The 45,853-nt window shown below is 72.2% G+C and carries 43 protein-coding genes and 1 pseudogene (1 of these 44 only partly in view); 20 read left to right on the top strand and 24 right to left on the bottom strand.

Features of this window, described 5'->3' with window-relative positions; translation table 11 throughout:
* Positions 1–344, bottom strand: a pseudogene (locus DEJ01_RS12285) (hypothetical protein); the annotation flags it as partial.
* A 141-nt stretch (positions 345–485) separates the two neighbouring features.
* On the opposite strand from DEJ01_RS12285, the gene DEJ01_RS12280 reads away from it, so the two are divergent.
* The 3 genes from DEJ01_RS12280 (at position 486) to DEJ01_RS12270 (ending at position 5,378) form a co-directional block, all read left to right on the top strand.
* Positions 486–1,559 (top strand): 3-oxoacyl-ACP synthase III, encoded by a 1,074-nt coding sequence (locus tag DEJ01_RS12280; RefSeq protein WP_042537701.1) that lies wholly within the window; start codon positions 486–488, stop codon positions 1,557–1,559.
* Positions 1,556–4,273 carry an alpha/beta fold hydrolase gene (locus DEJ01_RS12275; RefSeq protein ID WP_258375708.1) on the top strand — a complete coding sequence of 906 codons (2,718 nt, stop codon included), beginning with the start codon at positions 1,556–1,558 and terminating at the stop codon, positions 4,271–4,273. Before DEJ01_RS12280 ends, DEJ01_RS12275 begins: the two co-directional genes overlap by 4 nt.
* 115 nt (positions 4,274–4,388) lie before the next feature.
* Entirely contained in the window at positions 4,389–5,378 is a 990-nt protein-coding gene (locus tag DEJ01_RS12270) for an NAD(P)-dependent oxidoreductase (protein ID WP_111093118.1), read from the top strand.
* Here DEJ01_RS12270 and DEJ01_RS18440 read toward each other — a convergent pair.
* The 10 genes from DEJ01_RS18440 to DEJ01_RS12220 all read right to left on the bottom strand — a co-directional run bounded on the left by DEJ01_RS18440 (position 5,354) and on the right by DEJ01_RS12220 (position 11,244).
* Positions 5,354–6,004, bottom strand: a complete 651-nt coding sequence (locus tag DEJ01_RS18440; protein WP_258375707.1) for a gamma-glutamylcyclotransferase family protein — start codon at positions 6,002–6,004, stop codon at positions 5,354–5,356. The genes DEJ01_RS12270 and DEJ01_RS18440 overlap by 25 nt on opposite strands.
* 100 nt (positions 6,005–6,104) lie before the next feature.
* Positions 6,105–6,521, bottom strand: coding sequence for an MFS transporter permease (locus DEJ01_RS12260; protein WP_111093117.1), 417 nt, complete (start codon positions 6,519–6,521; stop codon positions 6,105–6,107).
* Positions 6,518–7,417 carry an Asp23/Gls24 family envelope stress response protein gene (locus DEJ01_RS12255; protein WP_181438437.1) on the bottom strand — a complete coding sequence of 300 codons (900 nt, stop codon included), beginning with the start codon at positions 7,415–7,417 and terminating at the stop codon, positions 6,518–6,520. Before DEJ01_RS12255 ends, DEJ01_RS12260 begins: the two co-directional genes overlap by 4 nt.
* 78 nt (positions 7,418–7,495) lie before the next feature.
* Positions 7,496–7,669 (bottom strand): CsbD family protein, encoded by a 174-nt coding sequence (locus DEJ01_RS12250; RefSeq protein WP_071246087.1) that lies wholly within the window; start codon positions 7,667–7,669, stop codon positions 7,496–7,498.
* An 82-nt stretch (positions 7,670–7,751) separates the two neighbouring features.
* A complete protein-coding gene (locus tag DEJ01_RS12245; RefSeq protein ID WP_110864128.1) occupies positions 7,752–8,315 on the bottom strand; it encodes a hypothetical protein in 564 nt (187 codons plus the stop codon).
* Positions 8,312–8,887: a DUF6286 domain-containing protein gene (locus DEJ01_RS12240; RefSeq protein ID WP_110864127.1), complete on the bottom strand. Its 576-nt coding sequence runs from the start codon at positions 8,885–8,887 to the stop codon at positions 8,312–8,314. Before DEJ01_RS12240 ends, DEJ01_RS12245 begins: the two co-directional genes overlap by 4 nt.
* A 9-nt stretch (positions 8,888–8,896) precedes the next feature.
* The gene (locus DEJ01_RS12235; protein ID WP_017885411.1) at positions 8,897–9,211 is read right to left on the bottom strand and encodes a hypothetical protein; all 315 of its coding nucleotides are present in this window, start codon (positions 9,209–9,211) and stop codon (positions 8,897–8,899) included.
* The gene (locus DEJ01_RS12230; protein ID WP_017885412.1) at positions 9,208–9,399 is read right to left on the bottom strand and encodes a DUF2273 domain-containing protein; all 192 of its coding nucleotides are present in this window, start codon (positions 9,397–9,399) and stop codon (positions 9,208–9,210) included. Before DEJ01_RS12230 ends, DEJ01_RS12235 begins: the two co-directional genes overlap by 4 nt.
* On the bottom strand, positions 9,396–9,854 hold the full coding sequence (locus DEJ01_RS12225) for an Asp23/Gls24 family envelope stress response protein (protein ID WP_071405961.1): 459 nt from the start codon (positions 9,852–9,854) through the stop codon (positions 9,396–9,398). Before DEJ01_RS12225 ends, DEJ01_RS12230 begins: the two co-directional genes overlap by 4 nt.
* Before the next feature lie 169 nt (positions 9,855–10,023).
* Positions 10,024–11,244, bottom strand: coding sequence for an AraC family transcriptional regulator (locus tag DEJ01_RS12220; protein WP_111093115.1), 1,221 nt, complete (start codon positions 11,242–11,244; stop codon positions 10,024–10,026).
* A gap of 82 nt (positions 11,245–11,326) precedes the next feature.
* Between DEJ01_RS12220 and DEJ01_RS12215 the strand changes: the two genes are divergently transcribed.
* The 4 genes from DEJ01_RS12215 (at position 11,327) to pgi (ending at position 16,011) form a co-directional block, all read left to right on the top strand.
* Complete coding sequence (locus DEJ01_RS12215) at positions 11,327–11,617, top strand: metal-sensitive transcriptional regulator (RefSeq protein ID WP_027466001.1); 291 nt, start codon at positions 11,327–11,329, stop codon at positions 11,615–11,617.
* Between the two features lie 32 nt (positions 11,618–11,649).
* Entirely contained in the window at positions 11,650–11,868 is a 219-nt protein-coding gene (locus tag DEJ01_RS12210) for a heavy-metal-associated domain-containing protein (protein WP_111024449.1), read from the top strand.
* Positions 11,865–14,096: a cation-translocating P-type ATPase gene (locus DEJ01_RS12205; protein ID WP_111093114.1), complete on the top strand. Its 2,232-nt coding sequence runs from the start codon at positions 11,865–11,867 to the stop codon at positions 14,094–14,096. The genes DEJ01_RS12210 and DEJ01_RS12205 overlap by 4 nt, the downstream gene beginning before the upstream one ends.
* Positions 14,097–14,289: 193 nt before the next feature.
* Positions 14,290–16,011, top strand: a complete 1,722-nt coding sequence (gene pgi, locus DEJ01_RS12200) for a glucose-6-phosphate isomerase (RefSeq protein WP_071246100.1) — start codon at positions 14,290–14,292, stop codon at positions 16,009–16,011.
* Positions 16,012–16,223: 212 nt separating this feature from the next.
* Here pgi and DEJ01_RS12195 read toward each other — a convergent pair whose 3' ends face one another.
* On the bottom strand, positions 16,224–17,129 hold the full coding sequence (locus DEJ01_RS12195; RefSeq protein WP_258375706.1) for a LysM domain-containing protein: 906 nt from the start codon (positions 17,127–17,129) through the stop codon (positions 16,224–16,226).
* Positions 17,130–17,261: 132 nt separating this feature from the next.
* Between DEJ01_RS12195 and DEJ01_RS12190 the strand changes: the two genes are divergently transcribed.
* The 3 genes from DEJ01_RS12190 (at position 17,262) to DEJ01_RS12180 (ending at position 20,225) form a co-directional block, all read left to right on the top strand.
* Positions 17,262–17,798, top strand: a complete 537-nt coding sequence (locus tag DEJ01_RS12190) for a hypothetical protein (RefSeq protein WP_071405966.1) — start codon at positions 17,262–17,264, stop codon at positions 17,796–17,798.
* 155 nt (positions 17,799–17,953) lie between these two features.
* The gene (locus tag DEJ01_RS12185; RefSeq protein ID WP_111093113.1) at positions 17,954–19,411 is read left to right on the top strand and encodes a sugar porter family MFS transporter; all 1,458 of its coding nucleotides are present in this window, start codon (positions 17,954–17,956) and stop codon (positions 19,409–19,411) included.
* A gap of 109 nt (positions 19,412–19,520) precedes the next feature.
* The gene (locus DEJ01_RS12180) at positions 19,521–20,225 is read left to right on the top strand and encodes a DUF4396 domain-containing protein (RefSeq protein ID WP_220038686.1); all 705 of its coding nucleotides are present in this window, start codon (positions 19,521–19,523) and stop codon (positions 20,223–20,225) included.
* Between the two features lie 130 nt (positions 20,226–20,355).
* Here DEJ01_RS12180 and DEJ01_RS12175 read toward each other — a convergent pair whose 3' ends face one another.
* The 3 genes from DEJ01_RS12175 to DEJ01_RS12165 all read right to left on the bottom strand — a co-directional run bounded on the left by DEJ01_RS12175 (position 20,356) and on the right by DEJ01_RS12165 (position 22,358).
* On the bottom strand, positions 20,356–21,330 hold the full coding sequence (locus DEJ01_RS12175; RefSeq protein WP_111093126.1) for a zinc-binding dehydrogenase: 975 nt from the start codon (positions 21,328–21,330) through the stop codon (positions 20,356–20,358).
* Positions 21,331–21,357: 27 nt separating this feature from the next.
* Positions 21,358–21,780 (bottom strand): organic hydroperoxide resistance protein, encoded by a 423-nt coding sequence (locus tag DEJ01_RS12170; RefSeq protein WP_071406102.1) that lies wholly within the window; start codon positions 21,778–21,780, stop codon positions 21,358–21,360.
* Positions 21,781–21,881: 101 nt separating this feature from the next.
* Positions 21,882–22,358 carry a MarR family winged helix-turn-helix transcriptional regulator gene (locus tag DEJ01_RS12165; protein WP_181438436.1) on the bottom strand — a complete coding sequence of 159 codons (477 nt, stop codon included), beginning with the start codon at positions 22,356–22,358 and terminating at the stop codon, positions 21,882–21,884.
* A 104-nt stretch (positions 22,359–22,462) separates the two neighbouring features.
* Between DEJ01_RS12165 and mvk the strand changes: the two genes are divergently transcribed.
* From mvk to DEJ01_RS12140, 5 genes are read left to right on the top strand one after another with little or no spacing between them, the layout of a single operon-like run.
* Positions 22,463–23,446 carry a mevalonate kinase gene (gene mvk / locus DEJ01_RS12160; protein WP_111093112.1) on the top strand — a complete coding sequence of 328 codons (984 nt, stop codon included), beginning with the start codon at positions 22,463–22,465 and terminating at the stop codon, positions 23,444–23,446.
* Entirely contained in the window at positions 23,440–24,441 is a 1,002-nt protein-coding gene (gene mvaD, locus DEJ01_RS12155) for a diphosphomevalonate decarboxylase (protein ID WP_111047298.1), read from the top strand. Before mvk ends, mvaD begins: the two co-directional genes overlap by 7 nt.
* Complete coding sequence (locus tag DEJ01_RS12150; RefSeq protein ID WP_111093111.1) at positions 24,438–25,520, top strand: phosphomevalonate kinase; 1,083 nt, start codon at positions 24,438–24,440, stop codon at positions 25,518–25,520. Before mvaD ends, DEJ01_RS12150 begins: the two co-directional genes overlap by 4 nt.
* The gene (locus tag DEJ01_RS12145) at positions 25,513–26,577 is read left to right on the top strand and encodes a hydroxymethylglutaryl-CoA reductase (RefSeq protein ID WP_071406099.1); all 1,065 of its coding nucleotides are present in this window, start codon (positions 25,513–25,515) and stop codon (positions 26,575–26,577) included. Before DEJ01_RS12150 ends, DEJ01_RS12145 begins: the two co-directional genes overlap by 8 nt.
* Entirely contained in the window at positions 26,574–27,737 is a 1,164-nt protein-coding gene (locus DEJ01_RS12140; protein WP_111093110.1) for a hydroxymethylglutaryl-CoA synthase, read from the top strand. Before DEJ01_RS12145 ends, DEJ01_RS12140 begins: the two co-directional genes overlap by 4 nt.
* 172 nt (positions 27,738–27,909) lie before the next feature.
* Here the strand turns inward: DEJ01_RS12140 and DEJ01_RS12135 are convergent, their stop codons facing one another.
* Positions 27,910–28,893 carry an SRPBCC family protein gene (locus DEJ01_RS12135; RefSeq protein ID WP_111093124.1) on the bottom strand — a complete coding sequence of 328 codons (984 nt, stop codon included), beginning with the start codon at positions 28,891–28,893 and terminating at the stop codon, positions 27,910–27,912.
* Complete coding sequence (locus DEJ01_RS12130; protein ID WP_071406097.1) at positions 28,893–29,276, bottom strand: helix-turn-helix transcriptional regulator; 384 nt, start codon at positions 29,274–29,276, stop codon at positions 28,893–28,895. Before DEJ01_RS12130 ends, DEJ01_RS12135 begins: the two co-directional genes overlap by 1 nt.
* A gap of 79 nt (positions 29,277–29,355) precedes the next feature.
* On the opposite strand from DEJ01_RS12130, the gene DEJ01_RS12125 reads away from it, so the two are divergent.
* Genes DEJ01_RS12125 through DEJ01_RS12110 form a run of 4 tightly spaced genes read left to right on the top strand, consistent with a single transcriptional unit; the run spans position 29,356 to position 32,360 of the window.
* Positions 29,356–29,823: a hypothetical protein gene (locus DEJ01_RS12125; RefSeq protein WP_111055098.1), complete on the top strand. Its 468-nt coding sequence runs from the start codon at positions 29,356–29,358 to the stop codon at positions 29,821–29,823.
* The gene (locus DEJ01_RS12120) at positions 29,823–30,728 is read left to right on the top strand and encodes a hypothetical protein (protein WP_110864111.1); all 906 of its coding nucleotides are present in this window, start codon (positions 29,823–29,825) and stop codon (positions 30,726–30,728) included. Before DEJ01_RS12125 ends, DEJ01_RS12120 begins: the two co-directional genes overlap by 1 nt.
* Positions 30,729–30,732: 4 nt before the next feature.
* Positions 30,733–31,956, top strand: a complete 1,224-nt coding sequence (locus DEJ01_RS12115) for a S9 family peptidase (protein WP_111093109.1) — start codon at positions 30,733–30,735, stop codon at positions 31,954–31,956.
* A gap of 8 nt (positions 31,957–31,964) precedes the next feature.
* A complete protein-coding gene (locus tag DEJ01_RS12110; protein WP_071247046.1) occupies positions 31,965–32,360 on the top strand; it encodes an ATP-dependent DNA ligase in 396 nt (131 codons plus the stop codon).
* Between the two features lie 425 nt (positions 32,361–32,785).
* Here the strand turns inward: DEJ01_RS12110 and DEJ01_RS12105 are convergent, their stop codons facing one another.
* The 3 genes from DEJ01_RS12105 to DEJ01_RS12095 all read right to left on the bottom strand — a co-directional run bounded on the left by DEJ01_RS12105 (position 32,786) and on the right by DEJ01_RS12095 (position 41,775).
* Positions 32,786–34,576, bottom strand: coding sequence for a sulfite reductase subunit alpha (locus tag DEJ01_RS12105; RefSeq protein WP_111093108.1), 1,791 nt, complete (start codon positions 34,574–34,576; stop codon positions 32,786–32,788).
* Complete coding sequence (locus DEJ01_RS12100; protein WP_111093107.1) at positions 34,573–40,143, bottom strand: glutamate synthase-related protein; 5,571 nt, start codon at positions 40,141–40,143, stop codon at positions 34,573–34,575. Before DEJ01_RS12100 ends, DEJ01_RS12105 begins: the two co-directional genes overlap by 4 nt.
* A 339-nt stretch (positions 40,144–40,482) precedes the next feature.
* Positions 40,483–41,775: a bifunctional glycosyltransferase family 2/GtrA family protein gene (locus DEJ01_RS12095; RefSeq protein WP_111093106.1), complete on the bottom strand. Its 1,293-nt coding sequence runs from the start codon at positions 41,773–41,775 to the stop codon at positions 40,483–40,485.
* A 113-nt stretch (positions 41,776–41,888) separates the two neighbouring features.
* On the opposite strand from DEJ01_RS12095, the gene DEJ01_RS12090 reads away from it, so the two are divergent.
* Positions 41,889–42,707 (top strand): helix-turn-helix transcriptional regulator, encoded by an 819-nt coding sequence (locus tag DEJ01_RS12090; protein ID WP_111093105.1) that lies wholly within the window; start codon positions 41,889–41,891, stop codon positions 42,705–42,707.
* Positions 42,708–42,746: 39 nt separating this feature from the next.
* Here the strand turns inward: DEJ01_RS12090 and DEJ01_RS12085 are convergent, their stop codons facing one another.
* The 4 genes from DEJ01_RS12085 to DEJ01_RS12070 form a co-directional block, all read right to left on the bottom strand.
* The gene (locus DEJ01_RS12085) at positions 42,747–43,253 is read right to left on the bottom strand and encodes a hypothetical protein (protein WP_245165815.1); all 507 of its coding nucleotides are present in this window, start codon (positions 43,251–43,253) and stop codon (positions 42,747–42,749) included.
* A gap of 259 nt (positions 43,254–43,512) precedes the next feature.
* On the bottom strand, positions 43,513–44,055 hold the full coding sequence (locus DEJ01_RS12080) for a hypothetical protein (RefSeq protein ID WP_146247606.1): 543 nt from the start codon (positions 44,053–44,055) through the stop codon (positions 43,513–43,515).
* A gap of 48 nt (positions 44,056–44,103) precedes the next feature.
* Positions 44,104–44,373, bottom strand: coding sequence for a hypothetical protein (locus DEJ01_RS12075; protein ID WP_071406090.1), 270 nt, complete (start codon positions 44,371–44,373; stop codon positions 44,104–44,106).
* 100 nt (positions 44,374–44,473) lie between these two features.
* Positions 44,474–45,853, bottom strand: partial view of a cell wall metabolism sensor histidine kinase WalK gene (locus tag DEJ01_RS12070; RefSeq protein ID WP_111093103.1) — the 3' portion only. 243 nt of this gene lie beyond the right edge of the window; only the last 1,380 of its 1,623 coding nucleotides appear in the window; its start codon lies beyond the right edge, outside the window; its stop codon occupies positions 44,474–44,476.

The following is a 45,853-nucleotide window of genomic DNA, read 5'->3' as shown; positions in this document are numbered from 1 at the left end:
TCGTTGGGCTTGCCTTCGTGGGTCTTTGCCGGCGCCTCGGGGGTGGGGGTCGGGGGCGGCGCGGTGCTCGGCGCCGGGGCCGGCTCCGGCTCCGTGGCGGGGTCGGCGTCGACCGGGGCCGCGGTGTCCGCGGGCGCGTCGGGCTCGACAGGTGCGCCACTGTCGACAGGTGACTCCTCCTCGCCCTCGCCCGGCGCCTCCGGCTCCACGGACGCGTCGGCTCGCTCCTCGGTCGGCGCGGGTGCCGTCGTGACGGTCGTCGCGGCGGCCATGTCCGGCACCGCCAACGGCGCGAACGCCAGCAGGAGGGCTGCGGCAGAGGTGGACTTGCTGAGCGGGGGCATTCGGGGCTCCGATCGAAGGGGTCGGTAGCCATCGTATGCAATATGTATTTCACATGCAATGCATTGCACGGATTCAGGGCCGTCCAGCGCATCCGGATCGCGCACACAGGCCAGATGCGGAAGTATGTGTCGGTGACGATCATGACGGAACGGCCGGTCGACCAGGCATCGAGCAGTGAACCGGAGCAGCCCGGCAACGCCACGGCGAAGCACCGGAACGTCTCACTGCTCTCCGTGGCGACCACCACGGCGGAGCGTGTGACGACCTCGGCCGACATCGAGGCCAAGCTCCGCGGGGTCCTCCGTCGACTCCGTCTGCCGATGGGACTGCTCGAGCGCGTCGCCGGGGTCATCGAGCGTCGCAACTGGGGCGAGGGGCAGACCTTCCAGGACGCCGCGATCGACGCCGGCCGCCGTGCCATGGCCGAAGCTGGTGTCCGTCCGGACGAGATCGGGCTGCTCATCAACACCTCGGTGACCCGTCCGCACCTCGAGCCGTCGGTGGCCGTCCGCCTGCACCACGGTCTCGGGCTGCCGTCGTCCGCCATCAACTTCGACATCGCGAACGCCTGCCTGGGGTTCGTCAACGCCATGAGCGTCGCCGCGGGCATGATCGACTCCGGGCAGATCAAGTACGCGCTCGTCGTCGACGGCGAGGACGCCGACCAGGTGCAGCTCAACACCATCGACCGCCTGAACCAGGGCGGTCGGAACCGCAAGGACTTCATGAGCGAGTTCGCCAGCCTGACCCTCGGGTCCGGTGCCGCGGCGGCCGTGCTCGGCCCGGCGGACCTGCACCCCGAAGGACACCGGATCGTCGGCGGCGTCACCCGCGCGGCGACCCAGTGGTACGACCTGTGCGTCGGCAGCGTCGACGGCATGTTCACGGACGCGAAGATGCTGCTCAAGGGCGGCATGGAGCTCGTCGTCGCCGCCTGGACCGAGGCCCGCGCCCACTTCGACTGGGCCGACATGGACCGCTACGTGCTGCACCAGGTCTCCGACGTGCACACCAACGCCTTCGTCGAGGCGATCGGCATCCCGCGCGACAAGGTCCCCACCACCTACCAGCGGTTCGGCAACGTCGGCCCCGCGTCGATCCCGATCACGCTCGCCGACGAGGTCGCCTCCGGCGGCATCCGTCGCGGTGACCGCGTGTTCCTGGGTGGCGTCGGTTCCGGCATCAACACGGCGATGATGGAACTCCACTGGTGAGGTCCCGGCTGCCCCGCGTCGCCGCGAGCACGGCTCCGGCGACGCAGCCGCCCTCCCTGCCCGGCCTCGACCCCGCGTGGTCGCGTCTGGTCACGGTCCCCGCGTGGTCTGCAGAGCGGACGGGAGGAACGGATCGCGCCGCGCGCACCTGGCACCTCCTCGACACGGCCGGGTCCCTGGCCGCGCTCGGCGTGGAACCGGTCGGCACGATCCTCTGCGTGCACGGCAACCCGACGTGGTCGTACCTGTGGCGGTCGGTGCTCCGCACCTCGCTCGAGGTCGCGCAGGCCGGCGGCCCGGCCTGGCGTGTGGTCGCCGTTGACCAGCTCGACATGGGCTTCTCGGAGCGCACCGGCGTCGAGCGGGGACTGGCGCAGCGCGTCGCGGACCTCGGTGCCCTGACCGACGAACTCGGGCTGACCGGACCGGTCGTCACCCTCGGCCACGACTGGGGCGGGGTGGTGTCGCTCGGTTGGGCGGTCGACCACCCGGACGTGCTGGCCGCCGCGATGACGTGCAACACCGCCGTGCACCAGCCCGACGACGCCCCGATCCCCGTACCGCTGCGGCTCGCCCTCGGTCCGGGGATGCTCGGCCGCGCGACGGTCGTGACCCCCGCGTTCCTCGAGACCACCCTGGCCATCGCGCACCCGAAGCTCGACCGTGCCACAGCCGACGGCTACCGGGCGCCCTACCGCGGTGCCGCCCGTCGCGGTGGCATCGGCGGGTTCGTCGCGGACATCCCCGTCGACGCCCGGCACCGGAGCGCACCCGAACTCGACCGCATCGCCGCCGGGGTCGCCGCGCTCGACGTGCCGGTGCTCCTGCTCTGGGGTCCGCGCGACCCGGTGTTCCTCGAGCGGTACCTGGACGACCTGACCGAACGCGTGCCGCACGCCGACGTCCACCGCTTCGAGGGCGCCGGGCACCTGCTGCCGGACGACGCCGACGTGGCGGGCGCGGCGTTCGACTGGCTCGGCGACCGTCTGCCGGACGGTGGCCGTCCTGCCCAGGCTGCCACGGGCCTCCAGGCCGACGCCGCGGACCCGGGCCAGCCCGCACCGGCGACCCCGCCGCTCTGGGCGCGGCTCGACGAACTGCGTGCCAGTGACGAACCCGCGCTGGTCGAGATGGCCGCAGCCGGTGGCCCCCGCACGATCACGTGGCGGCTGCTCGCCCGACGGGTCGACGAGATCGCCGCAGGACTCGACGACCTGGGCGTCCGGAGCGGCGACCGTGTCTCGCTCCTGGTGACCCCCGGTGCCGACCTGACCGCTGTCCTGTACGCCTGCGTGCGGATCGGGGCGGTCGTCGTCGTCGCGGACGCCGGACTCGGACTCGGCGGCCTGACCCGCGCGGTCCGCGGAGCCCGACCGGACTGGATCATCGGCGCGCTGCCCGGACTCGGTGCCGCGCGTGCCCTCGGCTGGCCGGGGCGACGCATCGCGACGCTCTCGCTGCCCGCGCCGGCCCGGAAGGCGCTGCGGGTAGAGCACACGCTCGTCGACGTCGCCCGACGTGGTGCGCGTCGTCTCGCGCACGGCGCCGCGCTGCCGGCGGCACCGTCGCCGGACGCACCCGCGGCCGTGCTCTTCACCTCGGGGTCGACCGGGCCGGCGAAGGGCGTCGTGTACACGCACGGGCAGCTCAGCGCCGTCCGGGACGCCCTTGCCACCCAGTACGACGTCGGGGTCGGCACCGGGCTCGTCGCCGGGTTCGCACCGTTCGCGCTGCTCGGCCCGGCCCTCGGGGCACGGTCGGTCGCGCCCGACATGGACGTCACCGCGCCACGCACCCTGACGGCGAAGGCGGTCGCGGCCTCGGTCGCCGCGGCCGACGCCACCGTGGTGTTCCTGTCCCCGGCGGCACTGGCGAACGTCGTCGCGACCGCGTCGGAGCTCACCGACGCCGACCGCCAGGCACTGAAGGGCGTGCGGCTGTTCCTGTCGGCCGGGGCTCCCGTCTCGGCTGCGCTGCTGACCGCGGCGACCGAGCTGATGCCGAACGCCAGTGCCCACACCCCCTACGGCATGACCGAGGGGCTGCTCATGACGGACGTCGACCTCGACGGGGTCCGTGCCGCCGGCCGGTCCGACGACGAGGGGATCTGCGTCGGGGTGCCGGCAGCGAACGTCCGCGTCCGCATCGCACCGCTCGACGGTTCGGGTCGCTCGACCGGAGCGCTGACGGACGAGCCCGGGGTCACCGGCGAGATCGTCGTCGCGGCACCGCACGTGCGCGACCACTACGACCGGCTCTGGCGCACCGACCGGGTCTCGCGCCTCGGCGTCGACGACCCGCGCGGGCACCGCACCGGGGACGTCGGACACCTGGACGCCGCGGGACGGATCTGGGTCGAGGGCCGGCTGCAGCACGTGCTGGTGACTCCGGACGGCGTCGTCACGCCGGTGGGGCCGGAGCAGCGGATCGAGGGCGTCGACGGTGTCGGACGCGCCGGCGTCGCGGGCATCGGGCCGGTCGGCACCCAGCAGGTGGTGGCCGTCGTCGAGACCGACCCTGCCGTGCGCCGGCCGGGTCTGGCGTCGCCGTCGCTCGCCACAGCGGTCCGTGCCGCCGCCCGGGTTCCCCTCGCCGCGGTGCTCGTCGTGCCCGTGCTGCCGACCGACATCCGGCACAACTCGAAGGTGGACCGCACCCGGTTGTCCCGCTGGGCCGGTTCGGTGCTGTCCGGCGGACGGATGGTCCGCCCGTGATCGGCGCGTTCTCACGCGCTCACCGACACCTCACGAGCCGTCGGGGGCGTGAGGTGTCGGTGAGCACGAATCGCCGACCCGTCGCGGTTCGAGACGGCGGACGGATGGTCCTCCCGTGAAGGTCCTGGTCACCGGGGCCAGCGGGTTCCTCGGGCAGGCCACCGCCGCAGCTGTTCGGGACGCCGGGCACGAGGTCCGGACGTTCCAGCGCCGTCCGTCCGGTGTGCCCGGGGTGCAGGACGTCGCCGGCACGATGACCGACGACGCCGCGATCGCCCGCGCGGTCGACGGGGTCGAGGCCGTCGTGCACCTGGCCGCCAAGGTCTCGCTCGCCGGGGACCCGGCCGACTTCGCCCGGGTCAACATCGAGGGAACCCGCTCACTGCTGGCGGCCGCCCGTGCAGCCGGCGTCGGGCGCTTCGTCTTCGTGTCGTCGCCGTCGGTCGCGCACACCGGGTCGTCGCTCGTCGGGGCCGACGCCGGTCCGGCCGAGCCGTCCCGTGCCCGAGGCGACTACGCCCGCACCAAGGCCGCGGCGGAGCTGCTGGCACTCGACGCCGACGCCCCGGACTTCGCCGTCGTGGCGGTCCGGCCGCACCTGGTGTGGGGTCCGGGCGACACGCAGCTCGTCGGACGGATCGTCGAGCGTGCCCGCGCCGGACGGCTCCCGCTGCTCGACTCCGGCGCCGCGCTCATCGACACGCTCTACGTCGACAACGCCGCGACGGCCATGGTCGCGGCACTCGAACGCGTCACGGACGACGGCGTCCACGGCAACGCCTACGTCGTCACGAACGGTGAGCCCCGACCGGTCGCCGACCTGCTCGCCGGCATCTGCACGGCGTCGGGCGTCCGACCGCCGCAGTGGCACGTGCCGGCCGCGGTCGCGCGGGCCGCGGGCTCCGTGGTGGAGGCCGTCTGGCGCGTCAGACCGGGCGAGGACGAGCCGCCGATGACCCGGTTCCTGGCCGAACAGCTCTCGACGGCGCACTGGTTCGACCAGCGACGGACCCGGAGCGACCTGCGGTGGACCCCGTCGGTGTCGATCGACCAGGGGCTCGAACGGCTGCGCGCCGCGGCTCAGGCCTCGTCGGCCGCCACGTAGACCCAGGCCGTCGAGCCCGAGGCCAGCGTGACCCGGATGCGCTGGTAGTCGGCGACCTCGTAGCCGTCGACCGCGCGGAGCTGCCACTCGTACCCGAGCGTCAGGGCCACACCCTCGACGACGTCGCCGGCGGAGCCGCGGCGGAGGATCGGGTGCCGGTCAGAGCCGCTCGTCCGGATGACGTCCGGGTCGGTGATCGTCACCCAGTCGAGCCGCCAGCCGGGCAGGGAGTCCGGGGTGGTGGGGACGTGGTCCCCGAACAGCGACTCCTGCACGAGCGGCTGCTGGAGCGTGCCGTACGAGAAGACCCGGTGCGTCTCGCCGGGGCGCGGCGTCGGACGCTTGACGGGGCGCGGAGCGACCGCCGGGGTCGAGGTCCAGACGAGTGCACCGGCCAGGCCGGTCAGGCCGAGGTGCAGCAGCCCGATGATGCCGAGGGCGCTGCCCCAGTAGATCCCGGAGTCGTCGCCGAGGCAGCGGGACTGCGGCCAGATCTCGGAATCGGAGAGGCACCCGTACCGGTTCGTGATCCCGACCACCAGCCCGATGACGCCGACGACGAGACAGACGAGCGCGAACGCGCCGAGACCGATGACCCAGCGCTGGCCGGAGGAGAGACGCTTCACGTCGCGAGGCTAGCGGACGGGCAGTGGACTCCGGGACCACCCGGGTGGGCCGACCTGGTCGGGTGGGGCGGGCCTCCAGGCCGGGACCGTGTGCACGACGTCAGCCGGTGAAGCGGGTCCAGAGCTCGGTGACGATCGGCCAGACGTCGCCGGCGCGGTCGGCGGAGCCGACGGCGACCAGGAAGACGGGGACCAGGGTGACCGCCAGGCTCACCAGGACGGCGAGCACCACGGCGGTCGTCGCGGTGGCGGTGTGCCGGCGGGTCAGGGCGAGCAGGAGCAGGGCGAGCACCACGACCGCGCCGAGCAGGGCGATCAGGGTGACGCGGACGAACGGGAACGGCACGAGACCGGTGGTGGTGGCGGTGACCCCGCCGAGGAACCCGACCAGCGGCAGGAAGCCGCCGACCGCGACGGCGAGGACGAGGAACACCCCGATGCCGCCGGCGATCCAGACGCCGCGGGGTCGGGGACGCCGGTCGCGGGACCGGCGCCCTCCGGACCAGGCGGTGGTCACGGCTGGTCCCGGTGACGGGGAGCCACTGCGGCATCCGCTGCCGCGTCGGCGGCGACGGCTGCGTCGTCGGCCGCGTCCGCCGCGGCATCGGCAGCGTCGGCGGCCCGGTCGCGGGTCGTGCCGGCTGTGTCGACGACGACGTCGCGGGCCTGCTCGGCGGCGTCCTTCGCAGACGATGCCGCGTCGGCGGCCTGCTCGGATGCCCGGGCGAGCGACTCCGAGGCGGCGTCACGCAGACGCTCGCTCGTCTCGGCGGCGGTGTCGACGGCACGCTTCGTGGTGTCGGCGGTGGCGTCGGCAGCGCGCTTGGTGGCGTCGGCGGTGGCGGACGCAGCCTGCTTCGTCGCATCGGCCGTGGCCGTCGCGGCACGCTTGGTCGCGTCGGCGGTGGTCTCGGCGGCCCGCTTGACCGCGTCGCCGGTCGACTCAGCCGCCTGCTCGACCGCATCGGTCGCCTGCTCGGCGGCCCGGCCGAGCGGGGACTGCTCGTCGTCGAACGGACCGTGCACATCGAGGACGCGCACGTCGACCGAGGTGCGGAGGTCGGACAGCTGCCGCGTCGCTGCGGTGACCTGCTGCCGGACCTCGGCGGCGACGGCCAGCACCGGGTGCGGGTAGCTGACGACGACGGCGACCTGCACGGTGAGCACGCCGTCCTGTTCGTCGACCTGCACGCCGGTGGTGCCCGCCGAACGGCCGAGCTGCTTCCGCAGCTGGTCGGCGGCACGGGCGGCGATCCCGCCGAGGTGGTGCACGCCGGGCACGCCGAGCGCGGTCTCCGCCGCGGTGCGCGCGACGATCGTCGCGGTGCTCGCGTCGTCGGGCAGCGGCTCCGTCAGTGCTGCGGGCAGGGCCACCTCGGTGACCTGCGTGTTCGCATGGGGGTCGTGCTGCATGGTTCCTCCTCGTTCGGGATCTGCGCGGGGACGCATCGGGGCACCCGTTCGACGGGTGCCCCGATGCGGTCGTGCGACCTACTTCTTGAAGACGTCCTTGACGTCCTCGCCGGTCTGCTTCGCGCTCGCAGCGGCCTGGTCCTTCTTGCCTTCGGCGACCTTCGAGTCGTCGTTGGTCAGGTTGCCGACGGCTTCCTTCGCCTTGCCGGCGAGGTCCTGAGCGGCGTTCTTGATCTTGTCGTCGAGTCCCATGACGGGTCCTTTCGTGGGTGGGCGTACGCCCGGTGGTGTGGTGGTGGGCCGGGAGGCCCGGGGTGCGTCCGGCTGACGGGTGTCAGTGGACGCGGGTCGACTTCGCGAGCGCGGAGCGGGTACCGCCGGTCAGGTGCACGAGCACCGGGACCGGACGGCCGAGGGTGCGGTCGAGGACCGCGACGGCTCGGTCGACGGCGTCGAGCACGCTGACGGCGTCCCCGCCGCGGCGGACCGCGACACGGATCCGGGCGGCGCGCTGCCGGCGGACGAGGTAGGTGTCGACCCGGGAGCCGACCACGTCGCGGACACCCGCGAGTTCGTGCTCGAGGACGTCCCGGACGAGTGCGACGTTGACGGTGACGGCATCGTCGCCCGAGTGCTCCCGGACGGCGACGGACGTGCCGCCACCACCGCGGGTGAACACCCACACGAGCGACAGGACGATCACGAGGGCCGCGGCCCCGGCGACGATCCACAGCGCGGACGCGGGGACGTCGAGGCTGCGGGGGAGGTCGACGTACGGCTTGACGGCGTCCTGGACGGCGGGCAGCACGCCCGCGCCCATCGCGATCCCGACGACCACGGCGACGAGGCCGAGGACGAACAGGATGATCCGGTTGAGGGTCCGGTTGCTCTTGGTCATGCGAGGGTTCCCTTCTCCTCGACCCGGACGCGGACGCGTCGGCCGAAGCGCTCGTCGAGACCGCTCAGGCGCTCCACGACGGCGGCGCGGACGCTCGCCTCGTCGACCGGCACACCGGTGACGGGGACGATGCGGACCTCGGTGGAACGGCCACGGGCGGTGGCGGAGGCGTTCCCCTCGGGGACACCGGCCGCCATACCGGCGGCGTTCGCCGCGGTGGAGGCGACGATGCGGGCGTCGATGACGACCGCACCACGCTCGTGTTCGACGACCGATCGGTGCTGGCGGCCGGGCTTGAGCGCCAGGACGACCAGCACGACGCCGAGGACGACGAGCACACCCGCGATGACCTCGACGACGGTGACGAACGCGGCGTCCGGACGGAGCGCCGTGTCGACCACGGTCTGGGGGTCGGCGACCAGCGGCGGGCGTCCGATGGCGCTGAGCACCGCCTCGGTGCCGATCCAGGCGGCCACCAGAGCGAGCACCACGAGTGCCACCGCCACTGCTGTGGAGCGGGAGCGGTGCACGCTCCGACGACGGATGCGTCGTTCGACGGAACCGTTGCTCATGATGGCCTCCTAGCGGGCACGGGACTCGTGCTCACGCACGATCCCGGTGAGTTCGATGTGGGCACTGCCGACGCGACGCCCGGTCAGGTCGCTCACGCGGCCCTTGACCTGGTCCGCGATCCGGATCGACCCGGAGACGATGTCGTCGCTCGCGGCGATCGGCCCGGTGATGTCGAGCGACAGTGCTCCCGACGCGTCGCCGAGTCCGACGCGCACCCGCTTGGCGGGGGCGCCGAGCCCTTCGGCTGCGACGGCCCGCGCCAGCGAGGTGAGCGCGCGTGCGGTGATCTCGACGCGGCCCGGGACGTCCGGGCCGGCGTTCACCGGGAGCTCCGGCGTCCGGTCAGCACGTCGGTCAGGGCACCGCGGTCGATGCGCCCGGTGGCGAGTGCGGCCACGAGGGCCCCGATCGCACCGAAGACGATGACGAGCACGAAGCCCCAGAACCCGAACTGCAGTGCCACGACGGCGAGGACTGCGCCGATGAGGGCGCCGATCAGCGTGTTGCTCATGCGACTCGGGCTTCCTTCTTCTCGTCCTCGTTGTCGTCGTCGTCGCCCGGGATGTAGACGTCCTGGACGGTCACGTTGACCTCGGCGACCTCCATGCCGACGATCTGCTCGAGGGCACGGGCGACACCGGCACGGACGCCGTCGGCGACCTGCTGGAGCGACACCGGGTACTCGGCGACGATCACGATGTCCGCGGCGACCTGCTTCTCGCCGACCTCGACCTTGACGCCCTGACCGAAGTCGCGCTGGCCGATGGCGTCGCGGATCGCGCCGATGGCACGGGCTGCGCCGTTGCCGAGGGAGTGCACGCCGTTGACCTCGCGGGCGGCGATGCCGGCGACCTTCGACACGACGGTGTCGTCGATGACGGTCTTGCCGGTGACGCCGCTGGTGCCAGCGTGCGAGGTGGCACGGGTCGCCGTGGTGGCCGGGGTGGGGGTGGTGGTGTCAGCCATGTTCGTTCCTTCCGTTGACCCGCCGGGCGTTCCCAGCGGTTGCTGTTCACGGATGAGACGGGCTGTGGAAGAGATTCGTCACACACGACTTCTCGGATTCGGCTGCTTTCCAGGGAACCCCAGAAATCCGGGGAAGTGCGTGTACCCCCGGGGTGTTCCGTCCGGCCGTTCAGCCGTTTCCGGCCGCGCCGTTGCGCTCGGCAGCGGCCCGCATGGCACGGACACAGGCCATCGGGGACTCGCCGCGCTCCTCGCGGAAGAGCTGTTGCAGCCGTCGGGGGAGCACCCCTGCGGCGGCCGCGATGTCGTCGAGCGTGAGCGGGTCGTCGAGGTGCTGCTCGATGTACGACACCGCACGACGGACACGCCACGACGCCTTGCCGACCTGCGGCTGCGCGGCCAGCGACGCGCGTTTCGTCACGGCGGGGTCCTCACCGAACCGGTCGCGGTAGGTCTCGGCGAACCGGCCCGGGTTGGTGAAGCCCCAGCGGCGGGCGATCGCGGCGATGCCGGAGGACACGAGCGGACCGTCCGCCGGGGCGACCGGGCCGCCCCGGTCCGCGCGGAGCAGCTCCTCGCGCACCCGGTCGAGGCGGTGGTCGCGGAGGAACCGGTGCGGGGTGGTGTCGAGCGTCCGGGCGAAGACGTCCTGCAGCCCGCGCTGGCTCAGTCCGCAGGCCGCGGCGATGGTGGGGATCGAGGGGCGTTCGGCGGCGTGCAGCTCGATGAAGCGGATCGCGTCGCGGAGCCGGTTCGCCACGGGGACGTCGTCGCCGCGGTTCCGGATCGGGAACGTGTCGAGGATGACGACGGCCAGCCGGCGGTTCAGCGCGGTCCGCATCGGCCCGAGCACGCGCTCGTCGACCAGGGCCGGCCCGAGTTCTCGGATCAGGTGCCGCAGGGGTTCGCGCCGGGCGACGACCTCGTCCTGCTGGTCGAACAGCAGTGGGCCGTCGGGCAGGCGGTAGCCGAGGTCGCGGCCGACGCTCCGCAGGAACCGGTCGGACACGTGCACGCCGTTGTAGACCGTGCCGTCGGACTCGAATCGGTAGGCCTCGGACGCCGACGCGATGTACGGGCTGCCCGGCTCGACGACGCGGGTGCGGTCGGCGAAGTGCATCTCGAGCCGGCCCTTGGTCAGCCAGAACACCACGTGGTCGTCCCGCACGCCGATGACCCCGCCCCGCCGACCGCCCTCGGCCCGCATGGTGCGCAGCGACAGGTCGTCGTCGCCCACGACCGTGTACTCGTACCGGGTGTCGTCGGTGGCGAACGTCTCGGAGGCGAAGTCCGAGCCGCCGTACTCGGCCGCGAAGATCTCGGAGTAGTCGGAACCCTCGCCGTCGGAGAACCGCAGCCGGCGGAATCCGTTCGTCGTCGAGGGGTCCATGCGCTGATCATGCCACCGGTTGCGCGCGGACGAGATCGGAATACCCTAGGGGGGTACCGTATTGAGAACGGTGGAGGCGGACATGCACGAACACGTCGGGTACATCGGCGACAAGGACGACCTGCTCAAGCGACTCCGTCGCGCCGAGGGGCAGGTGCGCGGCATCGCGCGGATGGTCGAGGACGAGACGTACTGCATCGACGTCCTGACCCAGATCTCGGCGGCGAACCGGGCGCTCGAACGCGTCGCGCTGTCGCTGCTCGAGGACCACCTGGCGCACTGCGTCGCCGAGGCCGTCGCCGAGGGCGGGGACGCCGCCGACGAGAAGGTGCGCGAGGCCAGCCAGGCGATCGCCCGGCTCGTCCGCTCCTGACCCCGACGACCCACCATCGAGAAGGAGACACCATGACCACCGAAACGCTGCTCGTCGAGGGCATGACCTGTGACCACTGCGTGATGAGCGTCACCGAGGAACTCACCGAGGTCGACGGGGTGTCGGGCGTCGACGTCCGACTCGTCCCCGGCGGATCGTCCGAGGTCACCGTCAGCTCGGCGGCACCCGTCGACGCGGACGCCCTCCGCGCCGCCGTCACCGAGGCGGGGTACGAGGTCGTGCGCTCGTGACCGACCGCACCGTCGAACTCGACATCACCGGGATGACCTGCGCCTCGTGCGCGAACCGCATCGAGCGGAAGCTCGGCAAGCTGCCCGGGGTCACCGCCACCGTCAACTACGCCACCGAGAAGGCGCAGGTGCAGGTCGCCGCTGAGGGCACCGCTGACCCCGAGTCGCTGATCGCCGCGGTGGAGTCGGCCGGCTACGGTGCTACGGTGCCGGCCCCGCCCGCCGCTGCTGACGCCGACCCCGCGGTCGACGAGGACCCGACCGGCCCGCTGCGCCGACGCCTGGTCGTGTCCGCCGTGCTCGCGGTGCCCGTCGTGGTGCTCTCGATGGTGCCGGCGCTGCAGTTCCCGAACTGGCAGTGGCTCGCCCTGACGCTCGCGGCGCCCGTCGCCGTCTGGGGTGCGCTCCCGTTCCACCGTGCCGCGTGGGTCAACGCCCGGCACGGTGCCGCCACCATGGACACCCTGGTGAGCGTCGGTGTCCTCGCTGCCTTCGGGTGGTCGCTGTACGCCCTGTTCTTCGGCGACGCCGGCACGACCGGCATGCACATGACGTTCTCGTGGTTCGCCACGGACCCCGAGGCCACCGACCTGTACCTCGAGGTCGCGACCGCCGTGACGGTGTTCATCCTCGCCGGCCGGTACATGGAGGCCCGCGCGAAGACACAGTCCGGTGCCGCACTCCGGGCACTGCTCGAACTCGGTGCGAAGGACGCCACCGTCCTGCGCGACGGTGCCGAACACCTCGTGCCGGCCTCGTCCCTGGTCGTCGGCGACGTCGTCGTGGTGCGACCCGGCGAGCGGATCCCGAGCGACGGCCTGGTGCAGGACGGCTCCTCGGCCGTCGACCTCAGCATGCTCACCGGCGAGTCCGTGCCGGTCGAGGTCGGCCCGGGCGACCGGGTCACCGGTGCCACGATCAACGTCGGCGGGCGGCTCGTCGTCGCGATCACGCGTGTCGGCGCCGACACCGAGCTCGCCCGGATGGGTCGCCTGGTCGAGGACGCCCAGACCGGCAAGGCCGAGGTGCAGCGCCTGGCCGACCGCGTGTCCGGGGTCTTCGTGCCGATCGTCATCGCGCTCGCCGTGCTGGCCTTCATCGGCTGGCTCGTGCTCGGCGGCTCGGTCACCGCGGCCTTCACCGCGGCCGTCGCCACCCTGATCATCGCCTGCCCGTGCGCCCTCGGGCTCGCCACGCCCACCGCGCTGCTGGTCGGCACCGGTCGCGGCTCCCAGCTCGGCATCCTGATCGGCGGTCCGCAGGTGCTCGAGCGCACCCGCGGTGTCGACACCGTCGTGCTCGACAAGACCGGCACCGTCACCACGGGGTCGATGACCCTGCGGTCGGTCACCGCCCTCGACGAGACCGAGGACGTCGTCCTGCGCCTCGCCGCGGCGGTCGAGGACGGCTCCGAACACCCCGTCGCCCGCGCCGTGACCACCGCGGCCCGTGCCCGGGGCGTCGACCTGCCCGAGGCCGAGCAGTTCACCGCGACCGCCGGCGCCGGTGTGCAGGCTGTCGTGGACGGCGACGTCGTGCTGGTCGGCACGACCCGCTGGCTCGCCGACTCGTGGTCGATCACCCTGCCACCGGTGCTGTCCGACGCCGTCGACCGTGCCGAGGTCGACGGGGGCACGGCGGTCGTCGTCGCCCGGAACGGCACGGCCCTGGGCGTGGTCGTCGTCGGCGACACAGTGAAGCCCGAGGCTGCCGACGCGATCGCCCGCTTCCGGGCGCTCGGCCTGCACCCGGTCCTGCTCACCGGCGACAACGACGGTGCCGCACGTGCGGTCGCCGCGAGCGTCGGCATCGACGAGGTGCATGCCCGCGCGACCCCGGCGTCGAAGCTCGAGACCGTCCGCCGGCTGCAGTCCGAGGGGCGGAGCGTCGCGATGGTCGGCGACGGCGTGAACGACGCCGCCGCACTGGCCGCGGCCGACCTCGGCATCGCCATGGGTGCCGGCACCGATGCGGCCATCGCGGCGAGCGACATCACGGTGGTGAGCGGTCGACTCACGGTGGTCGCCGACGCCATCCGGCTGTCGCGCGCGACGCTCGGCGTCATCAAGGGCAACCTGTTCTGGGCGTTCGCGTACAACGTCGCGGCGATCCCGCTCGCGATGGCGGGGCTGCTGAACCCGGTGCTCGCCGGTGCGGCGATGGCGTTCTCGTCGGTCTTCGTCGTGACGAACAGCCTGCGCCTGCGTCGCTTCGCGGCGCAGCCGTGAACCCGGCGAGCCGACCGCGGCCCTGAACGCGACCGGCCGGGAGGCGTGACGCGCGCAGCGAACGCGAGCCGCGCCTCCCGGCCGACTGTGCGCACCACCTGCCGGAGCGCACTACGCTCGAAGACGGTCCGCGACGCAGCGCTGCGTGACCCGCGGGCTGTACGTCTTGAACGTGATCCCCAGGAGGACCGAAGTGACCGAATCCGCTCCCGTCGACCCCACATCGACCGAAGGCTGGAAGAAGCTCGACAGCATCGCTGCCGGCTTCACCCCGGACCTGCGAGGGTGGTTCGACAGCGACCCCGGTCGTGCCGAGCAGTACACCTTCCAGGCGGCCGACCTGACCGTCGACCTCTCCAAGGGCCTGGTGACCGACGAGATCCTCGCCGCGCTGCTGCAGGTCGCGAAGGACACCGGCGTCGCCGAACGCTTCCAGGCGATGCTCGCCGGTGAGCACATCAACGTCACCGAGGACCGCGCCGTGCTGCACACCGCGCTCCGCCGCCCGAAGGCGACCGAGGGCCTCGTGCCGGCGGCGCCCCTGACCGTCGACGGCCAGGACGTCGACGCCGACGTGCACGCCACGCTCGACAAGGTCTACGGCTTCGCCGAGCAGGTCCGCAGCGGCGCCTGGACCGGTGTCACCGGCAAGCGCATCGAGACCGTCGTCAACATCGGCATCGGTGGCTCCGACCTCGGCCCCGTCATGGTCTACGAGGCACTCAAGCCCTACGTCCAGCCCGGCCTCGAGGCCCGCTTCGTGTCGAACATCGACCCGGCGGACATCTACGAGAAGACCGCGGACCTCGACCCCGAGACCACGCTCTTCATCGTCGCGTCGAAGACCTTCGGTACGCTCGAGACCCTGACGAACGCGCGCCTCGCCCGCCAGTGGCTGTGGGAGAAGCTCGGCCTGACCGACGCCGCCGACGACGAGAAGAAGAACGCCGTCGCGAAGCACTTCGTCGCCGTCTCCACCGCGCTCGACAAGGTCGAGGCCTTCGGCATCGACCCCGAGAACGCCTTCGGATTCTGGGACTGGGTGGGCGGCCGCTACTCGGTCGACTCGGCCATCGGCACGAGCGTCGTCATCGCCATCGGCAAGGAGAACTGGGAGCAGTTCCTCGCCGGCTTCCACGCCATCGACGAGCACGTCCGCACCACGCCGCTCGAGCAGAACGTCCCCGTCCTGATGGGCCTGCTCAACGTCTGGTACACGAACTTCCTCGGTGCGCAGAGCCACGCGGTCCTGCCGTACACGCAGTACCTGCACCGCTTCGCCGCGTACCTGCAGCAGCTCACCATGGAGTCGAACGGCAAGCGCGTCCGCTGGGACGGCTCGCCCGTCACCACCGAGACCGGCGAGGTCTTCTGGGGTGAGCCCGGCACGAACGGCCAGCACGCGTTCTACCAGCTCATCCACCAGGGCACCCGCCTGATCCCGGCCGACTTCATCACGGTCGCCAACCCGGCCCGTCCGCTCAAGGACGAGACCGGCGACGGCAAGGGCGTCGCGCCCGGCACCGACGTGCACACGCTGTTCCTGGCGAACTTCTTCGCGCAGACCAAGGCGCTCGCGTTCGGCAAGAGCGCCGACGAGGTCCGAGCCGAGGGCACCACGGACGAGGGCATCGTCGCGGCGCGCACGTTCCCCGGCAACAAGCCGACCACGTCGATCATCGCGCCGGAGCTCACCCCGAGCGTCCTCGGCCAGCTCATCGCCCTGTACGAGCACATCGTGTTCACCGAGGGCACGATCTGGGGCATCGACTCGTTCGACCAGTGGGGTGTGGAGCTCGGCAAGCAGCTGGCGCTGCAGGTCACGCCGGCCGTCGAGGGCGACCAGGCCGCACTCGACGCGCAGGACCCGTCGACCAAGGCGCTCATCGCGAAGTACCTGGAGCTGCGGAAGTAACGCACGCCCCCACCTGACGGACGGGAGGCCCGTGGCGGATCCGCCACGGGCCTCCCGTCCGTCGTGTCGGGCACTGCCAAAGCGACAGTTGCGCCCGACGGGCCGCCGTCAGGCCTGCGAAAGCGACAGATGCGCGCCGATCTTCCGCGGAGAAGTGTCGCTTTCGCGAGGGCCCGCTGCGACGCCGCGGGGCTCGGCGCCGGGCCGCGCGCTCAGCGGGCGAGCGGGTCGAGGTTGAGGGACGTGCCCTTGTACAGGTGCTGGTCCTCGCCGAACACCTGGACGCCCTCGTTGAGCCAGACCAGGTCGCGGACGGTGATGCCGAACCGCGCCGCGACGTCCCCGATCAGGTCGTCCGGTGCCACGCCGTAGGACCTCGGCGCGCCGGCGGCCGTGGTCGCGGTGACGGTCCCGGTCGCGTTCGCCCGTCGTCCCGCGTCCTTCGGGTGCACGTTCGTCTGCCGCGCGGGGACGGACCACCGCACGGTGGACACCGCGAGGACCTTGCCGGCGGAGATCTCGACCGGGACGTCCTGCCCGGCGGCCGCAGCGGAGTAGGTCACGAGGGTGCCGAGGTGTGACGGGTCGACCCCGGATCCGTCCAACGGGACGTCGACCGCGGCCGCCGTGCTGGTCGGACCGCCGAGGGTCCGGTCACCGACACCGGGGTAGGTGAGCCCGTCGCCCACCGCACGGGGCAGGTCGAACAATGCGACGCCGATCGGCACCGGCAGCGTCGAGGTGATCCCGGAGTACTGCGCGGTGAAGGTGTCGTCGCCGTCCGCGACCACCCGGAAGTGGAAGTGCACGCTGCCCTTCGGCGAGGCCACGTCCCCCTGCGCCAGGACGGTCCCGGCGGGGATCGGTGTCAGCGTCGGTGCGGGTGCGGCGGCCTCCGTCGGCACCGGGGTCGGTGTGCGCGGGTTCGCCGAGGCCTCGATCAGGTCCGATGCCGACTCGCCGTCCGGGGTCGCGGTCGGGGTCTCGCTCGCGGTCGGGCTCGACGCGGTTGGGGAGGCGGGAGCGGGCAGGGCACCGTCCGGTCCCCGCAGCAGCGAGCAGCCGGACAGCACCACGCCGGCCGCCAGCACGATGGCGATCCCGCCGGTCCGTTTCATGATGCCCCCTCAGCTCGAGGGTAACGCGATGGCGAACACACGGTCGTCGTCGCCGGCGGACTGTGTCCCGGGACGCAGTCCAGCTGCCGAGGGGGCGAGATGGTGTCGGTCGGAGCGGCTACGGTCGAGGGCATGGAGCGTTCGGAGATCCTCGCCGCGGCTGCCGCCGCGCACGCCGCCCGCATCGCAGCGGCGGGTGGTGACGACGTCGCAGCGCGTGAACGTGCCGACAGCGTCCGGCGCCGGGCCGACGGGCTCACCGACCGGTACGACACGGTCGAGGGCTCGGACACCGAGTCCGACGCACGTGACGCCGCACGCCGTCGGGCGGGAGAGGCAGACCGCGCCGCCTCGCGCACCGAGGGCGTGCTGTCGGACTGGCACCGGATGGGCACCCGTCGTGGCGTCACCCCCGACGCCCAGGTCCGCACGGCGTGGACCGTGACCGGGGTCCCCGAGCGCGGCGACGCCCGCGCGCTCGCGAACGTGCTGCTCTCCACCGCGGGGCACGCCGGACGCGTCGCCGACGCCGCCCGACGCAACCCCGCCCTGTCCGGCGCCGCGAGTGCCGCCGCCCGACGGACCGTGCGCCGCTACACCGATCACGGTGCCGACATGGCCTCGTTGGGGGACGTCCTGGGCGACGGCCCCGTCGACGACGAGCGCTGAGCCCGATCCGCGGATTGGACCGCTCCCGTCCTCATCAGGCCTTCTGTGGACCGATCCAAACGACCTGACGACAGAATGTCCAATTGACAGGACATGGATTCGGGTTACGATCGGTCCACGCACTGACGCGCGATCACCGACGAAGGAGTCACCGAATGGTCGACATCAAACCGACAGCCCCGACTGTCGCACTGCCCCCGTTGGGGACCGGGCCGCACCGCCGACGACTCGGTGTGCTGGCCCTCGTCGCCACGTTCGGCGGGTTGCTCTTCGGGTACGACACCGGGGTCATCAACGGTGCCCTGAACCCGATGAAGGCCGAGCTCGGCCTCACGAACTTCACCGAGGGTGTCGTCACCAGCTCGCTGCTCTTCGGTGCCGCGATCGGCGCCATGCTCGGCGGCCGCATCGCCGACGGCTGGGGCCGCCGCAAGACGATCATCCTGCTCGCCGTCACGTTCTTCGTCGGCACGCTGATCTGCGTGTTCGCGCCGACGTTCGAGGTCATCGTCGTCGGTCGTGTGCTCCTCGGCCTCGCGGTGGGTGGCGCATCCACGGTGGTCCCGGTGTTCCTCGCCGAACTCGCGCCGTACGAGATCCGCGGGTCCCTGTCCGGCCGCAACGAGCTCATGATCGTGATCGGTCAGCTCGCCGCGTTCGTGGTCAACGCCTTCATCGGCAACATCTGGGGTGAGGGCAACGGGGTGTGGCGCGTCATGCTGGCCGTCTGCGCGCTCCCCGCGATCGCGCTGTTCGTCGGCATGCTCCGGGTGCCGGAGTCTCCGCGCTGGCTCGCGTCGAAGGACCGCTACGACGAGGCGCTCTCGGTCCTCGAGCAGGTCCGGACCACCGATCGGGCCCGCGCCGAGCTCGACGACATCAAGCGGAGCAACGACCTCGAAGCGAAGGTCGAGCGCGTCAGTGGCTGGCACACGCTGCGCGGGAACAAGTGGCTCATCCGCATCGTGCTCATCGGTGCCGGGCTCGGCGTCGCGCAGCAGCTGACCGGCATCAACTCGATCATGTACTACGGCCAGACCGTGCTCATCGAGTCCGGGTTCCAGGCGTCGGCCGCCCTCATCGCGAACATCGCCCCCGGCGTGATCGCCGTCGTCGGTGGCGTCATCGCGCTGTACAACATGGAGAAGATCAACCGCCGCACGACGCTGATCCTCGGGTTCACGCTGACGACGATCTGCCACTTCCTCATCGGCATCGCGTCGGTGGCGCTGCCCGAGGGCAACCCGGCCCGCCCGTGGGTCATCCTGTTCCTGGTCGTCGCGTTCGTCGGCTCGATGCAGACCTTCCTCAACATCGCCGTGTGGGTCGTCCTGTCCGAGATCTTCCCGACGCAGATCCGTGCGCTCGGCATGGGCATCTCGGTGTTCTGCCTCTGGATCGCGAACGCGTTCCTCGGGCTGTACTTCCCGACGATCGTCGCTGCGACCGGCATCACCGGGACGTTCTTCGGCTTCGGGGTCGTCGGGCTGCTGGCGCTGCTCTTCATCTGGAAGTTCGTGCCGGAGAGCCGCGGGCGCACCCTCGAAGAGGTCGAAGAGGGCGTCACCACCGGCAACATCTTCACCGTCCCCGTGAAGGCGTCGCGCCGCTAGTCCGCACCACGCCGCACCGAGTGCGCAGAAGACGTCGGGTCGCCCCAGGGCACCCGGCGTCTTCTGCTCACTGGATCCACCGTCGCCGCCCGGTTGGTTGCATGGAGGCGTGACGGAACTGGTGCTGCAGGACTTCCCCACCGCCCTGAACGTGGTGTGCTCGGCGCTGCTCGTGGTCGCCGTGGGCTGCGCCGTGTTCGTGGCGGTCGACGTGGTGCGTCGGCCGCCGCACATGCGCGTCATGGCGTTCGTGTGGCCGCTCACGATGCTCTTCGGCAGCGTCGTGTGGCTCGTCTTCTACCTGCGTCGGGGGCGGGCCTCGGCGCCCGGACACGGACGGTGGGCGGGCACCGCGATCGACACGAGCCACTGCGGGGCCGGCTGCGCCCTCGGCGACCTGATCGGCGAGTTCGGGCTCGCGGCGTTCCCGGCGCTCGGGGTGGTCGTCGGCCTGGGGTCGCTCTACCAGGACCGGATGGTCGCCGGGTGGATCGTCGACTTCGTCATCGCGTTCGTGCTCGGCATCGCGTTCCAGTACTTCGCCATCGCGCCGATGCGGGGCCTCGGCGTCCGGGCCGGGCTCGTCGCCGCGCTCAAGGCCGACACGCTGTCGATCATCGCGTGGCAGGTGGGCATGTACGGCCTGATGGCGGTGTGGCAGCTGGTCGTGTTCCCGGCATTCGTCGGCGGGCGCGCGAGCGTCTTCTCGCCGGAGTTCTGGGTGGCGATGCAGCTGGCGATGGTGGCCGGCTTCGTCTGCTCCTACCCCGTGAACGCGTGGCTGGTGCGTCGGGGCATCAAGGAGGCCATGTGACGGACCAGCGGACGGACGGGAGGCCCGGTGCCAGCTGGCACCGTCCTCCCTCGCAGGCTCGGTCGGCGCGCCCCGCGCAACGCTTCGCGTTGCCGCTGAGCGGGGCGCGCCCGTCCGTTCTGTGGTCGCGCTACGGGCGCAGGAGCACCTTGCCGACTCGGCCGGCGGTGTCGCTGGCGCGCACGGCGTCGCGGACCTGCTCGAAGGCGAAGGTCTCGGCGACGGGGAGCGTCAGCGAGCCGTCGAGCACGCGGGTGATGAGCTCACCGAAGAGCTGCCCCTTCGTCTCGGCCGGCATCGTCTTGCTGACGACGGAGCCCCAGAAGCCCTTCACGGTGAGCTGGCCGAAGATGACCTTGCCCGACGGGATCTCGAGCGTCGGCGACGCCATCGCGCCGAAGACGACGAGGGTGGCGTTCTCGCCCAGCACGGACGCGATGTCGCCGGCGGCCTTGCCACCGACCGACTCGACGCCCGCGATGATCGGGGCGCCACCGGTGATCGCGGCGACCTGGTCCTGCCAGTCGTCGGCGTCCGTGGCGACGATGCGGTCGATGCCCTGCTCGCGGAGCTCGTCGACACCGGCGGCGCGACGGACGAGTCCGATCACGTTGATGCCACGGGCGGCGCCGAGCTGGGCGACCATGCGTCCGACCGCACCGTTGGCGGCGTTCTGGATGATCCAGTCGCCCTCGTGCAGGTCGAGCGAGTGCAGCAGGCTGATGGCGCTGAACGGCATCGAGACGAGCTGGGCGGCGGCCTCGTCGGTCATCGCGTCCGGCACCGGGACGAGCCCGGCGGCGTTGGCGGTGTAGTACTCGGCCCAGACGCCGAAGGCACCGCCGGCGACGCGCTGGCCGACCTGCAGGTTCGTGACGCCCTCGCCGAGGGCCTCGACGACGCCGAGGGCCTCGGTGCCCGAGGCGGCGGGGAGCTCCGGCTTGAAGCCGTAGGTGCCGCGGACGGTCCACAGGTCGTGGTTGTGGATGGGGGAGAGGACCGTGCGGACGAGGACCTCGCCGGCGCCGGGCGTCGGGACGGGGCGCTCCTGCACCTCGAGGACGTCGGCGGGCTCGGCGAACGTCTCGTGGACGACGGCGCGCATGGTGGTGGGGGTGGTGGTGCTCATGGGTCAGTCCTCCGAGACGACGATGGTGACGTCGATGTTGCCGCGGGTCGCGTTCGAGTACGGGCAGACCTGGTGGGCCGCGTCGGCGAGGGCCTGGGCCTGGTCGTGCTCCAGGCCGGGGATGACGACCTCGAGCATGACGGCGAGCTGGTAGCCACCGTTGCCGTTCGGGCCGATCGACACGCGACCGCCGACGGACGAGTCGGTGATCTTCACCTTCTGGCTGCGGGCGACGCCCTGCAGTGCGGAGTGGAAGCAGGCGGCGTAGCCGGCGGCGAAGAGCTGCTCGGGGTTGGCGCCGTTGCCGGAGCCACCCATCTCCTTCGGGATGGCGAGGTCGAACTCGACCGTGCCGTCGCTCGTGGCGACGTGGCCGTTGCGGCCTTCGCCGGTGGCCAGGGCCTCGGCGGTGTAGAGGGTTTCCATGGGGTTCCTTCCTTGTGGGGCGGATCGTGAAGTTCGGGGGTGTGCGGCGTGCTCTCGCGCTCAGCGACAGTTCACGGGCGCACGTGGCCGCGGGGTGTCGCTCAGCGCGAAACGGCGCCAGCGCCGGCGCCCGCGGCGTCGTGCTCGGGGTCGGCAGCCGCGTGCATCGTCTCGGTCAGCCGGTGCAGCGTCGCGATGAGCTCGGCGGCGGCACGTTCGTCGGCCAGGCCCATCCCGGCGGCGATGCGCGCGGGGATGCCGCTCAGCTCGGACCGCAGTTCGCGGCCTCGGTCACCGACAGTGACCGTGACGACGCGCTCATCGGTGCTGCGGCGCTCGCGGCGGACCAGGTCGCTCTGCTCCATGCGGCGGAGCAGTGGCGAGAGGGTGCCGGAGTCGAGCTGCAGGTGTTCCCCGAGGCTCGAGACGGTCTGGTCGCCCTCGACCCACAGGGTCACGAGCACCAGGTACTGCGGGTACGTCAGACCCCAGGGTTCGAGCATCGAGCGGTACGCCTGCGTGGTGGCGCGGGACGCCGCGTAGAGGGAGAAGCACACCATCTCGTCGGTCACGGGCATGCGTCCACACTGTCACGCAACCAAGTTGTGCACAACTCGATGCAGCGGATGCCCAGCTGACGAACACGTCGACGACCCGGACGGTTAGGCTGACGTGACCCAAGATGAGCAGCAGCGACCTCGACACCACCACGACCCCCGGCAACGGATCGGCGTCGTCCCACGGCAAGACGATCCTGATCGGTGAGCACGCCGTGGTCTACGGCGCACCCGCTCTCGTCCTGCCGGTGCTCGACGCGCGGGTCGTGGCGACGGTCACCCCGGTCGCCGCCGACGCCGAGCAGCCCGGTCACAGCCTGCAGTCGACCGTGCACACCGGCCCCCTCGACCTCGCACCCGCGGCCGTGATGCCGACCGTCACCGCCGTCACCGCGACCCTGCGCCACTTCGGGGTCACCGACCGCCACTTCCACGTCCGGGTCGACAGCGAGGTCCCGACCGCCCGCGGCATGGGCTCGAGCGCCGCGGTCGCCGCCGCCGTGACCGCGGCCGTCGCCGACGCCCTGGGTGAAGCCCTCGACGTCGAGACCCACCACGAGCTCATCCAGGAGTGCGAGCGCGTCGCCCACGGCCGACCGTCCGGCCTCGACGCCCGGGGCGTCGTCGCGTCCGCGCCGGTCTGGTTCGAGGGCGGCCAGATCGAACCCGTCACGCTCGGCGCCCGGTTCACCTTCGTCGTCGCGGACACCGGCGTCCCCGGGCACACCCGCGAGGCCGTCTCGGCCGTCCGCGCCCGCCACGACCAGGACCCAGTCGGTGTCGGCACCGTGATCGACCGGATCGGTGCGCTCGCCCGTCGGGCACGGGGGACACTCGAGGACGGCGATGCCCAGGCTCTGGGTGCCACCATGGACGCCGCGCACGACCTGCTCAGCACACTCGACGTGTCGAGTGACGACCTGGACCGGCTCGTGGACGCCGCACGTGCTGCGGACGCCCTCGGCGCGAAGCTCACCGGCGGCGGGCGGGGCGGGTGCGTCCTCGCGCTCGCCGCGGACGACGACCACGCGGACCGCATCGCGGCCGCACTCCGCGGCGCAGGGGCCGCAGCCACCTGGACCACCACGATCGGAGCCCGCGCTTGCTGACAGCCACCGCCGTCGCGCACCCCAACATCGCCCTCGTCAAGTACTGGGGGAAGGCGGACGCGCAGCTCGCGCTGCCCGCCACGGGCAGCGTCTCGATGGGGCTCGACGTGTTCCCGACGACGACCACCGTCACGGTGGACGGCGGACGGGAGGCCCGTGATGCGTTCACGCTGAACGGTCACGTCGTCGACGACGGTGCGCTGGTGCGCGTGCAGCAGTTCCTCGACCTGGTGCGCGAGCTCGCGGGGTCGTCCGAGCGGGCGTCGGTGGTGTCCGAGAACACCGTCCCGACCGGTGCCGGGCTGGCCTCGAGCGCGTCCGGCTTCGCCGCCCTGGCGACCGCCGCCGCCGCGGCCTACGGCCTCGACCTGTCGCCGCGCGACCTGTCCCGTCTGGCACGTCGCGGTTCCGGCTCGGCCACGCGCTCGATCCCCGGCGGTGTCGCCGTCTGGCACGCCGGCGACGACCAGGGCTCCTTCGCCGAGCCGATCCCGGCCCCGCCGATGGCGATGGTCGTGGTCACGATCGACGCCGGCCCGAAGCCGATCGGGTCCCGCGAGGCCATGCGCCGCACCATCGCGACGTCGCCCTTCTACCCGGCCTGGGTGACCTCCACCACCGAGACCGTCGGCGACATGCTCACGGCCTGCGCGGCCGGCGACTTCACCCGCATCGGCGAGATCACCGAGAGCAACGCGCTCCGGATGCACGCGACGATCGAGGGCGCGTTCCCGCCGATCCGCTACCTCAACGCCCGCAGCGTCGCCGTGTTCGACGCCGTCGCCGAGCTGCGTGCCGGCGGCACCGAGGCCTACGCCACGGCCGACGCGGGCCCGAACGTCGTCGTGCTCACGAAGCCGCAGGACCGGGCGGCCGTCGCCGGGGCGCTCGCGTCGCTGGGGGACGTCATCGAGTCCGGCACCGGACCTGCCGCGCGGGTGCTCCGCTCCGAAGAGACCGGGAGCAATCCCGACCAGAAGGAGTCCGCGCAGTGATCGAGTTCCGTGCACACGGCAAGCTGTTCGTCGCCGGCGAGTACGCCGTCGTCGAGCCGGGCCAGCCGTCCGTCCTGATCGCCCTCGACCGCGCCATCACGGCGAAGGTGCGCGAGGGCCACGGCGCGGGCAGCGTGCACTCCGAGGAGTACGGGCACCTGCCGCTCACGTGGACCCGTGCCGAGGACGGCCTGGCGCTCGACCGCGAGCACCACCCCTACGACTACGTGATGGCCACGATCGACCTGGTCGAGAAGCTCCGCGCCGAGCACGGCATCGCCCCGCGGTTCCACGACCTGCGCATCGAGAGCCAACTGGACGACGCCAGCGGCCGGAAGTTCGGGCTCGGGTCCTCGGCCGCGGTCACCGTCGCCACCGTCGGTGCCCTCGACCGCTTCTACGGCATCGGCCTGACGCAGCGCCAGCGCTTCCAGGTCGCCCTGCTCGCCACCATCCGGGTGAACCCCCGGGCCTCCGGCGGCGACCTCGCCGCGAGCACGTTCGGCGGCTGGCTGCGCTACAGCGCCCCGGACCGCGAGCGCCTCGCCGCCATGCTCGGCGACCACGCCGTGTCCGCGATCCTGACCGACACCGACGCGTGGGACGGCTTCGACGTCCAGCGGCTGCCCGCCCCCGAGAACCTGCAGCTGCTCGTCGGCTGGACCGGCTCGCCCGCGTCCACCACGAAGCTCGTCGACGTGGTGCGTCGGCACCGCAACGGCGGGTACCAGGCGTTCCTCGACGAGAGCCGCAGCGCCGTCGACGACCTGACCACGGGCCTCCAGACCGGCGACACCGAGCGCACGCTCGGTGCCCTCCGACGCGCCCGCGGGCTGCTGCAGCGTCTCGGCGACTCGGTCGGGTCGAAGATCGAGACCGAGCGTCTCGCGACCCTGTGCGACGTCGTCGAGGCGGCGGGCGGGGCGGCGAAGCCGTCCGGTGCCGGCGGCGGCGACTGCGGCATCGCGCTCGTCCCGGCGGACACCGACCCCGCCGGCATCCACCGCGCCTGGGAGGCGCACGACATCAGACACCTCAGCGTCGCGGTGCGAGCACCAGAAGGAGCCCTCGATGAGTGACCTGCTCACACCGATCCCCACCAAGTGGGTCGGTCCGATCCGCGTCAGCGGCAACGCCGTGCAGGGGGAGCACGAGGTCCCCCTCGCCACCTACGAGTCGCCGCTCTGGCCGTCCGTCGGCCGCGGCGCCCGCATCTCGCGCATGGTCGAGGACGGCATCGTCGCGACCGTCGTCGACGAGCGCATGACCCGCTCCGTCGTGGTCCGCGCCGACAGCGCCGCCGCGGCCCACGTCGCCGCGGGGCAGATCCTCGCGCGCCAGGACGAGCTCGCCGCGATCGTGTCCGGACAGAGCCGGTTCGCCAAGCTCATCGAGGTGCACCCGGAGATCGTCGGGGACCTGCTGTTCCTGCGCTTCGCGTTCACCACCGGCGACGCCTCCGGCCACAACATGGTCACGCAGGCGGCGGACAAGCTGCTGCCGGCGATCCTGGACTGGCAGCCGGGCCTGCGGTACGTCTCGGTCTCGGGCAACTTCTGCACCGACAAGAAGGCCACCGCGGTGAACGGCATCCGTGGCCGCGGCCGCAACACCATCGCCGAGATCGTGATCCCCGGCGAGGTCGTCGAGAAGCGCCTGCGGTCGAGCACCGCGCGCATCGTCGAGCTGAACATCGCGAAGAACCTGATCGGGTCGACGATCGCCGGGGCCATCCGCTCGGCGAACGCGCACTACGCGAACATGCTGCTCGGCTTCTACCTGGCCACCGGGCAGGACGCCGCCAACATCGTCGAGGGCTCGCAGGGCATCACGAGCGCCGAGGACCGCGACGGCGACCTGTACTTCGCGACCTCGCTGCCGCACCTGATCGTCGGCACGGTCGGCAACGGCAAGGGCGGGGACCTGCCCGTCGTCGAGGACGCCCTGGTGCGCCTCGGTTGCCGCGAGGACCGTGAGCCGGGCGGGAACGCCCGCCGCCTCGCCGCCCTGTGCGCCGCGACCGTCCTGTGCGGGGAGCTCTCGCTCCTCGCCGCACAGACCAACCCGGGCGAGCTGATGGCCGCCCACGTCGCCATGGAACGCCGTGGCACGAAGCCCGCAGGGGGTGCCGCATGACCGGCGTCGGCATCCACGACATCGCGATCGCGACCGGGCACCACGTGCTCGAGCTCGACGACCTGGCCGAGCGGCTCGACGTCGACCCGGCGAAGTACCACGTCGGCATCGGGCAGGACGCCTTCAGCGTGCCCGCGCCCGACGAGGACATCGTCACGATGGGCGCCGCTGCCGCGAAGGAGCTCATCGACCGGCACGGCGTCGAAGGCATCCGCACGGTGCTGTTCGCCACCGAGTCCGGCGTCGACCAGTCGAAGGCCGCCGGCGTGTACGTGCACGGCCTGCTCGGGCTGCCGAAGGCCGTCCGCGTGGTCGAGCTGAAGCAGGCCTGCTACGGCGGGATGGCCGCGGTGCAGCTCGCACTCGGCATCGTCGCGCGCGCCCCGCACGAGCGGGTGCTCGTCATCGCCGCCGACGTCGCCCGGTACGACGTCGACACCCCTGCCGAGCCGACGCAGGGTGCCGGTGCCGCCGCGATCCTGGTGTCCGCCGACCCCGACCTGATCGAGATCGAGCCGGCGGCGGGCGTCTACACGGCGGACGTCGACGACTTCTGGCGGCCGAACGACCGCTCCACCGCGCTGGTCGACGGGCGGCTCTCGGTGAGCGCGTACGTCAACGCGTTCGTCGGCGCCTGGGACGACCTGGCGGAACAGGGCGGCCCCGCGTACGACGACATCGCCCGGTTCGTGCACCACCAGCCCTTCACCAAGATGGCGATCAAGGCGCACCGCAAGCTCACGCAGCACGTCGGCGCACCGTTCGACGAGGCCGACCTGGCGATCGGGTTCACCTACAACCGGCAGACCGGCAACACCTACACGGCGTCGCTCTGGATCGGGCTCGCAGCACTGCTCGACCTGGACGACGACCTGGCGGGGGAGCGGCTCGGCCTGTTCAGCTACGGCTCCGGCAGTGTCGGTGAGCTCATCACCGGCACCGTCCGGCCCGACTACCGCGAGCACCGCCGCGCGGGTCGCGTGCGGTCGCTGCTCGAGGCACGGGTCCCGCTGACGGTCGACGCGTACCGCGCGCTGCACGCCGCGGGTGCCGCCACCAGCGAGGACGTCGAGCGTCCGCGCGTCACGACCGCGCCGTTCCGCTTCGCGGGCGTGCGCGGCGGCGCGCGGCACTACGAAGCGTCGGCGCAGCCGGAGTAGCCGGCCTGCGCCCACCAGCCCCTCGCGAAAGCGACAGATACCCGCGGAACATCCGCGGGGATCTGTCGCTCTCGGGGACCGGACCCGGATCGTGCGCAGGGATCTGTCGCTTGCTCGGGACGGACGGGAGGCCCGTGGCGGCGCCGCCACGGGCCTCCCGTCCGTCTGCCGGTCACGCTGCGGACAGGACCTCGCGTTCCAGCCGCTGGTAGCTGGCCTCCATGCCCTCCGTCATGCCGGTCGCGAGGATCACGTCCCGCTGCTCCCGGTCCGGGTAGGTGACGAGCAGCGTCATGAGCGTGACGCCGTCGGCCTCGTCGAGCTGCAGGTCGTTCGTGTTCGGTGGGAAGGGCGCCCCGGTCATGCGCTCGGTCGACACCATCCGGCGTTCGGGTTCGACGACGAGGTTCTCGCCCTCGAACCCGAAGGGTTCGCCCTCGGTGTCACCCGTCGGCGCCCAGGCCTGCCGGAACGCGCCGCCCGGGGTCAGGTCGTTCTCGTACACCGTCATCTCCCACCCGTCGGGGCCGAGCAGCCACCGGCGCACCAGGTCGGGCTCGGTGTGCGCGCGCCAGAGCAGGTGTCGCGGCGCCGCGAACGCCCGGGTGATCCGGACGTGGGTGTCGTCGAGGACCTCGGTCTCGGTGCCCGCACCGAGGGCCCACTCGCGCAGGTCGGCGAGCACCCGGTCGAGCTGGCCGAACGCCTGCTGGTAGCCCTCGAGCATGCCCATCTCGAGCATCGCGTCGAGGTCGGCGGTCGAGGCGAACGAGGACACCACGGTGACCCGCGAGCCGTCGTCCGCCGGCCCGAACGACAGCACGGTCTCGCTGGTGGGGAGCGACTCGTCGACCGTGCCCTCCGTGTCGGTGAACAGGTCGCGGAAGACGATGCGACGGTGCTCGTCGACCTCGGTGACCTGCCACACGGCGTGGAACCGCTCGCCCTGCGGGGACGTCATCCGGTAGTCGGCCCGGCCGCCGGGGCGCAGGTCGAACGTCGTGAAGGTCGCGGGGAACCCGGGCGGTCCCCAGAACCGCTCGAGCTGGCGCGGGTCGGCGAAGGCGGCCCAGAGGCGTTCGACGGGGACGGGGAACTCGGCGACGAGGGTCATCGAGAGGGTGTCGGGATCGGTGTGGACGGACGTGGTGGGCATCATCGCTCCTGGTGTCGTCGGGTGTCGTCTGGTGCTGGGTGTCCGGACGCGTCGCCGTCGAGCACGTCGCCGAGGCGGTCCATCCGGGTGTGCCAGAGGCGGCCGTAGGCGTCGAGGAGGGCGCGGACCCGGTCGAGCTGCTCCGGCTCGGCGCGCACGATGCGGGTGCGGCCGCGGGCCTCCTTGCTCACGAGTCCGGCTCCTTCGAGGACGGCGACGTGCTTCTGGACGGCGGCGAACGACATCGAGTAGGCGTCCGCGAGCTCGCTCACGGACGACGACCCGACGAGCGTGCGCCGGACGATGTCACGACGGGTCGCGTCGGCCAGTGCGTGGAACACCCGGTCGACCTCGGCGTCGGACAGTTCGATTCGTACAACCATTTGGTTGTAGGTTACGTCCGGCCGGTCTCGTCCACAAGGGGGACCTGCCGGTAGTCTTGCCGCGGAGATCGGAGGGGCGATGGCGGAGCAGCTGGGTGCGTCCGGTGCCGTCCGTGCCCTCGTCGCCACCCTGCCCCGTGCGCCGCAACTGTCCGACGTGGTGACCGGCGTCGGTCGGATGGTCGGCAAGCCCACGCGCGTCGTCGACGTCGACGGCCCGAGCTGGGGTCCGCTCACCGCACTCGTGTCGCAGTTCGAGCACGAGAACCTGGTGCTCGTGCCGGCCGACGCACCGCCGCTCTACCGCATGCACTGCGTGCTGCACGAGCTCGGGCACCTGGTGCACGGCGACGTCGGCACACCGACCGCGTCGTCCGTCGCCGAGTTCGCCGCCGGGGGCCACGTCTGCCGTCGCGCACTCGACGTCGACTCCGGGCTCGTGAGCATCTCCGACGACGACGAGCACTTCGCCGAACGGTTCGCCTACGAGCTCGCGACGGTCCTGCTCGCCGGGGCCACGGCCGCGGACGAGCGGGCCTACGGCTGATGGCCGTCCTGCACGCCGCGGCCTTCTGGTTCGCGGCGCTGATCTTCCTCGCCCGCACGCCGTACGTGCTGCGGAACCCCCGTGGTCGGGCGGCCTGGGGTGCCACCGGCGTCGGGGCGCTCGGGCTCCTGACCCTCGGCAGCGTCGTGCCGCAGCCGGTGCTCGACGGTGCCCTTGGCGGCTCGAACCTCATCAACCTGGTGCAGAACGTCTGCGCGACCGTTGCGTTCTGGCTGATGCTGCGCGCGAGCACCGACGACCTGCCGGAGCGCCCGGTGCTCGCCAGGCCGGTGGCGCTGCTCGTCGTGGTCGTGGCCTTCACGGTGCCGTTCCTGCTGGTCGAGGAGCGCGGCGGGACCGACTTCCACTTCATCGTGCGCGAGATCGAGCAGACCCCGATGTGGCTCTACGGGACGGTGTACATGGTGGGCGTGGGGCTGATCGCCGCCACGACCCTGCGCCGCGGCGTGCTGCAGAACCCGGTGGCGCTCGTGGTGTTCCGCGTCGGGCTCGCCCTGGTCGTCGTGGCGAGCGTCGACGAGGTCGCCTCGCTCACCGCCGACCACTTCGGACTCTTCCCGGCCGGGGTGCGGGACGGCCTGCGGCTGGCCTTCGACCCGCCGTTCTACCTCGGCATCGTGCTCATCGTCGTGGCGATGGCCTCGCTGACGTTCCGGCGGTGGGGCCGTGACCTGCGCCACCGCGGGCACCACCGGCGCCTGCGCCGCATCGCCCGTCGGCACGCCGTGCGGGCAGTCGAGCGGCCGGGGGACCCGCAGGCCCGGACCTACGACCTGGTGATCGCGATCCGCGACGCCGAGGTGCAGGGCCGGACCCTCGACGACGCCGAACTCGCGCAGGTGCGGTCGGCGGAACGGACCCTGACCCGGAGCCTCGGAGGATGACGGCGTGACGATCGTGTGGTGGGTGCTCGGAGCGCTCGTGGTGCTGGTGGCGGTGTGCCTGGTCGGGCTGGTCGTCCTGGTCGTCCTGCGGAAGGTCGTCGGCAGGATCGTGCTGCCCGGTGGCGACCGGTGGACGCCCGTGCTCGAGTCCGACGCGGACTCCGTCCGGCTGCCGATCACCGACGACACCGTGCGGCCGGGGGAGTACGGGCTGTGGCACGACGGCCCGGGGCACACCACCGTCGGGCCGGTGCTCGAGGTCGACGAAGCCGCCGGGTTCGTGCGCCGGGCCGTGGTGCGGACGACCGGCGCGGTGTCGTCGCGGGTGCGGTGGAGCGGGCACGTGCACCCGGACCCGGCGGCGATGGACGTCGACTGGTCCGAGGTGTCGCTGCCGACGCCGGTGGGGCCGGCGCCCGCGTGGGTGGTGCGGCCGGGGCCAGGCGGTGCCGCGCGCCCGGGCCGCCCGGCTGCCCGGGGTGCCGACTCCATGGCTGCCCGGTGCGCCGACCCCGCGGCCGCCCGAACCTGGGCCGTCCACGTGCACGGGATCCGGACGACCCGGGTCACCGCGCTCCGGACCGTCCCAGCGGCGCTCGAACTCGGCTGGACCTCGATCGTCCCGTCGTTCCGCGGCGACGGCGAGGCACCGTGGGAGGGCCGGGCCTCACACCTCGGAGCCCGCGAGTGGGCGGACGTCGAAGTGGCGCTCGACCACGCCGTCGCGAACGGCGCCGAACGGCTCGTCATCGTGGGGTGGTCGATGGGCGCGACGATCACACACGAACTCCTCGCCCGCTCGGCGCACCGTGACCGCCTGGCCGGGATCGTGCTCGTCGCCCCCGCACTGGACTGGGCCGTCACCGTCCGGTCCCAGGCCCGCCGCGCGGGACTGCCGGGTTTCGTGGTGACTGCTGCCCTCGGGGCGATGGGGACCCCGGTCCTCTGCCGGCTGGTGGGGCTGCGGTCGCCGGTCGACGTGCGCGCGCTGTCCTGGTTGCGCGCACCCCGGCCGCTGCCACCGACCCTGCTCATCCACTCCACCGGCGACACCACGGTGCCGTTCTCGGCCAGTCAGGAGTTCGCTGATGCCCACCCCGGCACCGTGACACTGGCGGTCAGCGAGCCGGCCGAGCACGCCTGGGAGCGCAACGTCGACGCCGTCTGGTTCGACCGCACCATCACCACCTGGGCGTCCGGTCTCGCGCACACCGGAGCGCAGGAGTAGAAGGAGCCATGGGGCAGCTCATCTACGACGGCCGACCGCTCGACCTGCGGATCGACGACCGCGCGCTCACGCACCTGCAGATCGTCATCGTCAACATGCTCCGGCGTGACCACCGCTTCGCGTTCTCGTGGAAGGACGACGTCGTCCACGGCAACGGTCGCAGCACGATCTGGCTGCACCCCAACGTGAGCCTGCACTTCAAGTTCACCGGCAGCCGGGTGCCGTCGATCAACCGCAGCTGGCTCGAGGACCTCTACGCCTCGGCCACCTCCGGGTCGGGGCTCGTGCTGACGCCGGAGCCGGCGGACACCAGCACGGCGGCCGACTCGGCGTGGTCGCGGGCGGTGGCACCCGGCGACGCGGACGACGCATCCGGGACACCGAGCGGGAGCACCGCGCGCTGATCCCGGGAGCAGTAGCACAGCGGGCTGATCCGGGTCAACGGGTTCCGCCCGAACTCCACGCCTCGTACGGTTTCCGTACCGCGGTTCGCTGTCGTCCCCCCGCGCCGGCCCGCTCGGGCGCCGGTGCTGGCAGTGTCCGCGGCAGGAGGGGAACCCGAACAGCCCGTGACGCACAGCGAGTCCGGTGCCGACCAACCACCGGTGACCGAGACGAGCGAGGGACGTGAGTCCCGGATCAGGGGACTCCCCGCTCGGGTCACCGACGCCACGCGTCGGTGATGCGTGCGTCACGCTGCAGGGCCCGCCGGTCTGCCCCCATCGACCGGCGCTCCTCCGGGACCGCCCCGGCCATCGGATTCGGGTTCCGTGGCCGGGGCGGACTCATCACGTCTGGATCCGGATCCGCCGTCACGTCCGTGTGCGGCTCAGTAGACGTCGCGCACGTACCGCTTCGCGCGACGCATGTCGGCCAGGTACGCCTGCGCGTCGTCCTCGCCGCGCGCGCGTCCGGTCCGGATGACCTGGAGCAGCGCGGCCTCGACGTCCTTCGCCATGCGTGAGGCGTCCCCGCAGACGTACACGTGGCCGCCGTCCTCGAGCCAGGCGAACAGCTCCGCCGACCGCTCGAGCATCCGCGTCTGCACGTAGACCTTCTCGGCCTGGTCGCGCGAGAACGCCAGGTCGAGGCGGTCGAGCACGCCCTGTTCCTGCAGCTCGGTGAGCTCGTCCCGGTACACGAAGTCGGTGTCCCGGTGCTGGTCGCCGAAGAACAGCCAGTTGCGCCCCGTCGCCCCGGACACGGCGCGCTCGTGCAGGAACCCGCGGAACGGCGCGACACCCGTGCCCGGTCCGATCATGATCATCGGGGCCGACTCGTCCGCCGGTACCCCGAACGACGCGTTCGGCTGCAGGTAGACGTCGACGGTGCCGTCCGGGTCGACCCGGTCGGCCAGGAACGTCGACGCGACACCGGCGTACATCCGGTGCGGGTCGCCGTAGCGCACCGACGCGATGGTCAGGTGGATGCGGTCCGGGTGCGCCAGTGGGCTCGACGAGATCGAGTACTGGCGCGCCTGCAGCGGCCGCAGGTTCGGCAGCAGCTCGTCGAGCCCCGGAGCGGCCGGTCCGGCGTCGCGGAGCAGGTCGAGGACGTCGCGTCCCCACAGCCAGCGGTCCAGCTCGTGCTTGTCGCCGTGCGCCACGACGGCCGCGAGTTCGCTCGACGGCGCGCGCTGCACCAGGTCGGCGATGAGGTCCTTCGAGGGCGTCCGGATCTCACGGTCGGTCCGCAGGACCTCGGTGATCGGCCGGCCGTCGAACGCCTCGCCGCCGTTCGTGCCGACCTGCTCGAGCAGGTCCGCCACGAAGACCTCGTCGTTCACGGGCACGACCGCCAGGGCGTCGCCGGCCGCGTACTCGATGCCCGAGTCACCGAGGTCGAACTCGTAGTGCCGGATCTCCTTCGCACTGCGCGGCGAGGAGAGCAGCCGGTTCTCGACCAGGCGCGACGGGTACGGGTTGCGCTTGTTCCACTGCGACCCCGGCCGGGAGGCACGGCTCGCGCCCGCCCCGCCGGTCGCGGCTGCACCGTCGCCGGCACCACCGCCCGTGGTCGCGCCGGGTGCAGCCGTCGCGCCGGCCTCGGCGGCGAGGCGGTCGAGGACCGCCGCGGTCCACAGTGCGGCCGGGTCCTCGAAGTCGACGTCGCAGTCGACGCGGTCGTGGATGCGGGTCGCGCCGAGCTGCTCGAACCGGGTGTCGAGGAGCTTGCCGGCCTGGCAGAACTCGTCGTAGCTCGTGTCACCGAGGCCCAGGACGGCGTACTGCAGCCCCTCGAGCCGCGGCACGGTACTCGCCTGGATCGCGTCCCAGAACAGCCCGGCGTTGTCGGGCATCTCGCCCTCGCCGTAGGTCGAGGTGACGACGAGCACGTGCGACATCTCGGCGAGCTGCTCGGGGGTGACGGCGTCGAGCGCACTCGCACGACCGCCGAGTCCGCGGGCCTTCGCGCCGGCGACGAGCTCGTCGGCCAGGAACTCGGCGTTGCCGGTCTGGGTGCCGAAGAGCACGTCGATCGTCGTCGTGGGCGCGCTGGCTGCGACCTTCTTGCCCGCGGCGGCGATGCCCGCGATGAACCCGGCGAGCCAGGACTCCTGGGCGGCCGAGAACGGTGCGTCGACGGGGATCAGCGACCCGGTCGGGGGGAGCAGGCTCACGCGGTCACCGCCTCGGTCGGCGCCTGCGGTGCCCGGCGGGCGATGTCCTCGAGCGCCGCGGTGGCGAGCAGCTCGTCGAAGCGGGCCTCGCGGACGCGGCCGTCGTTCTTGGCGTTCTGGTGCATGATCCACCCCGTGGTGCCCGGCGCGTCCATGCTGCGGTTGTTCCGCTGCGTGAGCGCGCGCTTGTAGTCGTCGAGCCGCTTGATCGCGATGAGCGTCGCGAGCTGGTCGTCGGCGAACCGGTCGAGCGTGCCGCGCAGGTACTTCACGACGCGCTGCTTGACGGAGAAGTCCTCGGTGAGCACGAGGTTCTTGACGGCCTCGGCCACTCGCGGGTCGGCGGTGCCGAACGCGCCCGGGACGCGCTCGAGGGCGACGTCCTGGGCGACCCCGAGCACCGTGTACGACGACAGCAGCGAGAACATGTCCTCGCCCTGGTCGCCGAGCGCCGGGGCACGGCCGTCGAGCACCGTGCGCTGGTCGCGGTAGTCGAGCTTGAACGCGCGGAGCTTGTCGGTGGCGATCGAGGTCGCGAGCTCGTCGAGGAGCTCGGGCCGGGTCGCCGCCGCGAGGATCTCGCCGGCGTCCTGCGTGAGCAGCAGGGCACGCGGCATGCCGACGTACACGTGTGCGCGGGCGGTGTCCCACTTGGCGAGCAGCCGCTCGGCCAGTGCCGAACCGGTCGCCTCGAGGTGCCACTCGAGCAGCAGGCGGGCGGCGGCCTCGTGGAACGCACCGCGCTCGGTGTCGGTGACCGGGAACACCAGGAGCGAGTCCGTGCTGGCACGCTCGGCGACCTGGCCGGAAGGGTCGTACTGGTACAGGAACCCGCCGGACATGCCGTTGCCGAGGCCCTTGCCGAACGCGCCGAGGTTGAACACGGCGCCGCCGGTCATGTACTCGCAGCCGAAGTCGCCGAGGCCCTCGACCACGGCGGTCGCGCCGGAATTGCGGACGGCGAACCGGTCGCCGGCTTCGCCCTCGACGAAGGTGCGCCCACCGGTCGCCCCGAACAGCGCGAAGTTGCCGACCAGCACGTTGCCGCCCTGTGCTGCGCTGCCGCCACCGGGGGCGCGGACGATGATCCGTCCGCCGCTCTGGCTCTTGCCGACGCCGTCGTTCGCGGTGCCGGTGTGCTCGAGCACGACGCCGTCGTTGTTGAAGACGCCGTAGGACTGCCCGGCCGAGCCCTGCGTGCGGATCGTGACCGCGCCGTCCACCAGCCGGCGGCGTCCGCGGTCGTCCGTCGTCACGGCGGGCAGGCCCTGCACGTCCTCGGCGCGGAGCTCGTGGTTGAGCAGACGCTCGAGGTCGATGCCGAGCTGGCCACCGACCGACTTGTCGGCGTTGCCGAGCAGTACGCCGTGCACGAGCACGTGCTCCTGCGCGTGGTCGACGAGGGCGGTGCGGACGCGCTCGAGCAGGGCGTCGTCGGTGTGGAAGTCCTTCTCCAGGTACTCCGGGTCCGCGACGACCTTCTCGGGCACCTGGGCGAGCAGGGCACGGGCGTCGAGCCGGCCCACGCTCGCCGGGTGGTCCAGGAGCTGCAGCAGGTCGGTCCGGCCGCGGGCCTCGCGCAGGGAACGCAGGCCGAGCCGGGCCAGGATCTGCCGCACGTCGTGGGCGATGTTGAGCAGGTACTGCGCGAGCGCCCGGGGGTCGCCCTCGAACGCCTCGGCGTTCGTGGTCAGGCCCGCCGGGCACTTCACGTTGCAGTTCTTCGCCATCACGCAGCCGAGCATCATGAGCGCGGTCGTGCCGAACTCGAAGCTGTCGCCGCCGAGCAGGGCGCTCGTGACGACGTCGCTGCCGGTCTGGTGCGCACCCGAGCAGCGGAGCGTGACCTTCTGGCGCAGGCCGTTCGCGACCAGGGCCTGGTGCACCTCGGCGACGCCGATCTCCGCGGAGCGGCCCGCGTACTTCAGGCTGGTGACGGCCGCGGCGCCGGTGCCGCCGGTGTTGCCCGCGACGTTGATCACGTCGGCGCCGGCCTTCGCGACGCCGACCGCGATGGTGCCGATGCCCTCGGACGAGACGAGCTTCACGATCACCCGGACGCGGGCGGCCTTGCAGTCGTGGATGAGCTGCGCGAGGTCCTCGATCGAGTAGGTGTCGTGGTGCGGCGGCGGTGAGATCAGCTCGACGCCGGGCGTGCCGCCACGGGCCGCGGCGATGTCCACCGTGACCTTGGGTGCGGGCAGCTGGCCACCCTCGCCGGGCTTCGCGCCCTGGCCGATCTTGATCTCGAGCTCCTCGAGCATGGGGTCGGCGAGGTAGCCGGCCCAGATGCCGAACCGGCCCGAGGCGAACTGCTTGATGCGGGAGCCGCGGATGGTGCCGTAGCGGGAGTGGTGCTCGCCGCCCTCACCGCTGTTCGACATGCCGCCGACCATGTTCGTGCCGTGTGCGACGGCCTCGTGGGCGGTGGCGACGAGCGCGCCGTGGCTCATCGCACCGGACGCCAGGGTCCGGGTGATCTCGTGGGCCGGCTGCACCTCGTCGAGCTCGACGCTCGCCGGGGCGCTCTGCAGCAGCGCGAGCAGGGCGACGGCCGCACCGGTGGCGCGGAGCGTCACCCCGGTGTCGTCGACGGCGTCGACGTCGATCTGTCCGGGGTGGAGCAGCGCGAGGCCGTCCGCCAGGGCCGCGTGGCGCAGTGCACCCGTGGTCCCCGTCGACGTGAGCTCCAGGCGGAACCGCTCAGTCCCTCCAGGCAGGTCCTGGTCGTCCGACGGACGCGAGCCGGAGAGCCCGCGCACGGTGACGCTGGCGTTGCCGCTCGTCGAGAAGCGGCCGAGCTCGCGGGCGAAGTCCTCGGCCGTGTCGATGCCGGTGACGTCTGCGGGCAGCGCGAGCACGTCGCGGAGCGCGGCGGGGCGGCGGGACCGCTCGTCGTGGGTCGTCTGCAGGAACGTGACGTAGCCCGGCGTGATGCGGTGCGCGTCGATCTCGGCGTCGCTCAGCCGGTCGTACCCGGTGTTCCGGTACGCGGCGTCGGTGATGCCGAACGAGTCGTCGAGCTGGCCGAGCGTGAGCAGGCGCAGTGCGTCGGAGTCGCCGGAGCGTTCGAAGGCCGGGCGCTCCTCGGTCATGCCGCCGAACCCGCGGACGCTCGCGACGCCGAACGAGTGGCCGGCGCCGTCGGAGCGTTCCTTGAACAGGCCGAGCAGCGGGACCTGGCCCTCGGACGCCACCGAGCGGGCACGCTCGTGCCAGTCCGTCGCCGCCTGTGCGATGCGCGCGAAGCCGACGCCGCCGACCGGTGCCTGCATGTGCGGGAAGATCCGCGCGAGCACGTCGTCGCCGGTGTCGAGGTAGTTCGGCTCGAAGAACTCGCCACCGATGTAGCTCTCGGCGGTGCACAGGCCGACGCGGCCCATGGTCTTCGCCAGGGCCTTCTCGGCGGCCTTGCGGAACTGCTTGAGCGCCAGGTCGGTCGCGGTCAGCTCACCGGCGGGTGCGGGTGCGGCGGGGTACTTCTCCTCCGCACGCAGCCGAGCGCTCAAGCTGTACACCGCGGCGGCACCGAAGCCCAGCGCGGTCGCGACGTGGTGTGACGATGGCAGCTGACCGCTCTCCGCGACGACGGACACCCGCAGGCGCAGACCGGTCTCGATGAGCCGCTGGTTGACGGCGGCCACCGCCAGGATCACGGGGAGGGGCGCATGGGTCGACGACACCTCGCGGTCGGTCACGACCGCGATCCCGCCACCGCGCGCCGCGAACGCCTCGATCGCGTCGCACAGGGCGTCCAGCGCGCCGCGCATCGCGTCGGCGTTGGCCTGCTCGTCGGCGGGCACCGGCACGTAGAGCATGTCGAAACGCTCGAGCGGCACGATGTCCTGCTCGCGCAGCCGCACCATGTCGAGGTGCCCCAGGATCGGGGACTGCACGACGAGCTGACGCCCCGTGGTGCCCGTGCCGTCCGGCTTCGCGCCGAGTGCCACGCGCATCGACATGCCGTCGGCCTCGCGGATCGAGTCGAGCGGCGGGTTCGTCACCTGGGCGAAGCGCTGCGAGAAGTACTTCGCCATGCCGCCCTCGGTGTCGCTCAGGGCGTTGATGGCGTTGCCGTAGCCCATCGCCGAGATGCGCTCCGACCCGTTCTGCAGCATCGGGTCGAGCATGAACCGGAAGCTCTCCTGGTTCAGCGAGTACGCCACGTACCGACCCGCGAGCGACAGGTCGCCGTCGTAGCCCAGGGTGGACGTCGTGCGCTCGTAGTCCGGAGCGGGCACGTCGTCCAGGTTCACCCGGGCGGCGTCGAGCAGGGTGCCGTAGTCACGGCGGGCCGCGAGCATGTGCAGCACCTCGCCCGTGCGCATGCGGGTGCCGGTGCGGTGGTCGACGACGAGCATGCCGCCGGCCTCGATGCGGCCGCGGTGCACGACCTCGTCGGCGTCGAACTCGACCTGGCCGGCCTCGGACGACACCATCAGGTACTCGGCCGTCTCGACGGTGCGCAGCGGGCGCAGGCCCAGGCGGTCCAGGCGGGCGCCGACGACGTCGCCGTCGCTGAAGATCACGGCGGCGGGACCGTCGTTCTTCTCCTCGTACAGCGAGAAGTACTCGAGCATGTCCCGGACGTCCGGGGTCAGGGTGCGGTCGTTCTCCCACGCCGGCGGCATGAGCGAGACCACGGCCTCGACGATCTCGAGCCCGTCGTCGAACACGCGGCTCTGCAGGGTCTGGTCGAGTCGGCTCGAGTCCGACTGCCCGGGCGGACGCACGATGCTCCGGGTGCGGGCCCGCGCGAGCGCCTCGTCCGACAGCCGGTTCTTGCGGTCGGTGTTCAGCTCGCCGTTGTGCGCCATCAGGCGGAACGGCTGCGCCATCGTCGGGTGCGGCTCGGTGTTCGTGGAGAACCGGGTGTGGAAGTACAGCGTCCGGACCGAGTGCCGGGGGTCGCGCAGGTCGGTGAAGTACCCGATCACCTCGCCGGAGTTCAGCCGGCCCTTCAGGATCTGGGTCCGGGCGCTGAGCGACAGCGGGTACAGGGCGGCGTGCTCGGCGCGCTCGGCGGCTGCCTGGGCGTAGGAGACCGCCTCGATGGCGAGCAGGGCGCGGTTCGCGGCGGCGTCGACCTCGGTGCGGTCCCAGTCGGACGGAGCACGGAAGACACACTGCACGATCGGCAGCTGGTACTGCTCGGCCTCGGGGCGCGCGACGGAGTGGTCCACCGGGACGTCACGGACCAGCAGCAGCTCGAAGCCCTCGGCCGTGATGGCGTCCGTGACGGTCTGCTCGGCGCGGGCGCGCTCGTCGGCGCCGTCCGCTCCGTCGCTGCTCGGCACGAAGCAGTTCGCGACGCCGAAGTGCCCGGCGCGCAGCTGCTCGCCGGTGATGGCGCTGAAGAACTCCACCGACAGGTCGATGCTGACGCCCGCGCCGTCACCGACACCCTCGGCGGACTTGCCGCCGCGGTGCGGGATGGAGCACAGCGCTTCGTCGCCCTTGCGGATGACGTCGTGGCTCGGCGTCCCGTCGAGACGGGTGATGAAACCGACGCCGCAATCGCTCGATTCGCGGGCAGGGTCGTAGAGACCGAAAGAGGTGGGGTTCACGTGCGGGTCCAGTGGGGCGTTGCCGGCAGCGGACGGCGCGGGCTGCATCGATGGAGCGCTCGCCGCGGGCAGACCGATGGTGGCAGTCGGGCCCTGTGGGGTGGTGGTGCGGTAGGGCGATGCTACGGCTTGGTATACCGACCGTGCAACACGGGTGGTGTGGGGTGTGACGGTGTCGCACCGTGCGGGTCTGTTCGGCTGGTGCGAGGTTGCACGCTCGGTGCGAGTTCGTAGCGCTGCACGGAGCGTGCAACCTCGCACGGGATGGCCGACGCCGCACGGTGCGGCGTGCCGCGGGCGCCGTGCAACCCTGCACCGGGTGGGTAACCCGGCACGGTGTCAGGCCGCTCGCTCGCCGGTGCGCTCGGGGGTCGCGATCGGTTCGGTGACCGCCGTGCTGGCGTCGGCCGCCGGGGTGGTGCCGGGGCGGATGAGCTCCGGGCGTCGGCGGCCACGGAACACCCACGCCTTGAACAACACGAACCGCACGCCGGTCGCAACCAGGTTGGCTGCCGTCAGCACCGCGATCTCCGCACCGTGCGAGGCTCCCGGCACCGACGCGTGCAACACCACGAGCGACCCCGACGTGATGGCCCAGGCGATGCCGAACACGACCAGACCCTGCACGTGGTGCCGACCGGCTCCCGCACGGCCCCGCACCCCGAACGTGAACCGCCGGTTCAGTGCGGTGTTGCCGATCGCCGTGACCAACAGCGCGAGGAAGTCTGCGGTCTGGGCGCCGATCGCCGGCCGGAACAGGGCGTACAGGGCGGCGAACGCCAGGGTCGAGAGCACCCCGATCGCTCCGAACCGCAGGACCTGCCCCAGGAACCCCACGCTCGGTGGGGTGAACGGCTGCCGACCGATCGCCGCGTAGACCGTGCTGATCGGCACCCGCCCGGTGGCGATGTTCCTCGACACCCGCCACATGCCCTTCAGGTCCTCGGTCGCGGTCGACGCGATGTGCACCGAGGAGTTGACGTCGTCGACCCAGTCGACGGGGACCTCGTGGATGCGGAGTCCCGCGTGCTCGGCCAGCACGAGCAGCTCGGTGTCGAAGAACCAGGCGTCGTCCTCGCACAACGGCAGCAGGTGGTCGGCGGCGGCCTTCGTGACCGCCTTGAACCCGCACTGCGCGTCCGAGAACGACACCCCCATCGTCGTCCGGAGCAGCAGGTTGTACGAGCGCGAGATGAACTCCCGCTTGCTGCCACGCACCACGCGCGACGAACCTGCCAGCCGCGTACCGATCGCCAGGTCCGAGTGCCCCGACAGCAGAGGCGCCACGAGGGGTTCGAGCGCGGCGAGGTCGGTGGACAGGTCCTCGTCCAGGTAGACGAGCACGGCCGCCGGCGATGCCGCCCAGACCTCCTTGAGCGCGCGGCCCCGGCCCTTCTCGGGCAGGTGCACCGCGTGCACGCCGGGGAGCATCGCGGCGAGGTCGTCGGCGATCCGGGCGGTGTCGTCGGTCGAGGCGTTGTCCGCGATCGTGATCCGCCACGAGTGGTGCAACGACGTCCGGCAGAACGTGTGGAGCCGTCGCACATGGGCGGCGAGCGTGTCCTGCTCGTCGTAGCAGGGGACGACGATGTCGATGTCGAGGGGCTGGTTCGTCTCCGTCATGCCGCTCATGCTCGGCAGCGGGCCTACGGGGGCCGAGGCAGGGCGCTGTGGCCCGGGTAAGAACGAACACCACGTGAACGCAGCGGACACGACACCTGTTGTCCGGATACGTTCGACGCACGATGACGACCGAGCGCGACGACGCACGACGGACGGCCGTGCTGCTCCCCGGGGAGCGGCTGGGGCTGGCGCTCGACGAGCGGTGCCCGGAGTTCACGGAGCTGCTGCTCGCGCCACCGTTGCACGGCATCCGACCCGACGGGCACGACTGGCTCCGGCGTCGGTACGAGCAGATCGTCCCGCTCGTGCTCCCCGCGGCACTGCGCGCGGTCGAGCATGGGGAGCCGCTCGACCCGGAGTGCCTGGTGCGGCTCCGCGAGGTCGCAGCCGCCAGCGCCGACGACCCGCAGGTCGACGTCTCGGTCGTGCTCCGCGGCGCCCTGCCCGCGATCCGTGTCTTCGCCCTCGTCATGCACACGGCCACCCGCGAGCACGCGACGACGATCGACCACGCCGGCCGGACGATGCTCGCGATGAGCCGGGCATCACTCGTGGCACACGAACTCGGCTCGTGCTGGGCGGAGGCCTGGGCGCAGCACCGCGGAGGGGCGTCGGCGGACGCGACGACAGCACTCGGCACCGACGACATCGACCTGGTGGCATCGGCGCCCGGCCTGGACGAGACCGAGGAACGGATGCTGGCGCTCGCCGCCCGTGGGCTGTCGAACGACGCCATCGCCAAGGAGACCGCCTACAGCCGACAGGCCGTTGCCTGGCACCTCGGCCGGCTGATGAAGTCCTGGAACGCACCGAACCGGACGGCGCTGGTGTCGGTCGCCTTCGTCCGGGGCTGGATCCGGTCTCGGCGGGACTTCATGCTGGCTGCACGCAACCGGCCGTCGGCGATCGAAGCGGCGCGGTCGAACGGCGACGCCCCCTGAGACCGAGGTCCCAGGGGGCGTCGCCGACGAACGGAGGAGTCAGCCGCCGTTGACGTGGATGACGTTGTCGATGCGCTCGATGTTGCCGAACACACCCCAGTTCAGCCAGCCGCCGTCACCGTTGTTGGTGACCTTGCCGGGGCCCTTGAACCAGTAGATGACGTAGTTGCCACCCTTGATGTCGATCGACTGGGCGTCCGCGACGTCGCCCTCGACGGTGATGTCCTGGTTCTTGTTGACCACCGCGACGGTGAGGCGGTCGGGGTTGCCGGCGTTCCAGTAGCCGACGTCGAGCGCCGCCTGCACGGCACCGCCGCGGTCGCTCTGGTCGTTGACCGCGTCCTTGATCGCGTTGACGATCGCGACCGGGTCGAGGTTGACGTTGACGCTGCCGCCGACGGACGACGAGGTGCTGGGCGGCGCCGGCTCGGCGGCCTGCGCGGGGGCTGCGACGAACGCCCCGGCGATGACGGCGCCGCCGAGGGCGGTGCCGGCGAGGAGCTTCACGGACTTGCGCTTGAACGAGTTCATGATCGTGTTTCCCATCTCTGCAGTGGTGACCCGTTCGGGTCGTCTTGCTCGGACAGGACCCAGCCTGCGTGCGCTCCGACGCGGATGCACGCGTTGAGTCTCGACGTTGGTCGATCGTCTGACGATCCGGACGACGCCCGATCGCCGTGCCATCGTCTGCCGGTCCTGGCGTGTGACATGGCACGGTGGTAGCGTGATCGTGCTCGTTGCGTTGAGCTTCGAGAAGTGGACCCGAGACCCATCCGGACGGTTGGGCGCTCGGGTTCTGCGCGTTTCAGACGTCGATCACGTTGATCTCCGGTGGACAACGACGTCTCCAGTCGCCGCCCTTCGCCCACGCCCACCCGACTGCATCCGGCAGGGCCAGGAGCGGCTCGTGTGCAGCCGTCTCGTGGCGGTGGACCAGACGGGCGCCACCCGAGTCCCGCGTCGCCTCGACGATCCACTGTCGGTCCTTGCGGATGAGTGTCTCGTCCCGTTCGAAGCACACGCTGACGCGCGGGGACACCGCGGTGGCGGCGACGAGTCGTCTGAGGCACGCAGCGCGGCGTGCTGTGTCGGATCGCCCGTCCTTGACGGCACGGAAGACCGTGACCTCCACCGGTAAGGACGCGATCGTGCTGAGGATCAGCCGGCGACGGGCGTCGCTCTCCTTCCGCATGTGCAGGCGCGACTGCCCACGCAGGACGAGGCCGGTGAGTGCCGACCGTGCTGCCCGTGTCGATGAGCGTTCGAGGCAGACGGCGACGAGGAGGTAGTCCTTGACCTTCGACTCATCGACGAAGACCTCTCGGTACCCGTTCGTCGCTGTCGTCACCACCGCGTCCCCACGGCGTACCACTCTACATATCAGTGACGCTCTCGGTCAGCGGGGCAGCAGGATCTGCACGATCGCGACGACCACGAGCGCCGCGATCGGGACGCCCGCGATCCAGGCGCCCGCCCGCATCTGTGTCCGGCGGATCGTGGGCGGTGCGTGCGAGGAGCGCGCGAACTCGGTCGCGGCCACGAGCTCCGGCGCCGCGGCGGGCGGTGCGGGCTCGGGCTGGGGGCGGTCGTCCTCGAACGCCGGGACCTCGACCACCAGGTCGGCGGGGTCCGGGCGGCCCGGGAGCTTGTCGTACGCGTTCGTCACGGTGCCTCCTCGTCCGGCGTTCTCCGACCAGTATGCGACCCGGACGGCACTCGGTGAGCAGGAGATGTCGAGTGCGGTCGCGGCACCCGACGTCTTCTGCTCACGAAGCGCCCGAGGGCGGCAGGTCCACGGTGAACGCGGTCCGGCCGGGCTCGGACGCGACCCGCACGATGCCGCCGTGCGCCATGACGACGGCCCGCACGATCGCGAGCCCGAGGCCGCTCGTGCCGTGCTCCCGTGAGCGCGAGGCCTCACCCCGGGTGAACCGGTCGAACAGCGTCGGCAGGGACTCGGCGGGGATCGGCGGCCCGTCGTTCGCCACGACGAAGCGGACGACGGCACCGTCCGACGCAGACGCAGACGCAGACGCCGACCCGGACCCGGGCACCGACTGCAACGACACCACGACGGCAGTCCCCGGCGGCGTGTGCGTCCGGGCGTTGGTCAACAGGTTCGTGACCACCCGTCGGAGCTGCACCTCGTCACCGGCCACGAGCACCGGCTGGTCGTCCACGATCTGCAGCGTCCATCGGTGGTCCGGCGCCGTCGCGCGGGCGTCCATCGTGGCGTCGACGACGAGCGACGTCAGGTCGACCGGTTCGCGGACGACCTGCGAGGCCGGCGCCCCCGACGCCAGGGCCGAGGCGTCGAGCCGTGCGAGCAGCAGCAGCTCGTCGACGAGGTCGCCCATCCGGACGGCCTCACGTCCGATCCGTTCGACGTTGCGGTGCACGGCGTCCAGGTCCGAGGTCCGCTCCGACAGCTCTGCGTACGCCCGGACGGTGGCGATCGGGGTCCGCAGCTCGTGGGAGGCGTCGGCGACGAACGTCCGCATGCCGGCCTCGGCGTCACGACGCACGGTGAGCGCCCGGGCGACGTGGCCCAGCAGCCGGTTCAGCGCGTTGCCGACCTGCGCGACCTCGCGGTTCGCGCGCAGGTCGGCGTCGGAGACGCGGACGGGGATGTCCGGGTCGCCGCGTTCCAGGTCGAGTGCGGTCACGCCGGACGCCACCGCGGCGACGCGTTCGAGCGGACGGAGCGATCGACGGACGAGCACCGTGAGCGCCCACGCGGCGACGGCGAACCCGAGCACCGTGACGACCCCGATGACGAGCAGCAACCGGGCGATCGCGGCGTCGAGGTCACCGAGGGGGAGCGCGGTGACGAACACGTCGCCGTCGTCGCTGACCGCCTGCGCCCGGTAGTCCCCGAGCGCGCCGAGTTCGACCGTCACGGGGTCGCCGCCGGTCTGCACCGCGGCGAGTGTCCGCTGCTGCGCCGCGGTCAGGCGGCGCTGGTCACCGTCCCCGTCGGTGTAGCCACCGAGCACCAGGTCGCCGTCGCGGACGATCGCGATGACCGTGCCCGCCGACTGCCCCGGCGCACCGATGAAGGCGTTGTCGGGATCCGGCAGATCATCCGAGTCCGAGTCCGACGACGACGACGACGAGGACGAGGACGAGGACGAGGACGACGACGA

This window comes from Curtobacterium sp. MCLR17_040, from assembly GCF_003234735.1.
GTDB classification, from domain to species: Bacteria; Actinomycetota; Actinomycetes; order Actinomycetales; family Microbacteriaceae; genus Curtobacterium; species Curtobacterium flaccumfaciens.
This window is presented reverse-complemented; position numbering and strand designations above follow the sequence as displayed.

Coding starts and splice junctions, on each gene's coding strand:
- DEJ01_RS12280 (WP_042537701.1), top strand. CDS start 486: ATGACGGAACGGCCGGTCGACCAGGCATCGAGCAGTGAACCGGAGCAG.
- DEJ01_RS12255 (WP_181438437.1), bottom strand. CDS start 7,417: ATGCAGCACGACCCCCATGCGAACACGCAGGTCACCGAGGTGGCCCTG.
- DEJ01_RS12250 (WP_071246087.1), bottom strand. CDS start 7,669: ATGGGACTCGACGACAAGATCAAGAACGCCGCTCAGGACCTCGCCGGC.
- DEJ01_RS12245 (WP_110864128.1), bottom strand. CDS start 8,315: ATGACCAAGAGCAACCGGACCCTCAACCGGATCATCCTGTTCGTCCTC.
- DEJ01_RS12240 (WP_110864127.1), bottom strand. CDS start 8,887: ATGAGCAACGGTTCCGTCGAACGACGCATCCGTCGTCGGAGCGTGCAC.
- DEJ01_RS12230 (WP_017885412.1), bottom strand. CDS start 9,399: ATGAGCAACACGCTGATCGGCGCCCTCATCGGCGCAGTCCTCGCCGTC.
- DEJ01_RS12225 (WP_071405961.1), bottom strand. CDS start 9,854: ATGGCTGACACCACCACCCCCACCCCGGCCACCACGGCGACCCGTGCC.
- DEJ01_RS12220 (WP_111093115.1), bottom strand. CDS start 11,244: ATGGACCCCTCGACGACGAACGGATTCCGCCGGCTGCGGTTCTCCGAC.
- DEJ01_RS12215 (WP_027466001.1), top strand. CDS start 11,327: ATGCACGAACACGTCGGGTACATCGGCGACAAGGACGACCTGCTCAAG.
- DEJ01_RS12210 (WP_111024449.1), top strand. CDS start 11,650: ATGACCACCGAAACGCTGCTCGTCGAGGGCATGACCTGTGACCACTGC.
- DEJ01_RS12195 (WP_258375706.1), bottom strand. CDS start 17,129: ATGAAACGGACCGGCGGGATCGCCATCGTGCTGGCGGCCGGCGTGGTG.
- DEJ01_RS12190 (WP_071405966.1), top strand. CDS start 17,262: ATGGAGCGTTCGGAGATCCTCGCCGCGGCTGCCGCCGCGCACGCCGCC.
- DEJ01_RS12185 (WP_111093113.1), top strand. CDS start 17,954: ATGGTCGACATCAAACCGACAGCCCCGACTGTCGCACTGCCCCCGTTG.
- DEJ01_RS12175 (WP_111093126.1), bottom strand. CDS start 21,330: ATGCGCGCCGTCGTCCACGAGACGTTCGCCGAGCCCGCCGACGTCCTC.
- DEJ01_RS12170 (WP_071406102.1), bottom strand. CDS start 21,780: ATGGAAACCCTCTACACCGCCGAGGCCCTGGCCACCGGCGAAGGCCGC.
- DEJ01_RS12165 (WP_181438436.1), bottom strand. CDS start 22,358: ATGCCCGTGACCGACGAGATGGTGTGCTTCTCCCTCTACGCGGCGTCC.
- mvk (WP_111093112.1), top strand. CDS start 22,463: ATGAGCAGCAGCGACCTCGACACCACCACGACCCCCGGCAACGGATCG.
- DEJ01_RS12145 (WP_071406099.1), top strand. CDS start 25,513: ATGAGTGACCTGCTCACACCGATCCCCACCAAGTGGGTCGGTCCGATC.
- DEJ01_RS12140 (WP_111093110.1), top strand. CDS start 26,574: ATGACCGGCGTCGGCATCCACGACATCGCGATCGCGACCGGGCACCAC.
- DEJ01_RS12135 (WP_111093124.1), bottom strand. CDS start 28,893: ATGCCCACCACGTCCGTCCACACCGATCCCGACACCCTCTCGATGACC.
- DEJ01_RS12130 (WP_071406097.1), bottom strand. CDS start 29,276: ATGGTTGTACGAATCGAACTGTCCGACGCCGAGGTCGACCGGGTGTTC.
- DEJ01_RS12125 (WP_111055098.1), top strand. CDS start 29,356: ATGGCGGAGCAGCTGGGTGCGTCCGGTGCCGTCCGTGCCCTCGTCGCC.
- DEJ01_RS12120 (WP_110864111.1), top strand. CDS start 29,823: ATGGCCGTCCTGCACGCCGCGGCCTTCTGGTTCGCGGCGCTGATCTTC.
- DEJ01_RS12110 (WP_071247046.1), top strand. CDS start 31,965: ATGGGGCAGCTCATCTACGACGGCCGACCGCTCGACCTGCGGATCGAC.
- DEJ01_RS12095 (WP_111093106.1), bottom strand. CDS start 41,775: ATGAGCGGCATGACGGAGACGAACCAGCCCCTCGACATCGACATCGTC.
- DEJ01_RS12090 (WP_111093105.1), top strand. CDS start 41,889: ATGACGACCGAGCGCGACGACGCACGACGGACGGCCGTGCTGCTCCCC.
- DEJ01_RS12085 (WP_245165815.1), bottom strand. CDS start 43,253: ATGGGAAACACGATCATGAACTCGTTCAAGCGCAAGTCCGTGAAGCTC.